This window comes from Serratia sp. PF-27, from assembly GCF_030053255.1.
Taxonomy (GTDB): Bacteria; Pseudomonadota; Gammaproteobacteria; order Enterobacterales; family Enterobacteriaceae; genus Serratia; species Serratia bockelmannii.
Genome location: NZ_JASGBT010000021.1, coordinates 1 through 56,091, shown reverse-complemented (window position 1 = coordinate 56,091; position 56,091 = coordinate 1). Strand labels below are relative to the sequence as shown.

Annotated in this window: 56 protein-coding genes and 2 tRNA genes (1 of these 58 only partly in view); 23 read left to right on the top strand and 35 right to left on the bottom strand. The window is 57.3% G+C overall.

Annotated features, from left to right (window positions below):
- From feaR to QMZ29_RS15300, 3 genes are all read right to left on the bottom strand, one after another.
- Positions 1-158, bottom strand: partial view of a transcriptional regulator FeaR gene (gene feaR / locus QMZ29_RS15310; protein WP_049206237.1) — the start only. It extends 742 nt beyond the left edge of the window; the window shows 158 of its 900 coding nt (coding positions 1-158); its start codon is at positions 156-158; its stop codon lies off the left edge, out of view.
- A 138-nt stretch (positions 159-296) separates the two neighbouring features.
- On the bottom strand, positions 297-938 hold the full coding sequence (locus QMZ29_RS15305) for a DsbA family protein (RefSeq protein WP_147823612.1): 642 nt from the start codon (positions 936-938) through the stop codon (positions 297-299).
- Positions 939-1,046: 108 nt separating this feature from the next.
- Positions 1,047-1,451, bottom strand: a complete 405-nt coding sequence (locus QMZ29_RS15300; protein WP_043135551.1) for an Exc2 family lipoprotein — start codon at positions 1,449-1,451, stop codon at positions 1,047-1,049.
- 193 nt (positions 1,452-1,644) lie between these two features.
- Here QMZ29_RS15300 and QMZ29_RS15295 point away from each other — a divergent pair, with 193 nt between their 5' ends.
- Positions 1,645-1,893: a hypothetical protein gene (locus QMZ29_RS15295; RefSeq protein ID WP_261425555.1), complete on the top strand. Its 249-nt coding sequence runs from the start codon at positions 1,645-1,647 to the stop codon at positions 1,891-1,893.
- Here the strand turns inward: QMZ29_RS15295 and QMZ29_RS15290 are convergent.
- Positions 1,890-2,657, bottom strand: a complete 768-nt coding sequence (locus QMZ29_RS15290; RefSeq protein ID WP_147823611.1) for an NAD(P)H-dependent oxidoreductase — start codon at positions 2,655-2,657, stop codon at positions 1,890-1,892. The genes QMZ29_RS15295 and QMZ29_RS15290 overlap by 4 nt on opposite strands.
- An 84-nt stretch (positions 2,658-2,741) precedes the next feature.
- Between QMZ29_RS15290 and QMZ29_RS15285 the strand changes: the two genes are divergently transcribed.
- Entirely contained in the window at positions 2,742-3,122 is a 381-nt protein-coding gene (locus QMZ29_RS15285; protein ID WP_025301684.1) for a winged helix-turn-helix transcriptional regulator, read from the top strand.
- On the opposite strand, the gene QMZ29_RS15280 is transcribed toward QMZ29_RS15285, so the two are convergent.
- Entirely contained in the window at positions 3,119-3,700 is a 582-nt protein-coding gene (locus QMZ29_RS15280; RefSeq protein ID WP_025301683.1) for a flavin reductase family protein, read from the bottom strand. The genes QMZ29_RS15285 and QMZ29_RS15280 overlap by 4 nt on opposite strands.
- 174 nt (positions 3,701-3,874) lie before the next feature.
- Between QMZ29_RS15280 and QMZ29_RS15275 the strand changes: the two genes are divergently transcribed.
- The 5 genes from QMZ29_RS15275 to QMZ29_RS15255 all read left to right on the top strand — a co-directional run bounded on the left by QMZ29_RS15275 (position 3,875) and on the right by QMZ29_RS15255 (position 9,502).
- Positions 3,875-5,476, top strand: a complete 1,602-nt coding sequence (locus QMZ29_RS15275; RefSeq protein WP_060432519.1) for an ABC transporter substrate-binding protein — start codon at positions 3,875-3,877, stop codon at positions 5,474-5,476.
- Between the two features lie 268 nt (positions 5,477-5,744).
- Positions 5,745-6,269, top strand: coding sequence for a cytochrome b561 (gene cybB / locus QMZ29_RS15270; RefSeq protein ID WP_080433027.1), 525 nt, complete (start codon positions 5,745-5,747; stop codon positions 6,267-6,269).
- Between the two features lie 53 nt (positions 6,270-6,322).
- Positions 6,323-7,609, top strand: coding sequence for a hypothetical protein (locus tag QMZ29_RS15265; protein ID WP_261425565.1), 1,287 nt, complete (start codon positions 6,323-6,325; stop codon positions 7,607-7,609).
- Positions 7,606-8,781: a hypothetical protein gene (locus tag QMZ29_RS15260; RefSeq protein WP_261425569.1), complete on the top strand. Its 1,176-nt coding sequence runs from the start codon at positions 7,606-7,608 to the stop codon at positions 8,779-8,781. Before QMZ29_RS15265 ends, QMZ29_RS15260 begins: the two co-directional genes overlap by 4 nt.
- A gap of 16 nt (positions 8,782-8,797) precedes the next feature.
- Positions 8,798-9,502: a hypothetical protein gene (locus QMZ29_RS15255; protein ID WP_261425570.1), complete on the top strand. Its 705-nt coding sequence runs from the start codon at positions 8,798-8,800 to the stop codon at positions 9,500-9,502.
- Between the two features lie 3 nt (positions 9,503-9,505).
- Here QMZ29_RS15255 and QMZ29_RS15250 read toward each other — a convergent pair whose 3' ends face one another.
- Complete coding sequence (locus QMZ29_RS15250) at positions 9,506-10,621, bottom strand: hypothetical protein (protein WP_261425572.1); 1,116 nt, start codon at positions 10,619-10,621, stop codon at positions 9,506-9,508.
- 486 nt (positions 10,622-11,107) lie between these two features.
- Here QMZ29_RS15250 and QMZ29_RS15245 point away from each other — a divergent pair, with 486 nt between their 5' ends.
- Entirely contained in the window at positions 11,108-11,641 is a 534-nt protein-coding gene (locus QMZ29_RS15245; protein WP_043135545.1) for a hypothetical protein, read from the top strand.
- A 51-nt stretch (positions 11,642-11,692) separates the two neighbouring features.
- Here the strand turns inward: QMZ29_RS15245 and QMZ29_RS15240 are convergent, their stop codons facing one another.
- Positions 11,693-11,911 (bottom strand): TM2 domain-containing protein, encoded by a 219-nt coding sequence (locus QMZ29_RS15240; protein WP_015376761.1) that lies wholly within the window; start codon positions 11,909-11,911, stop codon positions 11,693-11,695.
- 843 nt (positions 11,912-12,754) lie between these two features.
- Between QMZ29_RS15240 and QMZ29_RS15235 the strand changes: the two genes are divergently transcribed.
- Genes QMZ29_RS15235 through QMZ29_RS15230 form a run of 3 tightly spaced genes read left to right on the top strand, consistent with a single transcriptional unit; the run spans position 12,755 to position 14,649 of the window.
- Positions 12,755-14,092, top strand: a complete 1,338-nt coding sequence (locus QMZ29_RS15235) for an anti-phage deoxyguanosine triphosphatase (protein WP_216474019.1) — start codon at positions 12,755-12,757, stop codon at positions 14,090-14,092.
- Between the two features lie 13 nt (positions 14,093-14,105).
- The gene (locus tag QMZ29_RS25770; protein WP_253296545.1) at positions 14,106-14,231 is read left to right on the top strand and encodes an ogr/Delta-like zinc finger family protein; all 126 of its coding nucleotides are present in this window, start codon (positions 14,106-14,108) and stop codon (positions 14,229-14,231) included.
- Positions 14,215-14,649, top strand: coding sequence for a hypothetical protein (locus QMZ29_RS15230; protein ID WP_261425576.1), 435 nt, complete (start codon positions 14,215-14,217; stop codon positions 14,647-14,649). Before QMZ29_RS25770 ends, QMZ29_RS15230 begins: the two co-directional genes overlap by 17 nt.
- A 31-nt stretch (positions 14,650-14,680) precedes the next feature.
- Here QMZ29_RS15230 and QMZ29_RS15225 read toward each other — a convergent pair whose 3' ends face one another.
- The 9 genes from QMZ29_RS15225 to gpt form a co-directional block, all read right to left on the bottom strand.
- Complete coding sequence (locus tag QMZ29_RS15225; RefSeq protein ID WP_164025245.1) at positions 14,681-17,212, bottom strand: DEAD/DEAH box helicase; 2,532 nt, start codon at positions 17,210-17,212, stop codon at positions 14,681-14,683.
- Between the two features lie 2 nt (positions 17,213-17,214).
- On the bottom strand, positions 17,215-18,141 hold the full coding sequence (locus QMZ29_RS15220; protein WP_164025247.1) for a HamA C-terminal domain-containing protein: 927 nt from the start codon (positions 18,139-18,141) through the stop codon (positions 17,215-17,217).
- Positions 18,125-19,312, bottom strand: a complete 1,188-nt coding sequence (locus tag QMZ29_RS15215; protein WP_261425581.1) for a tyrosine-type recombinase/integrase — start codon at positions 19,310-19,312, stop codon at positions 18,125-18,127. Before QMZ29_RS15215 ends, QMZ29_RS15220 begins: the two co-directional genes overlap by 17 nt.
- A 164-nt stretch (positions 19,313-19,476) precedes the next feature.
- Positions 19,477-19,552 (bottom strand) — tRNA-Thr (locus QMZ29_RS15210).
- Positions 19,553-19,739: 187 nt separating this feature from the next.
- Positions 19,740-20,993: a glutamate-5-semialdehyde dehydrogenase gene (gene proA, locus QMZ29_RS15205; protein ID WP_261425582.1), complete on the bottom strand. Its 1,254-nt coding sequence runs from the start codon at positions 20,991-20,993 to the stop codon at positions 19,740-19,742.
- Positions 20,994-21,002: 9 nt separating this feature from the next.
- Positions 21,003-22,106, bottom strand: a complete 1,104-nt coding sequence (gene proB / locus QMZ29_RS15200; RefSeq protein ID WP_015376738.1) for a glutamate 5-kinase — start codon at positions 22,104-22,106, stop codon at positions 21,003-21,005.
- Positions 22,107-22,222: 116 nt separating this feature from the next.
- Entirely contained in the window at positions 22,223-22,624 is a 402-nt protein-coding gene (gene crl, locus QMZ29_RS15195; RefSeq protein ID WP_004930258.1) for a sigma factor-binding protein Crl, read from the bottom strand.
- Between the two features lie 60 nt (positions 22,625-22,684).
- On the bottom strand, positions 22,685-23,932 hold the full coding sequence (frsA, locus tag QMZ29_RS15190) for an esterase FrsA (RefSeq protein WP_021504999.1): 1,248 nt from the start codon (positions 23,930-23,932) through the stop codon (positions 22,685-22,687).
- 141 nt (positions 23,933-24,073) lie between these two features.
- Complete coding sequence (gpt, locus tag QMZ29_RS15185; protein ID WP_025301674.1) at positions 24,074-24,532, bottom strand: xanthine phosphoribosyltransferase; 459 nt, start codon at positions 24,530-24,532, stop codon at positions 24,074-24,076.
- A 337-nt stretch (positions 24,533-24,869) separates the two neighbouring features.
- Between gpt and pepD the strand changes: the two genes are divergently transcribed.
- Positions 24,870-26,330 carry a beta-Ala-His dipeptidase gene (gene pepD, locus QMZ29_RS15180; RefSeq protein ID WP_261425584.1) on the top strand — a complete coding sequence of 487 codons (1,461 nt, stop codon included), beginning with the start codon at positions 24,870-24,872 and terminating at the stop codon, positions 26,328-26,330.
- A 41-nt stretch (positions 26,331-26,371) separates the two neighbouring features.
- On the opposite strand, the gene dinB is transcribed toward pepD, so the two are convergent.
- A complete protein-coding gene (dinB, locus tag QMZ29_RS15175; RefSeq protein ID WP_025301672.1) occupies positions 26,372-27,433 on the bottom strand; it encodes a DNA polymerase IV in 1,062 nt (353 codons plus the stop codon).
- 183 nt (positions 27,434-27,616) lie between these two features.
- Here dinB and QMZ29_RS15170 point away from each other — a divergent pair, with 183 nt between their 5' ends.
- Positions 27,617-28,513: a glycerophosphodiester phosphodiesterase family protein gene (locus QMZ29_RS15170; RefSeq protein WP_261425586.1), complete on the top strand. Its 897-nt coding sequence runs from the start codon at positions 27,617-27,619 to the stop codon at positions 28,511-28,513.
- A 26-nt stretch (positions 28,514-28,539) separates the two neighbouring features.
- Here the strand turns inward: QMZ29_RS15170 and nqrM are convergent, their stop codons facing one another.
- Genes nqrM through QMZ29_RS15130 form a run of 8 tightly spaced genes read right to left on the bottom strand, consistent with a single transcriptional unit; the run spans position 28,540 to position 35,650 of the window.
- Entirely contained in the window at positions 28,540-28,767 is a 228-nt protein-coding gene (nqrM, locus tag QMZ29_RS15165; protein ID WP_016928987.1) for a (Na+)-NQR maturation NqrM, read from the bottom strand.
- Positions 28,768-28,774: 7 nt separating this feature from the next.
- The gene (locus QMZ29_RS15160) at positions 28,775-29,824 is read right to left on the bottom strand and encodes an FAD:protein FMN transferase (RefSeq protein ID WP_197770024.1); all 1,050 of its coding nucleotides are present in this window, start codon (positions 29,822-29,824) and stop codon (positions 28,775-28,777) included.
- A complete protein-coding gene (gene nqrF / locus QMZ29_RS15155) occupies positions 29,808-31,031 on the bottom strand; it encodes an NADH:ubiquinone reductase (Na(+)-transporting) subunit F (protein WP_043135532.1) in 1,224 nt (407 codons plus the stop codon). Before nqrF ends, QMZ29_RS15160 begins: the two co-directional genes overlap by 17 nt.
- Positions 31,032-31,046: 15 nt before the next feature.
- Positions 31,047-31,643 (bottom strand): NADH:ubiquinone reductase (Na(+)-transporting) subunit E, encoded by a 597-nt coding sequence (nqrE, locus tag QMZ29_RS15150; RefSeq protein ID WP_004930235.1) that lies wholly within the window; start codon positions 31,641-31,643, stop codon positions 31,047-31,049.
- A 6-nt stretch (positions 31,644-31,649) separates the two neighbouring features.
- Positions 31,650-32,279, bottom strand: a complete 630-nt coding sequence (locus QMZ29_RS15145; protein WP_004930232.1) for an NADH:ubiquinone reductase (Na(+)-transporting) subunit D — start codon at positions 32,277-32,279, stop codon at positions 31,650-31,652.
- The gene (locus QMZ29_RS15140) at positions 32,272-33,066 is read right to left on the bottom strand and encodes a Na(+)-translocating NADH-quinone reductase subunit C (protein ID WP_025301668.1); all 795 of its coding nucleotides are present in this window, start codon (positions 33,064-33,066) and stop codon (positions 32,272-32,274) included. Before QMZ29_RS15140 ends, QMZ29_RS15145 begins: the two co-directional genes overlap by 8 nt.
- Entirely contained in the window at positions 33,056-34,297 is a 1,242-nt protein-coding gene (locus tag QMZ29_RS15135; protein ID WP_016928991.1) for an NADH:ubiquinone reductase (Na(+)-transporting) subunit B, read from the bottom strand. The genes QMZ29_RS15140 and QMZ29_RS15135 overlap by 11 nt, the downstream gene beginning before the upstream one ends.
- Before the next feature lie 3 nt (positions 34,298-34,300).
- Positions 34,301-35,650 (bottom strand): Na(+)-translocating NADH-quinone reductase subunit A, encoded by a 1,350-nt coding sequence (locus QMZ29_RS15130; protein WP_049208695.1) that lies wholly within the window; start codon positions 35,648-35,650, stop codon positions 34,301-34,303.
- A gap of 554 nt (positions 35,651-36,204) precedes the next feature.
- On the opposite strand from QMZ29_RS15130, the gene dpaA reads away from it, so the two are divergent.
- Positions 36,205-36,972: a peptidoglycan meso-diaminopimelic acid protein amidase gene (gene dpaA, locus QMZ29_RS15125; RefSeq protein ID WP_025301666.1), complete on the top strand. Its 768-nt coding sequence runs from the start codon at positions 36,205-36,207 to the stop codon at positions 36,970-36,972.
- Here dpaA and QMZ29_RS15120 read toward each other — a convergent pair.
- Complete coding sequence (locus QMZ29_RS15120) at positions 36,907-37,710, bottom strand: class II glutamine amidotransferase (RefSeq protein ID WP_025301665.1); 804 nt, start codon at positions 37,708-37,710, stop codon at positions 36,907-36,909. The two genes, dpaA and QMZ29_RS15120, sit on opposite strands and share 66 nt — an antisense overlap.
- Before the next feature lie 97 nt (positions 37,711-37,807).
- Positions 37,808-38,389 carry a D-sedoheptulose 7-phosphate isomerase gene (gene lpcA, locus QMZ29_RS15115; protein WP_004930220.1) on the bottom strand — a complete coding sequence of 194 codons (582 nt, stop codon included), beginning with the start codon at positions 38,387-38,389 and terminating at the stop codon, positions 37,808-37,810.
- A gap of 246 nt (positions 38,390-38,635) precedes the next feature.
- Here lpcA and fadE point away from each other — a divergent pair, with 246 nt between their 5' ends.
- Both fadE and QMZ29_RS15105 read left to right on the top strand, forming a co-directional pair.
- On the top strand, positions 38,636-41,092 hold the full coding sequence (fadE, locus tag QMZ29_RS15110) for an acyl-CoA dehydrogenase FadE (protein ID WP_025301664.1): 2,457 nt from the start codon (positions 38,636-38,638) through the stop codon (positions 41,090-41,092).
- Between the two features lie 289 nt (positions 41,093-41,381).
- Positions 41,382-41,534 (top strand): Hok/Gef family protein, encoded by a 153-nt coding sequence (locus QMZ29_RS15105; RefSeq protein ID WP_004930217.1) that lies wholly within the window; start codon positions 41,382-41,384, stop codon positions 41,532-41,534.
- A gap of 73 nt (positions 41,535-41,607) precedes the next feature.
- On the opposite strand, the gene mtnK is transcribed toward QMZ29_RS15105, so the two are convergent.
- Positions 41,608-42,807, bottom strand: a complete 1,200-nt coding sequence (gene mtnK, locus QMZ29_RS15100) for an S-methyl-5-thioribose kinase (protein ID WP_261425598.1) — start codon at positions 42,805-42,807, stop codon at positions 41,608-41,610.
- A gap of 145 nt (positions 42,808-42,952) precedes the next feature.
- Here mtnK and mtnA point away from each other — a divergent pair, with 145 nt between their 5' ends.
- The gene (gene mtnA / locus QMZ29_RS15095; RefSeq protein WP_060432488.1) at positions 42,953-43,981 is read left to right on the top strand and encodes an S-methyl-5-thioribose-1-phosphate isomerase; all 1,029 of its coding nucleotides are present in this window, start codon (positions 42,953-42,955) and stop codon (positions 43,979-43,981) included.
- A gap of 17 nt (positions 43,982-43,998) precedes the next feature.
- On the opposite strand, the gene QMZ29_RS15090 is transcribed toward mtnA, so the two are convergent.
- Genes QMZ29_RS15090 through QMZ29_RS15080 form a run of 3 tightly spaced genes read right to left on the bottom strand, consistent with a single transcriptional unit; the run spans position 43,999 to position 45,838 of the window.
- Positions 43,999-44,541, bottom strand: a complete 543-nt coding sequence (locus QMZ29_RS15090) for a 1,2-dihydroxy-3-keto-5-methylthiopentene dioxygenase (protein ID WP_043135518.1) — start codon at positions 44,539-44,541, stop codon at positions 43,999-44,001.
- The gene (mtnC, locus tag QMZ29_RS15085; RefSeq protein ID WP_261425600.1) at positions 44,538-45,227 is read right to left on the bottom strand and encodes an acireductone synthase; all 690 of its coding nucleotides are present in this window, start codon (positions 45,225-45,227) and stop codon (positions 44,538-44,540) included. Before mtnC ends, QMZ29_RS15090 begins: the two co-directional genes overlap by 4 nt.
- Positions 45,224-45,838, bottom strand: coding sequence for a methylthioribulose 1-phosphate dehydratase (locus QMZ29_RS15080; protein ID WP_025301659.1), 615 nt, complete (start codon positions 45,836-45,838; stop codon positions 45,224-45,226). The genes mtnC and QMZ29_RS15080 overlap by 4 nt, the downstream gene beginning before the upstream one ends.
- Positions 45,839-46,002: 164 nt before the next feature.
- Between QMZ29_RS15080 and QMZ29_RS15075 the strand changes: the two genes are divergently transcribed.
- Together QMZ29_RS15075 and QMZ29_RS15070 are read left to right on the top strand one after the other, a co-directional pair.
- Complete coding sequence (locus tag QMZ29_RS15075; protein ID WP_261425603.1) at positions 46,003-47,163, top strand: pyridoxal phosphate-dependent aminotransferase; 1,161 nt, start codon at positions 46,003-46,005, stop codon at positions 47,161-47,163.
- Complete coding sequence (locus tag QMZ29_RS15070) at positions 47,151-47,924, top strand: amidohydrolase (protein WP_043135508.1); 774 nt, start codon at positions 47,151-47,153, stop codon at positions 47,922-47,924. The genes QMZ29_RS15075 and QMZ29_RS15070 overlap by 13 nt, the downstream gene beginning before the upstream one ends.
- Before the next feature lie 169 nt (positions 47,925-48,093).
- Here QMZ29_RS15070 and QMZ29_RS15065 read toward each other — a convergent pair whose 3' ends face one another.
- Entirely contained in the window at positions 48,094-48,972 is an 879-nt protein-coding gene (locus QMZ29_RS15065; RefSeq protein ID WP_261425604.1) for a siderophore-interacting protein, read from the bottom strand.
- 227 nt (positions 48,973-49,199) lie between these two features.
- On the opposite strand from QMZ29_RS15065, the gene QMZ29_RS15060 reads away from it, so the two are divergent.
- Entirely contained in the window at positions 49,200-51,440 is a 2,241-nt protein-coding gene (locus QMZ29_RS15060) for a TonB-dependent siderophore receptor (RefSeq protein ID WP_261425606.1), read from the top strand.
- A 106-nt stretch (positions 51,441-51,546) separates the two neighbouring features.
- Here QMZ29_RS15060 and QMZ29_RS15055 read toward each other — a convergent pair.
- A tRNA-Asp gene (locus tag QMZ29_RS15055) sits at positions 51,547-51,623 on the bottom strand.
- A gap of 144 nt (positions 51,624-51,767) precedes the next feature.
- A complete protein-coding gene (gene dnaQ / locus QMZ29_RS15050) occupies positions 51,768-52,511 on the bottom strand; it encodes a DNA polymerase III subunit epsilon (RefSeq protein ID WP_038871384.1) in 744 nt (247 codons plus the stop codon).
- 72 nt (positions 52,512-52,583) lie between these two features.
- On the opposite strand from dnaQ, the gene rnhA reads away from it, so the two are divergent.
- The gene (rnhA, locus tag QMZ29_RS15045; protein ID WP_033649910.1) at positions 52,584-53,051 is read left to right on the top strand and encodes a ribonuclease HI; all 468 of its coding nucleotides are present in this window, start codon (positions 52,584-52,586) and stop codon (positions 53,049-53,051) included.
- On the opposite strand, the gene QMZ29_RS15040 is transcribed toward rnhA, so the two are convergent.
- Positions 53,048-53,767, bottom strand: a complete 720-nt coding sequence (locus QMZ29_RS15040; RefSeq protein WP_197833149.1) for a class I SAM-dependent methyltransferase — start codon at positions 53,765-53,767, stop codon at positions 53,048-53,050. The two genes, rnhA and QMZ29_RS15040, sit on opposite strands and share 4 nt — an antisense overlap.
- Positions 53,768-53,811: 44 nt before the next feature.
- On the opposite strand from QMZ29_RS15040, the gene gloB reads away from it, so the two are divergent.
- Both gloB and mltD read left to right on the top strand, forming a co-directional pair.
- The gene (gene gloB / locus QMZ29_RS15035) at positions 53,812-54,567 is read left to right on the top strand and encodes a hydroxyacylglutathione hydrolase (protein WP_197835171.1); all 756 of its coding nucleotides are present in this window, start codon (positions 53,812-53,814) and stop codon (positions 54,565-54,567) included.
- Positions 54,568-54,638: 71 nt separating this feature from the next.
- Entirely contained in the window at positions 54,639-56,021 is a 1,383-nt protein-coding gene (gene mltD / locus QMZ29_RS15030; protein ID WP_261425621.1) for a murein transglycosylase D, read from the top strand.
- Positions 56,022-56,091 lie beyond the last annotated feature (70 nt).

Sequence of the window (56,091 nt, the reverse complement as noted above, 5' to 3'; positions counted from 1 at the left end):
TCGACCACGCTCAGGCGCAGGGCATGGGCACGAAACTCCTGCATCGCCCCGCTGAAGCCGGGCCCCAACGTTTTCGCGCAGAATCGGCCGCAGGCGGTGTTGATTTTCCCCAGCCACTCTTCGAAGCCGACGTCCCGGAGCGTTGCCAATGCCGTCATGATCTCTCCCTTCAAACAGCAGCGGTGCTGCGCCGTTGAACAGAAAAACACCATAACAATCCGTTAACACACAATCAATGGCGAGCGGGGGATTTGGCGCCGCGATCACAGATCATCGGGCGCCGGAGGGGAATCGCCTTAAGGCTGCGTATCCAACAGATGGCGCACCACCGCCGCGTACTCTTTGGCGTAGCCTTCAACGCTGGTGCTGGCCATGCCGGCATTGTCTATCTTGTATTTACCCGCCACGTAGAACGACGGGGTGCCGCGCACCTCAAACGCTTTCACCGCTTCGTTCTGCTTGGCGATCAATCCTTTGACCAGCAGGCTGTGGCGCGCGTTTTCATAGGTAGCGGCATCGATGCCGGCCGCCGTAAACACCCGCTGAATATCGTCGGCGCCGTTGACGGCGCGCTGTTTCTGCACCGCGTCGAACATCGCCCCTTCAATCTTGTCTTCCACGCCCAGCACCGTCGCCACCGCCCAGGCTTCGGTCAGCTCATTGCCCAGTTTGCCCATCAGGCTGACGTGATATTTGGTGACTTTCTCACCGGCGGGCAGCGCCTGCGCCACGGTACTGCCTACGCGATAGGTATCGGCGAACTGATAGCAAGGGCCGCAGTAGAAGGAGAAGAACTCCACCACCGCCGGCGCGGCGGCCACCGGCTTATCCAGCCGGGTGTATTGCTCGCCCGCACGGTAATCCGCGGCCTGAACCGCAGGCAGCGCCAACATCAATACGACGGCGGCGGCGAACGAACGCTTAACTTTTGCCAACATAAACACTCCTGGTTTCATCTATGAACATCGTCCTTAGCGGCGGTTTTTATAATCAAATAACCGCCAGAAGACCAGTTTTTATTACCTTCTATTTGTGAGGGATTATGTTCAGCGACCTTCGTAACCGTCCCAGTACGCACCTACCGCTTCCTGTGAGAGCACCTGGCGGCGCTTAGGATTGTCGGCGCTGCTGTAGGCGCGATTAATGAAAATGGTTTTGTGTTCCATGTTCTGCTGGAACTCCGTGCTGGCCAGGTAATCGGCCTTTTTCTGCGCCTCGCTGCGCGCCACGCCTGCCGCGCGATCCTTTTTCCCCAGTTGGTAGAACTGTTCGAACATCGGCACGGCGTTCTTAATACTGCCGTTCACATCGGTGCGGAATTGCGGATCAAAATCGTCGCGAGTTTGATAAACGTAGTGTTTGGCATGCTGCTCGGCACTGCTGAGGTGATGGGTGCAGGCGCTGAGCGCCAACAGCGGCAACAACAGCGCCGCGCTTTTCAGTCTTTTCATGTCGTCTGTCCCTGTCAGTGAGGAAGGTTCCTTTAGCGCCACGAGCATAGCGCCGCCACCCGGCAAACGTCAAACGACAAAAAACGCATCACATTGTTTTATATTAATATTATATACACTGATTGGTATTCATTGCCTGAAACACTATGCTTTAACAGAACAGGGTAAACACTCACCGACAGCGAGGCGGCCAATGAAACCGATCGACAAAAACGTGGGGGAGTACGACCTCACGGCGGAAAAAAAAGCGGGCATGATCACCGGCACCATCCGCGGCGAACTGCCGGACAGCGACGCCAATCTGCCGCTGCTGCCCTTCTCCGGCACTTTCGCCGGCCCCAGAGTGGCCGAAGCCATCGCCGATATTCAGCAACAGTTCCCCGACATCGAACCGGCGATTATCGACGATTTGCGCGAGGAACTGCTGAAGGCCGGGTTCTAAACCGGATCGCGGTGCCGCACGAACGGGCTGTAGATCGGCGCACCGGGCTTCAGCGCCAGATCGGCGTCAAAATCTTCATTGCGGTTGAACGGCACCGCCGGCCAGGCGGCAATATCGCTTAAGCCAACCCGATACGCCTGCGTCACCTGCGCCAAAGCGGCGTTCTGCGCCTGCCGTTCCTCGCTCGCCAACCCGCCGCGCACGCCATAGACCAGGAACGGTTCCAGCACGCTAAAGCCGATATAGTGCAGCGCATGCATGATTGGCCACAGCATCAGCCGCATATCGCCGTCGCGCCCGTTCGGCGCGCAGGCCTGTGCGGAAGCGCCGGCGGTCACGGTCAGCAGCGCCCGCTTACCGCGCATCACGCCGTTCTCATGGCGGTGGCGGCTGTCGTAGATCCCGCCGTAAACGAACACCCGATCCATCCAGCCCTTGATGATGGCCGGCGCGCCGAACCACCAGAAAGGGAACTGCAGCACCAGCGTATCCGCCCAGCGCAACAGCTCGATATGCCGCCGGATCTCCGCCGGCAGCGCCTGGATCGTCCAGTGATGGCGCTGCTCCTGCATCGCATCGAACCGGTCCACCTGCTTTCTGCTGGGGTAATGGCCGGCGCCCTCGCGCGGATCAAACCCCTCCTGATACAGATCGACCGTTTTCACCTGATGCCCCTGCGCCAGCCAGGCCTGCCGCGCCTGTTCGGCCAAATGGGCATTGAAAGAATGCGGCTCGGGGTGAGCCAGCACAATCAGCACGTTCATCCTGTGTCTCCCGTTGTAAGGTGGTGCTGTTATGCTGTGGCTTTATCGTCCCCTTGGCAATTACGCACCTGAAGGTAACCCCCAATGGCTTATCCCGGCGACGTCTATTCGAGCAAGTGTTCCGCACGCGATGCGCTGGCGCTGATTTCCGGCAAGTGGGTGATGCTGATCCTGCCTGCGCTGGCGCAGCGCCCGATGCGCAACGGCGAGCTGCTGCGCCGCATCGACGGCATTTCGCAGAAGGTGCTGACGCAAACGCTGCGCCAGCTGGAACGCAACGGGCTGCTCGAACGGCTAGATTTAAGTGAAAAGAATCAGGCGCATGTGGAATACCGGCTCAGCGCCGTCGCCTGCTCGCTGGTCGAGACGCTGGCGGCGCTGGACCGATGGGCGGAATACCATTTCCCCGAGCTGGACGCCGCCCGCGAGCGCTATGATGCCGACCGCGGGCGCGAGGCCGATTAAAGCGGTTTGGCCCGCAGCGTCTCGCCGCTGCGCACGAAGTTGCCGGCCCCCAGATGATGAATGGTGTGCAGATCCGCATTGGCGGCGGTGAAGTTCCAGCGCCCTTGCTGGAACACCCGCTCGTCCGCTGCCGCGCTCAACACCTCGCCGAAGCAGGTGTCGTATTTTTCCTGCGCGCCGCTTTCCGGCAATAAGCGGCACTCCAGCCACGCCACGCACCCCTGTTCGATCAGCGGCACCTGCAGCGTGGCGCTCGGCGCTGCGGCGATGTGAAAGCGGGCAAACTTGTCTTCATCCAGCCCGGACACGCTGCCAACCGCGTAGGTGGCGTCGATGAACATGGCCGCCGGCACGCAAATGCCGAATGCGCCGCTCTCCTCGATCATTTGCCGGCTGTGCGCCCCTTTGTCCACCACAATGGCGATGCGCGGCGGGCTGAACTCCACCGGCATCGACCAGGCGGCGGCCATCACGTTGCGTTTGGCGCCGTCGCGGCTGCGGCTGGTGATCAATACCGTCGGGCCGTGGTTCAGCAGGCGGCTGGCGTGTTCGAGGGCGACAGGACGAAAGTGGCTCATCGGGAAATCCTTGCGAGTGACTGATTGTCCCGCAGTGTAGATCTGCGCTGCGGCGGCAGGCAACGTGGGGCGCACAGAATGCGCAGGTGAGACGCTTGTTCCCCGTCTCGCCATCCGTTATCTATAGTTAGATCAATTCGCCGGTAACGGCCCACTCCACCTGAGGATCTTGCCTTGACGTTTTTAAAACACCCTATCGCCGGATTGGTGCTGGCCGGCTGCGGCCTGCTGTCGGCGGGCGGCGCGCTGGCCGCTTCCGATGCGCTGGTGTACTGCACCGTCGCCTCGCCGGAATCGTTCAACCCGCAGCTCTCCAGCTCCGGGCCGACCTTTATCGCCACCTCGCAGGTGCTGTACAACCGCTTGGTGACGCTGCGTGAAAGCGATAAAACCCCGGCCCCGTCGCTGGCCACCGAGTGGAGCGTCAGCCCGGACGGCAAGACCTATACCTTTACCCTGCGCCAGGGCGTGAAATTCAACAGCAACAAATACTTCACCCCGACACGCGACTTCAACGCCGAAGACGTGGTGTTCACCGTGATGCGGCAGAAGGATCCCGCTAACCCTTATCACAAGGTCTCCGGCGGTAACTATGAATACTTCACCGACATGGGCCTGGATAAGCTGATCACCAAGGTGGAAGCGCTGGACGAGCATCACGTGCGCTTCACGCTGAGCCAGCCCAACGCCGCCTTCGTCGCCGACTGGGCGATGGATTTCGCCTCGATCCTGTCCGCCGAATACGCCGACGCCATGCTGAAAAAGGGCACGCCGGAATACGTCGACAACTGGCCGATCGGCACCGGGCCGTTTGCGCTGCAGCAGTACAAGCAGGATTCGCTGATCCGCTACATCGCCAACCCGCACTACTGGCAGGGCGAAGTGGCCAGCAAGCACCTCATCTTCTCCATCACGCCGGATCCGCAAACCCGGCTGGCCAAGCTGAAAACCAACGAATGCCAGATCATCCCCGCGCCGCTGCCGGAACAGTTCGCCGCCATCAAGGCCGACGGCAACCTGCAGCTGCACGACATTACCGGGCTGAACGTCGGCTATCTGGCGTTCAACACCCAAAAAAAACCGTTCGACAACCTGCTGGTGCGTCAGGCGTTGAGCTACGCGGTGGACAAGAAAGCGATCGTCGCCGCGGTGTTCAAAGACAGCGGCACGCCGGCCAATTCACTGCTGCCGCCGGGCATGCTGGGCTACAACGACAAACTGCCGGAGTACGCCTACGATCCGCAGAAGGCGCGCGCGCTGCTGAAGCAGGCCGGGCTGGAACAGGGCTTTGAAACCGACATCTGGTCGATGCCGGTACAGCGCCCTTACAACCCGAACTCCAAACGCATCGCCGAGATGATCCAGAGCGACTGGGCGAAGGTGGGCGTGAAGGCCAAGATCGTCACCTGGGAGTGGGGGCAGTATCTGGCCGGGCTGCGCAAAGGCGAGCAACAGAGCGCGCTGTACGGCTGGGTGTCGGACAACGGCGATCCGGACAACTTCGCCACCCTGCTCGGCTGCGCCGGCGTGCAGAGCGGCGCCAACGTGGCACGCTGGTGCGATAAGGATTATGACCGGCTGATCCAGCAGGCGATCCAGGAGAACCAGCCGCAGGCGCGCGCCAAGCTGTATCAACAGGCGCAGGTGATCTTCGCCAAACAGGCGCCGTGGCTGCCGCTGGCCACCGGCAAAGTGTTCTACGCCACCCGCAGCAACCTGAGCGGCTATGTGGTGGACGTGAACGGCAGCGATTTCGCCAAGGCCAAATTGAACTGATCTTAGGCGCCGCAGCGAGGGCTGCGGCGTAACCCGCTTCATCGCTTAATAAGCTGCCAGCCTCTGAACCTATCATTATTAGCTTCATAACTTACGGCGCTCACCTATCACCAGACGCATATCCCACTAAACCAATAGCTTAATAAGCGAGCTGAACCTGGCGTTTTGCCTAAATTGCGCGCACGCGCTTTCCTCCGATGTAACATTTCGTTACCATCGACGCACAGACCCTTTAACATCAAAAGGTAACCCGGTGCAGAACACCTACATGCCGTGGCAAATTCGCCTGCACTGGCTGGTGGCGATCCTGCTGGTCATCACCTGTGTCACCATCGAGCTGCGGGGCTTTGCCGAACCGGGCAGCGCCCCTTGGTACGTGCTGGTTGTCACCCACTTCAGCTGCGGCGTAACGGTATTTGCGCTGATGATCGCCCGCCTGTTCCTGCGCTGGCGCCACCCCTCGCCCGCCATCGCGCCCAAACCGCCGAAGTGGCAAACCGGCCTGGCGCACCTGACGCACACCCTGATTTACCTGCTGCTGCTGACGCTGCCGGTGCTGGGGGTCTATTCGCGCTATCTGGGGGGCAAAGAGTGGTATCTATTCGGCCTGCCGATGCCGTTCGCCGACGTGGCCGATCGGCCGCAGGCGCGGGCGATTATCGGCTGGCACAAAACGCTGGCGTCATTCGGCTACTGGCTGATCGGCCTGCATGCCGCCGCCGCGCTGTTCCACCACTATATCGTCAAGGACAATGCGCTGGTGCGCATGCTGCCACTGATGAAAAAGCGCTGACCACCCGGCGCCAGGGATGAATTTTCGGGCCACGCCTGCTGACAGGGAATGATATGCAAACCCAATTTTTTCATGTGACCGTCGAGCAATGCGCTTGCCAACAGACGGCGCCCGACAATCTGGTGAGGATCATCGCCTCCGGCCAGACGTTCTTTTTTTATCGCGATGACTTCAGCGACAGCGAAAATCTGCTGGCCAGGCTCGCCGCCGGCGATCGGGTGAAGATCGGCGCCCACCGCCTGCGGGACGGCAGCTACTGGCTGCACTGGCTGCTGCACGGCACGAAAGGCCGGCTGGAGCCTGACAGAACGCTGAAATATAAGCTGAAATACTTCGCCCTGCTGCTGCTGGGCGCGGCGCTGGCCGGCGGTTTCCCGGCGGCCTTTTTCATCATGGACCGGGAAGATTCCTGGCTGACCATCGTCCTGTTCTTTATCGCCATCATCGCCGGCCTTATCGGCATCGGCATGGTGCTGTTCGTCGGTTCGGAGCTCCTGTTGATTGCGCACCGCGGCCGCAGGCGCCTGCTCAGAGCGCTGGATCGCGTGCTGCAGGGGCAAGACGTCACGCCGCCCGGCTCGCTCAGCCTGAAAATCCCCGGCATCAGATACCGGGCCGTCCGCGCAGACGCCGCGCCAGTGCCCGCAACGCCACAAACCGAGTTCCCCCTCCCCGAGGGCGTCGAGGCCTCCGGCATAGAGACGGTCAACGCCCTGAGCTACGAACTCTGCCACTATGAGATCCCGCGGCAGGTGCAGTATTTGGACACCTATGCGTGGCGCCAGAAGGAGACGCACTTCGCGTTGACGACCCGCGCGCTCAACGTCCCCAATACCAAACTGCACCCGGTATTTCGTCGGCAACATCCGCTTTTCATCGCCAAAGGCGATCCGCTGCAGGTGCTGTATTGCGAAAACGACACCGTCCCCGAGTTGCCGACGGTGCGTGGGATCATCAATCACCGCGACCGCCAGACCTATCTTATCGGCGGCAGCCGCTACTTCACCGAAGCCGGCCTTAACCTGAGCGCGCGCGTCGTCTTCATCCTCGGCGCGATCATGATGTGTTTGATGCTCGGCATGATCGTGTGGGATAACGCCGATACCCCAGCGGGCTTTTACCTGGATGCCTGGACCCTGAAGCGCCTCGGCAGTGAATTGCCGCCGATTCTGCTGCTGATGATGCTGATGATCAGCGGCCTGGCGCTACTGATCGAGGGCTTCGCCCAGATCTGCCGCCTCTACGCTTTTGACCAGCACCGCACGTTTAAAACGTTCAAATACCTGCGCAATCTGCGCCGCAGGCTATGGCGGCAGGAGCAGGTGACGGAGCTGAAATGATGACGTTAGCGCTTTATAAAAGACCCCTTATTATCCTGACGCTGTTTTTGGCCAGCGCGCTGGGCGTCTATTTGCTCGCCCCTGAGCAACGCTATGCGCAGTGGCAATGGACTCGGGGCGACCAGGCGTTGCCGACGATAGCCCGGTACGATCTCATCCACAGCTACCCGGCGCCGGACGGCGCCCTGCTGCTCACCAGCAAAAGAAGTGAAGACCGCGCGTACAACAGCTTTTACGGTTGGGCGGCCAACTACCTCAGCCAGGTGCTGTTTGCCGGCCCAAAAGGGTTAAAGATGCTGGGGGAACTCGACGACTTGATCCACGATGCGGTTTGCGGCGAGCAGGAGTGCGTGCTTTTTCTCTCTGAGGGCCGCAGGCTGGTTGATGTGCAACGGGGTACCATCGGGGCGCTGATCCCCTGGCCGGAGGGCGACGACAACCGACCTTCCTTTGTCGGCGGCAAACTGGTGGCGCAACCGGGAAAACGCGCGCTGTATCTCATCAGCACCGAAGGCGTATTCTACAGCCCGGACTTCGGCGCCCATTGGCGGCAGACGCTGGATCTGCCGGCGCTGCTGGACGCGCGGCAACTGCTGGGCTTTGAGCGCGGCGAGGAGGAGTCACCGACGGCTTACGCCTCCGGTAAGCGCAAATCCGTACCCGAGATATTCACCGCCATTGATGGCGACCGCGTGCATTTCTGGATGAACCCGGTGCTCGGATCTGGCGCGTTACACATCGCCGTTAACGGTAAAACCGGCGAGGTGATTGAAATGCATTGGCTGTTGGTGCGCGTGGAGGAAAGCGCGCAAGCCCCGGACGGCGGCATCTACCTGATCGCACAAACGCTGGACAGAGGGCTGTATCAGCTTCTGCGTTATCAATCCGACGGGCAGTTGAAGGTGCTGCTGGAGACCGGCGATAAATCGCTGTATCAGCTCTGGGCGGGCAACGATAAGCTGGTCGCCCAAACGGATAACGGCGATGCGCGTCTTTCGCTGATTTTCGATCTGCGCTCATCCGACGTGCACTACCGACAGCCGTTGGAGTACCGGTACAACGGGCGCGACGACGCGCGCCAAACCGTGATCGAACCAGAAAGCCACTATGACGATGACGGGGAGATCCCGGCGCTGCCCTACTTCGTTCGCTATCGCTCCACCACGCCGTGAACATAAGGAACTTGCCATGCTGTTAGGTTATGGCGCCGGCGCCGCAGGATTGCTGGCGCTGTTATTGGCCCTGCTGCTCGCCGGCATCCTGATCGTCTGGTGGGGCCGGCGCTACATCGCCGCCCGTTGCGGCCGACCGCGACCGCCGCTCTCCTGGGGCGGCTATCTGCTGGCCTCGGCGCTGGCGGTCTACCCGGTGGCGTGCGCGCTGATGCTGATCGGCATGGCCATCCAGGACATCAAGAGCCAGCGGGCGGAAGATCGTTGGAATCAACGCAGCTACCTGACGCTCGACGAGGCAAAGCCGTTCGGTGAAACGACGCTGCCGAAAGGCAGTTGGGTAAACCGCCAGGATCCACGCCTGCCCGGCACCGAAGACAGCCCTATCACGATGAACGGCGTGACCGCTGTGCGTTTTCCTCAGCCGCAGAGCGTGGCCGGCGTGCCGATCATCGCCTTCGAGGTTTTACCGCCGGTGATGGAGCTGGCAGGTGCGCATACCTTTACCCGCCCGAGCGGCCAAAGGGTGCACTGCGAAGCGGGTTGGCTGGTCTCTTTCTCTTTACCGCCGGATAAGCCGACCCCGCAGTGGGAGGAGTGGCAGGCCGGGCTGCCTGCGGCGGCGTTTCGGCCCAGCGACTGGATCTTTAGGGAGTGCTTCTCCGGCAGTCCGATCGCGGTGCTGACCTTGCACAACGGCGAAGTCAGGGTGCTGCCCTAAGCCTTACGCCGTGGCGTTGGGCAAACGCACGGTCACGCGGTTATTGGCCGTGGGCAGCTGCAGCGGCGTTTCCTGCCAGCTCACCGCGATAACCAATACCGGCGGGGCCGGCACGCGCGGCTCACGCCCGCCTGGCCCCACGCTGTAGGCATCCCATTCAATCACAAACACCCCGCCGTCTTGCGGCTCGACCCGCTCGACGAAAAAGGTGGTGTCGGAACCACGCCCGCCCGCCGGTTTATGCGCGTAAGCGAGCAGGCTGAACCACTCACCGGCGAAGTACAGATGGTACAGACCATCGACGATATGCTCGCCGCGGAACTGGCAACCGCCGACGCTCAAGCCGCAGCCCATCGGGGATCCCGCCACGCGTTCAAGATCGCGCACGAAACGATCCGTCGGCCGGTTATCCAACAACAGCTCATAAGGCGGCGCGTGCAGCAGCGCGGCAGGATCGTCCGCCTGGCGCAGATCCGCCGGCAACATCGAGCGCGCCGCCAGCACGCGGCCGTTGGGCAAGGCGATCTCCAGACGATCGGCCGGATCCTCTGTCCACGGCGGCACCCACAGACCGCGCACAAGGTGCAACGGCGTAGCCTCCGCCTGCCGACACCTCGCCCGCAGCCGCGCCAGCGCCTCGGCGGAGCCGGCGGCCAGCGCGTCCTGCTCGCGATCGGTCAATGCCGGCAGCGCGTACATCATCCGGGCAGCAGGCTCGTACACCGTCAGCCCCTCACCCTCGCGGCCGCGGGTCGGGATCAGGCGCAGCTTGCCGTCGTCCACGTCCTGCGGCGCGGCACAGGCGCCATGCACAATCGCCCCGTCGCGCAGCAGCAGCGTCCAAAAATTGGGGCCGCCCATGCCCAGTTCCCCCACGCCGCCAATCTGCCGATCGCTGTCGCCGGCGTGCGCCATCTCAATCGGCTGCGAACGCCAGTCGGTCTTGCGCCACTCTGCGGCCTCTTCGGGGTCTTGCACGCCTTTAGCGGCGTGCTTCGCCCATTGCAGCACGGCAAACAGCGCGATGCACAGCACGCCGAAAATCGGGTGATCCTGCCAAATCAACCCCCAACCGACGATCAAAAAGGCCCAGGCGGCCATGGCGATATCCTTTTCCACGAGAAAACCGCCTGATTCTAGCGCAGGAAACGCAAAGGGTTGAAGCCTATGCCATGAATAATTAGCCGTTAAATAGAAAGATAATAATTTCAGCGTTATTTCTGTGACTACAAAGATCACATAAATAACGCTTCAAAGAGTGATTTGAACGTAGAAAAGACAACTCCCTGTATCTCAATGCAATATTCGCAACCCTATTAAAAACCAAAAGATAAAAGGGAAAAAAAACTGCAGTAATTTGTGCATATTCTAAACATTGACTATGTTTATACATACTCTTTATATGCAGGTAAACAGACTGAAAAACAAAAGAGAAAGGCTCCCAATATAATTAAACAAACCTCGCATACCGCGTGGGTGAAACGCTATTAATTATAAAAATTCCGAGGGTATTTTATCTCCGCGGAACGGGTCACTTTGCATTTTATCGGGCCAATAGGCTACACACCGCAATTAATACCATTATTAGCATTCCGGAGACCGACAATGAAAATCGTTACGGGCATTATCCTTACCTCTGTGGCCGCCTTCAGCGGCGCGGCTTACGCGGCCGATGCGCAGCCTACCACAGGCAGCGCGGAAGTGACGCTGGAACACGTGCACGCCGTGATGGAAAACGGCAGCCCGGCGCCACAGCACGACGCCGCCTGCCAAAAAGAACTTTCCATGCCGGAATCGAAATATATCGGCATGAAGGTTAAAACCGATTACAGCATCAACAGCAGCACCATGATGATGTCGGCCAAATCGATGTTCCCATCGCCAAATGACAAACAGCCTATGGAACTGACGGTCGATCTCTCCGCGCTGGGCCTGGCGGATGTGTATGCCTTCGGCGCCTTTAAACCGGCCGCGTTGCCGCAGGCCTATATTTATTTCACCATCGACAAAGATTTTAAAAATCCGGTCAGCACCTTTATGATCATCAACCAAGGCAAGCAATATAACTGCGTGATCTCCAGCTCGAATAAAATGATGAGTAAAGAGATGCGCGGCAAGATGATGATGAAGAAACAGTAACGGAATGAAAAACGGCGCTTCCCTTAACAGGAGGCGCCGCCAGAAAACGCGTTAAATCAGACCCGGATTGTATTTCTGGTTGAACTTCTCTTCCGATTGGAACAGATAAATAATGCCTTCGATAAAGCCGACAATCGCCGGGATCCCCGTCCAGCAGAACAGCAGGTAGAACAGCCCCCACCATTTCATCCCTAAGTAAAACTTGTGAATGCCCAGCCCACCCAGGAAGATGGCCAGCAGGGCCGCCGCGAGCTTGTCTTTTCTGCTCATAGTGCACTTCTCCTTACTTCTCACCGAACCACCGGCATGCCTAAAAACGGATGCCGCTCCACAGAGCGCCGCATCGCAATGCTTGAGGAGAAAACATTCACCCATCAAGGCTCAACAGGGGTAATTATAACAGTGATTAATTAAACGGTTGTTTAACCGGCGAGAAGAGGGAAAGTAGCTATATCCTATTAATTTTGTTAATAATAAAAATTATCTGTTTCATCTTTGGTGATGCCTCCTAAGATACCTCCGATGAATTTCGCTCTCTATTTAGATGCTTTTTTGACCAACCCGCGTTCTTGATCCCGGACCGCTGGTCTAGCTACTACTAGAAGACAACGCTGAAAGCTGGTCATAATGGATACTAACATAACGGTTAATCACCTCCCCAATCTGTTTTATTTGAGTACCAACAGTATTAGCTACTACTTTCTCTTTATCGCTTTTTATATCCTGAAAATTCATGAATATTATTGCGATACCAATACCTAGAACCAGTGTTGTGTCCAATAGGGAACGCCCATTTTTTTAGTTATCATTTTTCTTCGTGATTTTTTATTTTATACATTAATTAGTAAAAAATCGGCCAACATTAACTCTGAAATTAAAAAACATTTTTCACTTATAGAAACCAGCGAAAAATACACATCTAGTTAAACTTAAGGCAATCATCAGTTAGTTAAAACCAACATAATAACAAAAACAATAGTTAACGTGCTATTCATGCACTGTATAATAAACCACCTCCCAAGAATCTAAATTATTAGATAGAATATCAGCTATAAATATTTCCGCACCCAAAAAGCAGCGTGGCAATATCATTAAAAATCAGAGGACTAATGCATGAATACTGCGTACTGGAGTAGAAGAAAACGGAATGATGATGATAACTATCCCGTAAAGGAATTCAATTCAAATACTGATGACAGTCAGTATCAAAGAGACAGAGCAAGGGTTATCCATTCGGCAGCATTTAGACGATTACAAACAAAGACGCAAGTCTTAGGACTTGGAGAAAATGATTTTTATCGGACACGATTAACACATTCTTTAGAGGTAGCGCAGATAGGCTCTGCCATTTGTGAAAGATTACATGACAAGTATAAGGCTGATGAACTCATTAAAGCGTGGATACCGTCCTTAAGCCTGATTGAGGCTATTGGTTTGAGTCATGATATAGGTCATCCTCCTTTCGGTCATGGTGGTGAAGTAGCACTTAACTATTCCATGATTGATTCGGGTGGATTTGAAGGAAACGGGCAAACCTTAAGAATTGTTAGCCGTCTTGCCGAATACTCGCCAAATCATGGCATGGATTTGACTCGAAGAACCCTTTTAGGTCTAGTTAAATACCCCGCTCCATATAGCCAAGTAAGAAACTATAATAAAAAAGAAACATCTCAAACCATTCCCCCATTAAATTTAGACGACTGGCACCCCCCAAAATGTTATCTCGATGATGAAAGGGATTTAATTGATTGGATTTTTAAAGAAGTCCCAGAAAATGACACTAAAATGTTTTCAAGAATTAAATTCTCAGAAAGCGGTCATAATAAAACAATGTTTAAGTCATTTGACACAACAATAATGGAACTTGCAGATGATATCTCATATGGAGTTCATGATTTAGAAGACGGCATAGCATTAGGCCTCATAACTAAAAGCATGTGGGAAAGTGATATTCTCCCCAAAATTCTAGATCATAGTATTAATGAATTAGCAAAAGACATAGATTTCTACAACAAAAAACTATTCAATGGTTCAAATAAAGAAAGAAAGCATGCGATAAGCAAGTTAGTTGGATATTTCATTTCCTCTATACACGTTGAAAAGAATGATGATTTTGAAACGCCCCTTTTAATGCTAAAAGCCACTCAAGACAATGACAGCAAGAGCATCTTGAAAGCATTAAAGGATTTCGTCATGAATCGGGTAATTAAGACACCAGAAGTTCAGGTTTTGGAATATAAAGGCCAACAGATCATATTAAGGATATTTGAAGTCTTACGTGAAAACCCTAACAGATTGCTTCCTAAAAATACACTCTATGCTTATGAAAACTCTGAAAATAAAAATAGAGTTTTATGTGACTATATATCAGGAATGACAGATAGTTATGCAACAAAACTGTACCATAAATTATTCACACCAGATATCGGCTCAATTTTTGATAGGCTGTAGATAACGCTGTCCATTGTGCAATCATACGCCCTATACTAACACCAGCAGCTATATCACGGAGCAGACGAAAGAGGCACATTACCAATGTCAGAGCCTGATCTGTTCTGCACATTCAAGAGACGGTGGAAAGCGTCGATAAAATCCTGTGCCAGCCGATACAGGCGCAACCGGTCGATGAGAACACCTTGCCACCGTCGGAGAAACGGACTTTGAACCGCTTCGACGTTACAACAGCAATCCCCCCTGCACTAAGCTCTCTCCTCAGCCCCGCCGCTCTCGACAGCATCGCGGGGCATTTCTCTTTCGCCTCGCCCAAAACAGCCTTTTTCCTAGCTAGCCAGCCTCAAATTGCGCGTGCATGCACAGGGTGCATGATTTTGCATGCAAGAAAATGCACTTTTCATCCCCAGCGGCACCAGTGCTGGCGCGGCCTGCGGCCATTCATGCAACTGCATGAAAAGAGACACATGAAGCGCGCAGGCGAGGCGGGGGAAGTATTGCGCGCTCATCAAATTGTTACCGTTCTCAAAAACAAGCCGACACTCAGTTCACAATAATATTAGTTACCACCAACAGCTGTGATAAAAGTTATATTCCTAACACGTCTTTGATTTCCCTGAGTCTAAATCCAGGGATATTTTTAGCATTCAGATCTTTCTTTGATAAAAAGTCGATCAATTCCTCAGGCGAAGAATCCCCCCGGAAATTAAATTTATTTTTTAGAAACAGAGCAGTACTTCGTGAAAGGCCAAGCGACATTAGGTTCAACTCTATTGGATTGCATGAGCCAAACTCAAGGTAAGCACTGATATTCTCTACTTTTTCAGCCTTATCTTTTTCCCCTTTCGAAATCAGAACAAATACAAGTGTTTCTCTATATACTTTCAAATAACGGACAAGATTATATCTAACTTGATTTTCAAGTGTATTAAGAACATCCCTAATAAGGGATGAGGTTTTTCTTCTTATTTTATCGACAGGCGCGCCATTACTAATCAAATCAGACAACTCACTAGAACTTCTAATTTTATAATTAATCATTGACCTTAGCGAGTGCGAAGTCATCCATTGGTGAGCCATAACACTTATTAACTTTGCATACTGTAATGTAACAGGCCAAGAGAATATATCAATGATAATCTCAATAGCTCGATCCACCCTCGCCTTCCCTCCTTTTTGATAAGGACTAAGAAGAATATAATCATCTAAGTTATCCAGTTGAACAAAATAATCATAGAGCCTTTGAATATAATCAGGCCGCGTCCCTAAATTTAATTTAATTAATTCTTCTGGAATGGTTATCTTCATTCTCCTGACTTTATCATAGTTATATTCCAACATTTCATGAACTTCCTCTCCGTTCAATTCAGAAAAATAAGGCAGCTGAAAACCGTCCCTTTTTACCTCATGATAAAAGCGAGCAAACGCCACGTCAGCCAGCTCTTTATCATCAGTTGGCGAATATATATTATCAATAGCATTGGATATAATTCCACCACCATCCACCATAACTTTTGACATGGCGGAACTTATAGTTTGAAGTGGCTCACCCTCAAAAGATTTCTTATCCCAAATATTGCTTCGAATACACCAAACGTTGCCATGAAATTCATATTTCAATCTACCTGCTCTACCAGCAAGGTTGAGAAAATCAGCCCTAGACATTGGCTCATCCCCACTGTGAGGATTTTCTAAAATAAGATGTTTAGCGGGTAGATTAACACCTTGAAGCAATGTGCTTGTACATACAATAAATCTGATATCACCCCGTTTGAAAAAATATTCAATACCATTTCTTATTATTGATGGCATATTCCCATAGTGAAAGGCAACTCTCGATCTCAAACAAGTAATCAATGTATATTGCTCATGCATTTCTTCTTTAATAGAAGATATAAACTCGTCGAAATCATCTTCCAGTAGCGTTTCACTAAGAACCTCTGCTATGTTAATAGCAACACTCTCTGCATTTGATGGTGTATTTTCAAATACAATTACGGCCCCTCCCGAGCGAGATATAAACTCAGCTAATTTTGCTTTCTGAACGCTCCGATTTCCACGCAAAATAAAATCTAACTTATACACTCCTAAATCAATAACTCTATCTTCAGAATTCAAGCTTATACTAACAGCCTTAGTATTATTTCTCACTTGATTGACAAGCAGTATATTTTGTGTAACAGGTGAAATTGTTTCGATAAATGATTGGCCATTCTGACGCCATCTGAATATTGAGAAAAAATACTCAGGGTTACTAATCAAAGGACTAGAGAACATAACTTGCATATCAGGATGTCTTTCAAGCGCTAATTCAACAGCATTCTGTAGAATTATCCCTCTCTTTCCCTTTTGTATTTCATGAGCCTCATCAACAAGCAACGTATCTATGTGAAAATGGCTATTACCATACGAGTTAGAAAGTAAGCTAACGAGCCTTTCCTGTGTCAACACGTATATCAAACCTTGTTCTACATTGTCGATATCTATTACTTCTGGCGCAGTTCTTATAATAACATCATTGAGATTCGACTGCTTACATTCATAACGAAATCTATTAGAAACCTCACTAATTAAAGCTCGAGTTGGAACAACATAAACAATGCACTCCTTTTTATAAACTTTAATTTTATCAATAACTGCGAGTGAAAGAATAAATGACTTACCTGCAGATGTTGGTGCCGATATACTAAGATAATTGTTTTTCTTCAATGCATTAAATAGTTTACACTGAAAGTCCGTTAACACCACTTCGTTATATGTATTCTCTGCTTCACGACCTAGACGCTCAAGCGAAAGGGATAAGTTTAGCGCAGGAGATTCCCCATTATTATACTTATCTCTTAATAGTCCCCTTCCGGGAAAATTACCAATTCTAGATAAAATAAGATCGCAAGCCGCAATGACACTTACATCGTACTGCCCATTAATCTCTAATATTCTGCTTACAATATCATATGCTTTTTTTATATCAGATTCACTTTCTGATAAAGATAATATAGAAGAAATAGATAGTAACTGATAAATATTAGCTGCACTTATCTTCAAATCATTATCCACTCCAAGAATACTATTAACACTAACCTTAACAAGCTTGGAGTATATTCCGTTAGTTTCAAACATAATTAATCCAACGCTCTATTAAATTCATTCCTGAACTCAACCACCGAAGGGAATGGAATAAAGAAAACATCAAACCGTAGATATTTTCTATTAAATCTACTAAATTTATCATCTAATAACCCAATCCATTGCGGCATCGATTTAGTCAAGTTGGCAAGAAACTGCTCATGTATAGGAGTTGAAGAGCCATAATCAAATTTATTAAATCCACTCCAGTCGAAACCGATTAAGCATGCATGATTTATACGCACGTCCGAACCCGGCTCACCAGAAACAAATAATTTCCGTACAGACTCCCTAACCTCGTCTTTTGCATATTTATAATGCTTGGTCGCCATACCAAACTCATGCTTATACATTTCATTGGTATGAAAATCATCAATGCTTTTTAGCGCTGAGTCCATAGCAGATGATATTTGCTTATAAAGCTTTGACTCACCAAAGTAAAAATCAACAACTTTGTCCTCTTCATTCCACTTGATGTGTATTCCATCAGAGCCTTTAACTTCATCATTAGAATTAGTTTTTAGTTCCATTTTTGCAACTAACTGAGGAGCTCCAACTATAGCCTCCAGAAGAAAAAACAACAATGTTTCTCCTGCCTCACCTGTTTTATCAGGTGAATCATCAGTAACGTTAGGGTGTCTAAACAAAGATCTAGCCTGTTTTGCTAAAGCTAGCCATTGTTGAGTAGAGAGAGGCTCACTTCTATCTTGCATCGAAAAACAGTAGTCAATTATATATTCATATAGTTTTTCAGCTAAAGCTTTCACCATAGGCCTACCATTACCATCAAATTTCAAATGATGAAATCGAACCTCTGCGCAGAGTGACTTGATGCATAAGGTGTGCTCAACAACATCAATACACGCATCAAAATCTTGTTTTCTGACAGAAACAAATTTATTGACATCATTTATTATTGCCATGAGATTTCCCTAATAAAAAATCAGCAAAATACTGAATCATGGTTGCTCTCTCATGACGATAGATCGCATGATTATAAGTACCTCGGATGGTATTTTTATCTACATGTGCCAGCTGTAACTCTATCCAACGGGAATCAAAACCATGCTCATGTAAGATAGTCGACATCATATGTCTAAAACCATGCCCAGTAACCCGGCCAGCGTATCCAATACGCTTGATAACTTGATTGATACTTGCCTCACTCATAGGCTTGTTCGGATCATTCCGTCCCGGAAAAACATAACGATAGTTTCCTGTCATAGCCTTCAGCTCATAGAGTAAATCTAACGCCTGAGCCGGTAATGGCACAAGGTGTGGTCTACGCATTTTCATTCTTTCAGCAGGAATTTCCCATATAGCGTTAACTAGATCAAATTCCTGCCATTGTGCAGCCCTCAGCTCTATAGTTCTGACCCCGGTGATCATTAGCAATTTAGTTGCTAATTGAACTAGTTTGCTACCAGAGTAAGCTTCAAGCGCGACAAGAAAATCAGGGATCTCACTGGCGACCAAAAATGGAAAATGCTTAGATTGATGGACCTCTAATGCGCTAGAGAGATCGGCTGCCGGGTTAAACTCGGCACGGCCTGTCGCGGTTGCATAACGAAAAACCTCCGAGCAACGCTGCCTAACTTTACGCATTTTCTCTAATGCACCACGAGCTTCTATCTTGCGAAGCACGTTAAGCAATTCAAGAGGCTTTATCCCTGAAATTGGTCTGTGTCCTACATAAGGGAAAATATCATTTCTGAAGGCTTCCATGATGTCAGAAGCATATCCAGCCGACCATCTAGCTGACTTCAATTGATGCCATTCCCTAGCAATAACTTCAAACGTGTTACCAACACCTACTTGTTGAGCTAATTTCTGCTCTTTGCGAATTTCACTCGGATTACGCCCTTCTGCCACTATTTTTCGGGCTTCATCACGTTTTGTACGCGTTGCAGCCAATGTGACAATTGGATAAACACCAAGGGAGATCATTTTGGGTTTACCGCCATAGCGATAGCGGAAGCGCCAGCTCTTGCTTCCATTAGGTTCTATAAGCAATGACAGCCCTTGCCCATCTCCAAGTGTATAGGCTTTAGCTTCAGGTTTAGCGCGGCGAATCTGCATATCGTTTAAAGGCATGTGTATAGGAATCCAAGACCGAACAGGAACATATACGCAATCCTATACATATTAGATGCCGGACTCCACCGGAACAGTACGGACTAATACGGATTAAAAAAGCTAAAATACCTTTATAAAACAGAGTTGTTATGGATTAATACGGACATTACAGGAAGAGAGGATGGTGCCGATAATAGGAGTCGAACCTACGACCTTCGCATTACGAATGCGCTGCTCTACCAACTGAGCTATATCGGCATCGAGCCGGGCCTGCGGGGCAAGCCGGAAGTGCGTTGAACAAGGTAGACCTGTGCACGAAATGAGTCAATAGCCGCCGGGGCGTTTGGTTATTTTGCAAGCAGCCAGACTGCCCCACGTTGGCCCTTCCCAAAAAATCAGGGCGCAGCCCGCTGCGCCCTGACCTCTTTATGACCGCAATGCGGCCTTAGCTGCGCACCAGATCGTCGCCGTAGCCAATCCACTTGTAGGTGGTCAGCGCATCCAGGCCCATCGGGCCGCGGGCGTGCAGTTTCTGGGTGCTTACCGCCACTTCCGCGCCCAGGCCGAACTGGCCGCCGTCGGTGAAGCGGGTGCTGGCGTTGACGTACACCGCCGAGGAGTCCACCGCGCGCACGAAGTGCTCGGCGCTGCTCAGCGAACGGGTGAGGATCGCGTCGGAGTGGTTGGTGCCGTGGGTGCGGATGTGGTCGATGGCCTGATCGATATCGTCCACCAGCAGCACGTTCAGATCCAGCGACAGCCATTCATCGTCGTAATCTTCCGCGTTCACCGGCACCACCGTCGCCGGGCCGCCCTGCAGCAGCGGCAGCGTGTTTTCCGCCGCGTGCAGCGTCACGCCCGCCGCCGCCATTTTGGCGCTCAGCGCCGGCAGGAACTCGGCGGCGATGCTGCGGTTAACCAGCAGCGTCTCCAGCGAGTTACAGGCGCTCGGGCGCTGGATCTTGGCGTTTTCAATGACCGTCAGCGCCTTGTCGAAATCGACGTCGGCATCCACGTAGGTGTGGCACACGCCGATGCCGCCAGTGATCACCGGGATGGTCGATTGCTCGCGGCACAGCTTGTGCAGGCCGGCGCCGCCGCGCGGGATCAGCATGTCGACATAGCGATCCAGGCGCAGCAGTTCGTTCACCAGCGCACGATCCGGGCTGTCGATCGCCTGCACCGCCGCCGCCGGCAGGCCGCACTGCTCCAGCGCCTGCTGGATCACTTTCACCGTCGCCTGGTTGGTGTTGTGCGTCTCTTTACCGCCGCGCAGGATCACCGCGTTGCCGGTTTTCAGGCACAGGCTGGCGACGTCGATGGTGACGTTCGGCCGCGCCTCGTAAATCACGCCGATCACGCCGAGCGGCACCCGGCGGCGCTCCAGCTTCAGCCCGCTGTCCAGCAGGTTGCCGTCCAGCACGTGGCCGACCGGATCGTTCAGGCGGCATACCTGGCGCACGTCGTTGGCGATCGCCGCCAGCCGCGCCGGGGTCAACAGCAGGCGATCGAGCAGCGCTTCGCTCATGCCGGTGGCGCGCGCCTGCGCCATGTCTTGTTCATTCGCCAGCAGGATCGCTTCACTGTTGGCTTCCAGCCTGTCGGCCATCACCGACAGCACCTGATTTTTCTTCGCCGTGCTCAGCACCGCCAGCTGCCAGGAGGCCTGCTTGGCGGCCTTCCCCATCTGCTCCAGCATGCTCACTCCTTAACTGACAATCATATCGTCGCGGTGCACTGCCACCGGACCGTATTCATAACCGAGGATCTCGCTGATTTCCTGCGAGTGGTGCCCGGCGATCATGCGCATCGCGTCGCTGTTGTAGCGGCTGACGCCGTGCGCCAGATCGCGCCCCGCCAGGTTGCGGATGCGGATCACTTCGCCGCGCGAGAAGTCGCCCTTCACTTCGCGGATGCCCTTCGGCAACAGCGAGCTGCCGCGCGCCATCATCGCTTCCACCGCGCCATCGTCGACGGTGATCTCACCGGCCGGTGGCGCGCCGAAGATCCAGCGCTTGCGGTTTTCCAGCGGGGTTTCCAACGCGTGGAAACGGGTGCCCACCGGTTTGCCTTCGATCACGTCCGCCACCACGCCCGGCTTGCTGCCGGCGGCGATCACCACGTCGATGCCGGCGCGGCAGGCCACGTCGGCCGCCTGCAGCTTGGTGCCCATGCCGCCGGTGCCCAGACCGGAGACGCTGTCGCCGGCGATGGCGCGCAGCGCGTCGTCGATGCCGTGCACTTCACGGATCAGTTCGGCCTGTGGGTTGTTGCGCGGATCGGCGGTGTAGAGGCCCTGCTGATCGGTAAGCAGCAGCAGTTTGTCAGCCCCGGCCAGAATGGCCGCCAGCGCCGACAGGTTATCGTTGTCGCCCACCTTGATTTCGGCGGTGGCGACGGCGTCGTTCTCATTGATTACCGGCACGATGCGGTTATCCAGCAGCGCCGTCATGGTGTCGCGCGCGTTGAGGAAGCGCTCGCGGTCCTCCAGATCGGCACGCGTCAGCAGCATCTGCCCGACGTGAATGCCGTAAATGGAGAACAGCTGTTCCCACAGCTGGATCAGCCGGCTCTGCCCTACCGCTGCCAGCAGCTGCTTGGAGGCGATGGTGGCGGGCAGCTCGGGGTAGCCCAGGTGTTCGCGCCCGGCGGCGATGGCGCCGGAAGTGACGATGACAATGCGGTGGCCCGCGGCGTGTTGCTGCGCACATTGGCGCACCAATTCGACAATGTGGGCGCGGTTCAGACGCAGCGATCCGCCGGTCAACACGCTGGTGCCCAATTTCACAACCAATGTCTGGCTGCCGTTCATAGTATTTCTGCCGTGTGTAATGATGAGAAGAAGAGTGCAAAGGTCTTTGTAACAGGAGAGACGCGTTATGCCAACAGGCACAACGCGAAATCAGCACAATACGTGGTCAAACGGGGTCAGGCGGAGAGTTTGATCAGTTTTTCTTTGAAATCGTCGGCGGGTTCCAGCCCCAGTTCCATGGTCGCCAGCAGCTCGCCCAGGCGGCGATGGAAGTCGCGCAGGGTGTCTTCCAGCTTGGCGTTTACTTCATCATCCTTAATGTTTTGCGCCGTCCAGTCGCCTTCCTTGTCGAACAGGCCGAATTGGTACGAATAGGTGAAGCGCGCCTCTTCCGCCTGCAGCTCCATCCACCAGCCCCAGAACTCACGCTTCTCCGGAGCGGGCTTTACATTGACGCAGACGGCCAAACAATCAAAGAAAAAACGGTCGTTTTCACATTGCCCTTCACGCAGGTACGGCCCCAAGCTGGCAAAACGTTTCATTAGTCGGCTTTTAGGGTGACCACTCGGTAACGTCATTCTCTAACCTCCTCAATGTAGACCACTCTTTTTAACAAACTGTTAAAATTTAGCAACTAATTAACGCATTTTGTCCCTCAGCCAACCGGACATCTGCAGCAACGCCCGGTGGAAGCTGTCGTACACCGGGGTGCGCGGGATGGCGACCAGCTTGCCGCTCACCGAGGAGGTGACGATCAGCTGCGACTCCTCTTTCGGACTGAGCGTATCGCGCTCCCAGTAGCCGGAGATCATCGGCGTCGGGCAACGGCGCCCCAGCAGCCCCTGCATTTTCAGCGAGTAGCTGTTCAGCTCCACCTTCAGCACGTTGTCCGAGGCGTTAGCCATGCCCATGCGGCTGGCCAGCACGTCCATATACATGTCCGGCACGTTCAACTGGGTGCTGCTGTCGCACAGCAGGCGATGCACCACCGGCCCCAGGCAGGCTACGCCGCGCAGCCGCTGCGGCTCCAGATAGGCCAGCCGCACCGCCACGTTGGCGCCGAAGCGGAAGCCGAAGGCGCTCACCCGCTGATGATCCACCCACGGCACCGAGGCCAGCTGGATCAGCACCTGTTGGTGCAGGTAGCTGGAGTCCTGCGTCAGCTTCCATTTGCACGAAGAACCGATCGACGGCATATCGAGCGTCAGCATGGCGATGCCGTGCGGCGCCAGGTAGTCGCGGAACAGGCGATGATAGTCGGTCTGCAGCGTATCGAGGCTGCCGCACATCAGCACCGTCGGGAACGGCGCCTCGCCCTTCTCCGGCATGTGCAGGAAACCGGTGACGCTGCCGCCGCCTTCGATGCGGAACTCCAGCTCTTTCAGCTGATACGGCAGCAACAGCGCCGCCTCTTCGTAAGCGCGGTTGGCGAGCATCTCCGCCTGTTCGGCCAGCTCGTCGCCCTTCAGGTGCGGGTAACCGGCGATGCTGTACAGGCTCGCGGCCTTCAGCCAGTACTCGCCGCCGAGCAGCGGATCCTGCTGTTCCGTCGCCCGCTGCTGCCACTGCATGCCCTGATGGATCCACTCGTAGATCCAGTTGCCGTTGCGGTAGCCCACCACGGTATCCAGCCGCTGCGGATTGCTGCGCTCGGCGTCCGAGGCGGCGATGCGCGCCAGCACTTCGTGGATTTCGATCGGGCTGACGCCGCGCCAGGCCCACAGCAACGGATTCAGCATGCGATACCAGCTGCCGGTGGTGTCGCCTTCCAATGCGGAATGCATGGCGGCGCTCACTTTGTTGCGCGCGCGCAGCACCAGCGTCGAGGTTTCAGGGTGTTTGAATTTGGGCTTGAAAAGAATTTCAGAAAGGTTGGCCTGTGCCATGGTAACAACAGCCTCCGTAAATCTGGCGATAGGCCGCAAAAGGCCTACTTAACTGGAGGTAGTGTACCTAACTCTGGCGGGATAAACCAAGATAACGCAAACGCCCGGCATAACCGGGCGTTGGGCTGGAACTGGCTGGACTTAGCGACCGCCGATCGGGGGAACGAAGCTGACGCCCATGTCCCACGGCTGTTCGATCCAGGTATCCTGCGGGATGTCGACTTCGTAGTCGTCCACCAGCGGACGGCCCGCCGGCTTGGCGAAGATGGTGACGAAATGCGCTTTCGGATACATGTCGCGGATCGCTTTCGCGGTGCCGCCGGTATCCACCAGATCGTCCACCACGATGAAGCCTTCACCGTCGCCTTCGGCGCGCTTGAGCACTTTCATTTCGCGCTGGTTGTCATGGTCATAGCTGGAAATGCAGACGGTATCCACATAGCGGATGCCCAGTTCGCGCGCCAGCAGGCCCGCCGGCACCAGGCCGCCGCGGCTGACGGCAATGATGCCCGTCCATTTGTCGGCAGGCAGCAGGCGGTGCGCCAGCTTGCGTGCGTGCATTTGCAGCATATCCCAGGTAACAACGTATTTTTCGCTCATAGAATCGTGTCCCAGCCGGCGGTGAAGCGGCTTATTTGTAGTTCAGGGGAAAAAAGGTTGCGCGAGATTATAGAGACTGGCCGCGTTGAATTCCAGCTGTACCGAGGAAAACCTCGCGATTTCCGCCGGGCGGCTTTTCGGTGATTGATGCTGAAAAAGCGAGCGTTCCCGCAGCGAAGCCATGTGATCAAGCGCTTAAACCGCACAATACGGGGGGCGCACCGCCGGAAATAAAGTGATATTCTCTGACGATCGTGCCACGACGCACAGATACCCGCTCACCTTAACCGCGCGGCATGCCCGTCCTGTCGGAGCCTGCCGTCACAGGAGACTTATAGTGTCTGAATTGTCTCAGCTTTCGCCACAGCCGCTGTGGGATATTTTCGCCAAGATCTGTTCTATCCCGCACCCTTCTTATCATGAAGAAGCGCTGGCGCAGCACATCCTCACCTGGGCCAAAGAAAAGAACCTGCACGCCGAGCGTGATCAGGTCGGCAATATCCTGCTGCGCAAACCAGCCACCAAAGGCATGGAAAACCGCAAGCCAGTCGCGCTGCAGGCACACCTGGACATGGTGCCGCAAAAGAATAACGACACCGTACACGACTTCGCCAAGGATCCGATCCAGCCTTATATCGCCGGCGAGTGGGTGAAAGCGCGCGGCACCACGCTGGGCGCCGACAACGGCATCGGCATGGCCTCCGCCCTGGCGGTGCTGGCCGACGACAGCGTTGAGCACGGCCCGCTGGAAGTGCTGCTGACCATGACCGAAGAAGCGGGTATGGACGGCGCCTTCGGGCTGCAGCCGAACTGGCTGCAGGCGGATATCCTGATCAATACCGATTCCGAAGAAGAAGGCGAAATCTACATGGGTTGCGCCGGCGGTATCGACTTCATCACCACCCTGCCGCTGCAGCGCGAAGCGGTGCCGGCCGGTTACCAAACCCTGAAGCTGACCCTCAAGGGCCTGAAAGGCGGCCATTCCGGCGCCGAGATCCACGTCGGGCTGGGCAACGCCAACAAACTGCTGGCGCGCTTCCTGTTCGCCCATGCGGCGGCGCTGAACCTGCGCGTGCTGGACCTGAACGGCGGCACCCTGCGCAACGCCATCCCGCGTGAAGCCTCCACGGTGGTAGCGGTGCCGGCGGACAAGGCCGACGTACTGAAAGCGCTGAGCCAGGAGTTCCTGGCCGTGCTGCAGAACGAACTCTCCGCCAAAGAGAAGAACATCACCGTGCTGTTGGAGCCGACCACCAGCGCTTCGCTGGCGCTGAGCGCCGACAGCCAGCAGCGCTTCCTGGCGCTGCTGAACGGCACGCCGAACGGCGTGATCCGCATGAGCGACGCGGTGAAAGGCGTGGTGGAAACCTCGCTGAACGTCGGCGTGGTCACCACCAGCGAAAACGAAGCGGAAATCATCTGCCTGATCCGCTCCCTGATCGACAGTGGCAAAGACTACGTGGTCGAGATGCTGACCGCGTTGGGCCAGCTGGCCGGCGCTAAAGTGGCGCCGAAGGGCGGCTACCCGGGCTGGCAGCCGGACGCCGACTCGCCGGTTATGCACCTGGTGCGCGAGCTGTATCAGGATCTGTTCGACAAGACGCCGAACATCATGGTGATCCACGCCGGTCTGGAATGCGGTCTGTTCAAAAAGCCATATCCAAACATGGACATGGTATCGATCGGGCCAACCATCACCGGCCCGCATTCGCCGGATGAGCAGGTGCATATCGAAAGCGTCGGCCTGTACTGGAAGCTGCTGACCTCGTTGCTGAAAGCAATCCCTGAGCGCGCGTAATCTGCACGCTTAACGCAAAAAGCCGGCGACCGCCGGCTTTTTTATTCCCACGACAGCGCCAGCTGCCGCTCCAGCTGCGGATCGAGCAGCGTCACATGCAACCCCACCAGCCGCACGCCGCGCCCTTCGCGCCGCTCGCGCCACGCCTGCCGCGCCACCTCCAGCAAATCCTGCCGGTTCAGCACCGGGAACACGTGCTCCTGGGTGGTTTGCTGAAAATCCTGAAACTTCAGCTTCACGCCCTGCCGGGCGATGTGCAGATCCGGCTTCACCTTGCGCAGCCGCATCTCCAGCTCGGGATAGAGTTTGTCGATAATCAGCGTTTCGCAGTCTTCCCAGTCGTGAATATCCTCCGCCAGCGTGCGCTCCACCCCCACCGATTTGCGCAGCCGCTCAGGAGAGATTTCGCGCCGATCGATACCCTGACAGCGCTCCCACAGCACCCGGCCGAACTTGCCGAAGCGCTTGAGCAGCTGCGCCAAATCGTATTGCTGCACGTCGGCGCAGGTGATAAGCCCCACTTCCTCCAGCCGCTTGGCGGTCACCTTGCCGACGCCGGGGATCTTGCTGAGCGGCAGCTGCTGCAAAAACGCCGGCACCTGCGCCGGCGTGATCACGTATTGCCCGTTCGGCTTGTTCATCTCGGAGGCGATTTTAGCGAGAAACTTGATTGGCGCGATGCCGGCCGACGCGGTGAGGTTCAGCTCGTCGGCGATCGCCTGACGGATTTCCTGGGCGATCAGCGTCGCCGAACCGTTGCATTGCGGGCTGTCGGTCACGTCGAGATAGGCTTCATCGAGCGACAGCGGCTCGATCAGCGGGGTATAGCGGGCGAAGATTTCGCGGATGTGCAGCGAGGCCTCTTTGTAGGCCGCCATGCGCCCCGGCAGCAGGGTGAGATGCGGGCACAGCTTGAGCGCCATCGCCGTGGACATGGCGCTGTGCACGCCGTAGCGCCGCGCCGGATAGTTGGCGGTGCTGATCACCCCGCGGCGATCGGCGCTGCCGCCAATCGCCAGCGGGATATCGCGCAGGCTGGGATCGTCGCGCATTTCCACCGCTGCGAAGAAGCAGTCCATATCGACATGAATGATTTTACGCATCGCACCCTCCAGTAACACTGTATAAGTATACAGTCATATACCGAAAGCTCAAGGCCGCAGAGCTCGAGGAAAGCGGCGTTTCTGACAGATATTTCCGCGTTGTTAAAAAAGCTTAATTTTTCAATAGTATGATTTCCGCCATCCCGTGCGGCTCACCACAACGATAACGACAAGGTACCCTACATGATCAGATTTTCTTCTTTGCTGCTGGCTTCCGCGCTGTCGCTGAGCGCGCTGGCGGCCAGCGCCACCGCCGGTCATGCGCCGGCGATCGTCGCCCATCGCGGCGGCACCGCCGATGCGCCAGAAAACACTCGCATCGCCATCGAAACCGCGCTGAAAAACGGCGCCGACGCCATCTGGATCACCCTGCAAGAATCCAAAGACGGCGTCATCGTGCTGTATCGCCCCTCGGATCTGAAAGCGCTGACCAATCGGCAGGGCCCGGTTTCTGCCTATACCGCCGCGCAGCTGGCCGAGACCGACGCCGGTTGGGCCTTCACCAAAGGTGACGCACACCCATTCCGCGGCCAGGGTATCGGCATTCCGCGGCTCGACGACGTGCTTAAAGCGTTTCCGCACGTCACTTTTTATCTGGACATCAAATCTCCGGACGCCGATCCGGCGCAGTTTGGCCAAACGCTGCTGGCGACGTTGCAAAGCACCGACAGCCTGAACCGCATCCGCGTCTACTCTACCGATGCCAAATACCTGCAGGCGCTGCCGCCGGCCATTCCGCGCTTCGAAAGCCGCGACGAGACCCGCACGCTGCTGGCCAATATCACCATGGCGCACCAGTGCGACGTCAAACCGGACAACCGCCAGCCGCGCTGGTACGGGCTGGAGCTGAAGCGCGAGGTGGAAGTGGTGGAGAAATATACCCTCGGCGAAGGGCGTTCGAAGGCGTTTCTGACCTGGGATAAAGAGTCGATGGACTGTTTCCGCTCGCAGGGCCCGGCGCACATCATCCTGTTCGGGGTCAACTCGCCGCAGGAATATCAGCAGGCACTGGCGCTGGGCGCTGACGGCGTGATGGTCAACTCGCCGGCCGAGGCGAAAAGCTTCCGCAAGGCGAAATAAAAAACCCGGCCAAGGCCGGGTTTTCGCTACAGAATACGGTGCTTTTCCAACTGCTCGCGCCGCTGCGCCGCTTTGGCTTCGCGCTTTTTGCGCGCATCGCACGGCTCCGGGCAGTCGCAGACTTTCTCCATGCCCAGCGCGGTGATGCCGCCGCAGCTGCCCTGCAGGCTTTTGCGTTTGAACACATAGCCCAGCGACATCCCGCCGACGATCAGCAGAAACAACACGAAAGTAGCGGCGAATACCGTCAACATAGCAACCTCACGAACGCTTTTTCAGATAGGGCTTGAACGCGTCCGAATAACGCTCCTCAAACCCGTCGGCGGTTTTCACGATCATGAACACCGGAATGCCGAGCAGATTGGCCAGCGCCAGGCCGCGCTCCGGCCCCATCACGTTCAGGCCGGTGGACAGGCCGTCGGCGGTCATGCAGGTCGGGCTCAGCACGGTGATCGACACCAAACGGTGGTGAATGGGTCGGCCGGTGACCGGATCGATGGTGTGCGAATAGCGCACCCCGTCCTGCTCGAAGTAGTTGCGATAGTCACCCGAGGTAGCGATCGACATCTCCCCCGGCTGGATCACCAGCTGCGCCTGCTGTTGCGTACCGGCGGTCGGGCGCTCGATGGCGATGCGCCACGGCTTTTGCTCGCCGTTATGCCCGCGCGTGCGCACCTCGCCGCCGATATCCACCATGTAGTTCTTCACATGCCGGGACTGCAGATATTCCGCCACCACGTCCACGCCATACCCTTTGGCGATCGACGACAGATCGACGTACAGCTCAGGGATGCTTTTCACCAGCGCGCTGCCCTGCACCGACAGTTTGTCGGCGCCGGTCCAGGCGCGGCGGTGCGCCAGTTCCGCCTCGCTCGGCACTTTGTCCGGCCGCCCTTCCGGGCCGAAGCCCCACAGGTTGACCAGCGGCCCGACGGTCACGTCCAGCGCGCCGTCGGTGACGCGGTTGATGCGCAGCGCTTCGCGCACCACTTCGGCGGTGGCCGGCGAAACCGGGAACGGCCGGTCAATGTCGCGGTTGGCATTGAAGCGGCTCAGCTCGGAATCCGGCCGGTAGGTGGACATCTGATCGTTCACCTGCTCCAGCCGTTTGTCGATCTCCGCCTGCATCTCGCGCGCCGACGGCGTATCTCCGCCGGTCACGTAACGGATCGAATACGAGGTGCCCATGGTTTTACCCATCAGGTCCACCTGTTCCGGCCCGCAGCCGGTCAGCAGCAGGGTGGCGCTCAGCGCCACACCCGTCAGCCAGTTCTTCATCGCCAATGCGCGCAATTTAGCCACCAAAGTCATCCAGCATGATGTTTTCGTCTTCGACGCCCAGATCTTTGAGCATCTTGATCACCGCGGCGTTCATCATCGGCGGCCCGCACATGTAAAACTCGCAGTCCTCCGGTGCCGGGTGGTTCCTCAGGTAGTTCTCCAGCAGAACATTATGGATAAAGCCGGTGTAGCCGGTCCAGTTATCTTCCGGCTGCGGATCCGACAGCGCCACGTGCCAGGTGAAGTTTTCGTTCTCCGCCTGCAGCTGGTTGAAGTCGTCTTCATAGAACATCTCGCGCAGCGAACGCGCGCCGTACCAGAAGGTGATCTTGCGCTTCGAGTTCAGGCGCTTGAGCTGATCGAAGATGTGCGAGCGCATCGGCGCCATGCCCGCGCCGCCGCCGATGAAGATCATTTCGGCGTCGGTGTCCTTGGCGAAGAACTCGCCGAACGGCCCGGAGATGGTCACCTTGTCACCGGCTTTCAGCGACCAGATATAGGAAGACATGATGCCCGGCGGCACGTCCGGATTGTTCGGCGGCGGCGTGGCGATACGCACGTTGAGCATGATGATGCCCTTCTCTTCCGGGTAGTTGGCCATCGAGTAGGCGCGCACCGTGGTGTCGTTCACCGTCGAGCGGTAGCGGAACAGGTTGAACTTGTCCCAGTCGCCGCGATACTCCTGCGGCACGTCGAAGTCGGCGTAGCTGATGTCGTGCGCCGGTGCTTCGATCTGGATAAAGCCGCCCGCGCGGAACGGCACGTCCTCACCATCGGGGATCTTCAGCTTCAGCTCTTTGATAAAGGTGGCTTTGTTATCGTTGGAGATAACCTCGCACTCCCATTTCTTCACGCCGAAGATCTCTTCCGGCAGCTCGATCTTCAGGTTCTGCTTCACGTTCACCTGGCACGCCAGGCGGCACCCTTCTTTCGCTTCGCGCTTGTTGATGTGCGAAAGCTCGGTCGGCAGGATATCGCCGCCGCCCTCTTTGATCACCACCCGGCACTGGCCGCAGGAACCGCCGCCGCCGCAGGCCGAGGAGACGAAGATCCCCTGGCTGGAGAGCACGTTGAGCAGCTTGTCGCCCGCCGGCGCATGGAAGCTCTTATCCAGATCGCCGTTGATCTCCACCGCGATGTCGCCGGTATTCACCAGCTTCGATTTGGCGAACAGGATCAGCAACACCAGCACCATCACGATGGTGGTGAACATTGCTACGCCTAAAATAATTTCCATAAATTCTTCCCGCCTTTACAACTGAACACCGGAGAAGGACATGAAGCCCAGCGCCATCAGTCCGGTGGTGATAAAGGTAATGCCCAGGCCGCGCAGCCCTGCCGGCACGTTGGCATACTTGAGTTTTTCGCGGATCCCCGCCATGGCGACGATCGCCAGCATCCAGCCGGTGCCGGAACCAAAGCCGTACACCACCGATTCTGCGAAGTTATAGTCGCGCTGCACCATGAAGGACACGCCGCCGAAGATGGCGCAGTTCACGGTGATGAGCGGCAGGAAGATGCCGAGCGCGTTATACAGCGACGGGAAGAAGCGATCGAGGATCATCTCCAAAATCTGTACCAGCGCCGCGATCACGCCGATGAAGGTGATGAAGTTGAGGAAGCTCAGATCGACGCCTTCCACCAGCGCGCCGTCGCGCAGGATCAGGTTGTAGACCAGGTTGTTCACCGGCACCGAAATGCCGAGCACGATGGTCACCGCGATGCCCAGGCCAAAGGCGGTCGAGACCTTCTTCGACACCGCCAGGAAGGTACACATCCCGAGGAAGAACGCCAGCGCCATGTTCTCGACGAACACCGCGCGCACAAACAGGCTGATATAGTGTTCCATCGGCCTTTACTCCTTTTCGATCTGCGCCGGCTTCAGGGTGCGCAGCACCCAGATCAGCAGGCCGATGATGAAGAACGCGCTCGGCGCCAGCAGGAACAGGCCGTTCGGCTGGTACCAGCCGCCGTTCTGCACCGTTTCCAGCACCGGGACGCCGAACAGCTTGCCGGAGCCAATCAGCTCGCGCAGGAAACCGACCAGCACCAGGATCACCCCGTAACCCAGCCCGTTGCCGATGCCGTCCATAAAGCTCTCGATCGGCGGCGACTTCATGGCGTAAGCCTCGGCGCGCCCCATCACGATGCAGTTGGTGATGATAAGGCCGACGAACACCGACAGCTGCTTGGAGATCTCGAACGCATAAGCGCGCAGCAGCTGATCGACCACGATCACCAGCGAGGCGATGATCGCCATCTGCACGATGATGCGCACGCTGTTGGGAATATGGTGACGGATCAGCGAGATGAAGAAGCTGGAGAACGCGGTCACCAGCGTCACCGCAATGGTCATCACCACCGCCGTCTCCAGCTTGGTGGTCACCGCCAACGCAGAACAGACGCCCAACACCTGCAGGGCGATCGGGTTATTGTCGAACAGCGGCCCCAGCAGGACCCGCTTTATCTCTTTGGAATCAGCCATTTTTCAGCGCTCCTTCACGAACTTTTTTCAGGAACGGGCCGAAGCCGTGCTCGCCCAACCAGAAATCAAACGTATGCTGCACGCCGTTGGAGGTCAGCGTGGCGCCGGATAGGCCGTCCACTCCGTGCACATCCCCCTGACGTGCGCCGCCTTTCACCACGCGGATCGCCGGCTGGCCGTTGTCGTCGAACAGCTGCTTACCGACCCACTGCTGGCGCCAGGACGGATTCTCGACCTCACCGCCCAGCCCTGGGGTTTCCCCCTGGTCGTAGTAGGTGATGCCCTTGACCGTATTGCCGTCGTTATCCAGCGCCACGAAGGCGTACATCATCGACCACAGGCCGGTGCCGTATACCGGCAGCACAAGCTTGTTCACCTGGCCGCTTTCGTCACGCACCAGGTAGATTTCCGCCTGGTTGCTGCGGCGCTTGATGCCGGCCGGATCGTCGCCCGCGGGCAACGCCACGCTTTTGGCGTCGTCGCGCAGCGCGGCGCCCAGATCGAACGCCGCCGCCTTGCCGGCGACAAACTCACCGCTGTTCAGATCCACCAGGCGCGGTTCGATGCGTTCGCTGTATAAGCGCTTGACCTGCTCGCTCTCCATTTTCGGCTGCAACAGGCCGGCTACGTCGAGAATATTGCGCTGCTTATCGAGCAGCTTTTGCTCCTGCTGTTTGGACTTCAGGCCGACGGCGGAGCCCGCCACCACCACTGAACACACCAGACATAGCAGCAGCACTACCAGCAGCGTTTTACCGATGCCGTCGTTTTTCGCTTCATTCGCCACGGGCTTTTCTCCGCTTGATGTTGGCCTGCACCACCAGGTAATCGAACAGCGGTGCGAACAGGTTGGCGAACAGGATCGCCAGCATCATGCCTTCCGGATAGGCGGGGTTGACCACCCGGATCAGCACGCACATCACGCCGATCAGAATGCCGTACCACCATTTCCCCTTGTTGGTGAAGGAGGCGGAAACCGGGTCGGTCGCCATAAAGATCATGCCGAAGGCGAAGCCGCCCAGCACCAGATGCCAGTACCACGGCATGGCGAACATCGGGTTGGTGTCCGAACCGATGGCGTTGAACAACAGGGCGGAAGCCACCATGCCGAGCATTACGCCGGCGACGATGCGCCAGGAGGCCACGCGGCCGAACAGGATTATCGCCCCGCCGATCAGGATCATCAGCGTGGAGACTTCACCGATGGAGCCGGGAATGTTGCCGAGGAAGGCGTCCAGCCAGCTGATGGACTGGCCGGTGGCCACGTTGCTCAGGCTGTGCGCCCCGCCAGCGCTCCACTGCGCCAACGGCGTCGCACCGGAGAAACCGTCCGCAGAGGTCCACACCAGATCGCCGGAGATCTGCGCCGGATAGGCGAAGAACAGGAAGGCGCGGCCGGCCAACGCCGGGTTGAGGAAGTTGCGCCCGGTGCCGCCGAAGATCTCTTTGGCCACCACCACGCCGAAGGTGATGCCCAGCGCGGCCTGCCACAGCGGCAGGGTCGGCGGCACGATCAGCGCGAACAGGATAGAGGTGACGAAGAAGCCTTCGTTGACCTCATGTTTGCGGATGATGGCGAACAGCACTTCCCAGAAGCCGCCGACGACGAACACCACGGCGTAGATCGGCAGGAAGTAACAGGCACCCAGCACCATCTTGCTGACCCAGCCGGCGTCGGCCGCCAGCGAGGCGCCGAGCCACTGCGCCAGACGATAATGCCAGTCGCCCGCCAGCACCTGTTGCAGCGCGTCGCCGCTGTACAGATGGTGCAGCGCCGGGATCGCCTGCTGGCCGACGTTGTACATGCCCCAGAACATCGCCGGGAACACGGCCAACCACACCAGGATCATCATGCGTTTCAAATCGATGGCGTCACGCACGTGCGAAGCGCCGCGCGTCACCGTGCCGGGGGTATAAAACACCGTGGTGGTCGCTTCATACAGCGGGTACCACTTTTCCAGTTTGCCGCCCGGCGTGAAGTGATGCTCTATCTTCTCAAAATAATTCTTCAGGCCCATCGGTTATCCTTCCTGCTCAATCTTGGTCAGCACCTCGCGCAGCACCGGCGCGTACTCATACTTGCCGGGGCAAACGAAGGTGCACAACGCCAGATCTTCCTCGTCCAGCTCCAGGCAGCCCAGCGCCTGCGCACTGTCGCTGTCGCCCGCCAGCAAATCGCGCAGCAGCAGCGTCGGCAAAATATCCAGCGGCATCACCCGCTCGTAGTTGCCGATCGGTACCATGGCGCGCTCGCCGCCGTTAGTGGTGGTCGAGAAGGCGAACAGTTTGTTCTTCAGGAAGTGGCCCAGCGTGGTGCGGGTAATGGAGAACTTGTTCGGCGAAGGCACGATCCAGCCGAACAGCTCTTTGTCGCGCCCTTCTTCCAGCACCGACACCTGCGAGTGGAAACGACCGAGCCAGGCGTTCGGCCCGGCGGCGTGCATGCCGTTCAGCACCGAACCGGAGATCACCCGGTTCTCGCCGTCTTTCAGGCGGCCGGCGGTCAGTTCCTCGAGGCTGGCCCCCAGGCGGGTGCGCAGCAGCGCCGGCTGCGCCACCTGCGGCCCGGCCAGCGCCACGACCCGGCGGGTATCGAGCTTACCGGTGGTGAACAGCGTGCCGATGGCGATGACGTCCTGGTAGCCGATGTGCCAAACGATTTTCTTCAGGCTGACCGGTTCAAGGAAGTGAATGTGGGTGCCCACCAGCCCGGCGGGATGCGGGCCGGCAAATTCGCTGTAGGCGATCTGCGGGCCGCTCTGCTGGCCAACGGAGGCGCCGGCGGCGTGGCATACGTGTACCTTGCCCGCCGTCAGGCGTGCCAAGACCACCAGCCCGGCGTTGAACGCCGCCTGCTGCTCGGCGATGATCACCTGCGGATCGGCGGCCAACGGTTGGGTATCCATCGCGGTGACGAAAATGGCGCGCGGTTCGCTGCCGGGGCTTGGCGTTTTACTGAACGGGCGGGTGCGCAGTGCGGTCCACAGGCCACTGGCGATCAGTTCGCTCTCGACCTGTTCGCGTGGCAACTGGGCCAATTCCCCCTGCGGGTAGTGCGCAAACTCGAGCTGATCGTCGCCGCCGTTTTCCAGCGCAATCACCACCGATTGCAATACGCGCCGCTCGCCGCGGTTAATCGCGACGATGCGGCCGCTGGCGGGAGCCGTGAAGAAAACCCCGGGGTTTTTCTTATCTTCGAACAACGCCTGGCCTTTCTTAACGGTATCGCCTTCCTGCACCAGCATGGAGGGGCGCATTCCGACATACTCTTCCCCAAGCAGGGCGACATGCTGAATGTTCGGGCCATCTTGGATCGCCTGAACCGGGGCTCCGGCTATCGGCAGATCTAACCCTTTTCTGATCTTAATCATAGGATTTATACGATGTAGTTGGGTTTACACGTCTGCCCGGCCCCAGAGGCGGGTGCTGACGATGCCAGGATTGCCGGGCAGTGCGCACAACGGCACGCCCAACATGAACTTTCTCGCAGTGAAAAACTGGGGTAACGCGCATTCCCTTGAATCCCCCCTTCCGTTGTTTGCGCGACAGTCGATGTGTTAACGGCATGTAGCCAAATAACCATCAAAACGGCCGGGTTATATGCAATAACTCTTGCCGCTTCAATCGCCACAGCGCGTTAAATTGAAGAGAGAATATTAACATTGTTCGCAACATTGTTCTGCGTTACGTCGTGACTTGGGTCAAGCAAACGCAATTAAATTTCGCCTGTTTTTCACTACTTATCGTTAAAATCTGCCGGTCATTTCACTTTTATCGAGCTTTGTCGTTTTTTTATACATATCACGTATTGCTAAAAATAAACGCGCTGGTAATCTGGCGGTGTTTTGCAGCAGTAAAAACAATAATCAGTGGCATGTTGGCCAACCTCAATTGCGCCGGCAGATAAATATAAGCAGGAATAATAATGAGCAAAATCGCGCTGTTGTTTGCGATGCTTGTTTCTATGCCGATGATCACGGCCTGCAGCGCCAGCGAGCAGGTACCCGAAGCACCGGTAGTTAAACAGCAATTATTGGGTTCGCCGGTCTATATTCAGATCTTCAAAGAGGAACGCAAGCTGGAATTGTATGCCAAAATGGGCAATGAATTCCGCCTGGTCAACACGTTCCCGATCTGTAATTTCTCCGGCGGGCTGGGTCCTAAACGTCGTGAAGGCGACTTTAAAAGTCCGGAAGGCTTTTATAGCGTTGACGCACGCCATCTGAAACCCGACAGCAAGTATTATCGGGCGATCAATATCGGTTTCCCTAACGATTACGATAAATCGCAGGGCTATTCCGGCGCTTATCTGATGATCCACGGCGAATGTAAATCGATCGGCTGTTACGCGATGACCAACACCTATATGGATGAGATCTATCGCTACGTCGAAGCTGCTTTTGCCTATGGCCAAAGCCGCGTCGATATCAGCATCTATCCGTTCCGCATGACCGAGCAAAACCTCAAGCGCCATGCGTCATCCAGCTATATCGCCTTCTGGCGCCAGCTGAAGCCGGGTTACGATTACTTCGCGAAGAACCACCAGCCGCCGATGATGACCGTAGACAACGGCCAGTATGTGCTGGGTCAACCGTTGATGAGCAGCGGCCAGATGACGCAGTACGCGTCAGCCAGCCCGACGCCCAACACCAATCCCTTCGCTCAGAACAAGCCGCTCACCGAAGTGAAATAACGCGAACTCGCCTGGCTCAATCTTGTGCCAGGTTTCGTTGGCGGTCAGCGGTTGGGTGGCGATCACCGTGACCACATCGTTCGGTGTGGTCTGCTGCTGAAAATCGATCTCCACATCCTGATCCAGTAACGTCGCCTTACCGAACGGCGCGCGGCGCGTGATCCAATACAGGTTGGTGGAGCAATAGGCCATCACGAAGCGCCCGTCCGACAACAGCATGTTGAACACCCCTTTCTTGCGCAGCTGGTTCGCCAACAGGCCGATATAGCGGAAGACCGCCGGCCATTGGCTCGGGGTGCGCGGGTATTTCAGCGCCAGCTGATGCAGCAGCCAGCAGAACGCGTATTCGCTGTCGGTCTGGCCGACCGGGCGGAACGTGCCGGTATCCAGCTGACGATAGCCTTTTAATTGGCCGTTGTGCGCGTAGGTCCAGTTGCGGCCCCACAGTTCACGGGTGAACGGATGGGTGTTTTCCAGCGCCACTTCGCCGCGGTTGGCCTGGCGAATATGGGACACCACCGCGCAGGACTTGATCGGATAGTCCTGCACCAGGCGGGCGATCGGCGAGTTGAAGCTCGGCTGCGGATCCTTGAATGTGCGGCAGCCGTTCCCTTCATAGAAGGTAATGCCCCAGCCATCCTTATGCGGCCCGGTGCGGCCGCCGCGCTGTACCAGGCCGGTAAAGCTGAAGCAGATATCGGTCGGTACGTTTGCGCTCATCCCGAGCAGTTCACACATCGCCAGCACTCCTTAACCACACTGACACAGGCTGTGCGGACGCACCATGCGGCGTCCGCCGTCTTATTCATGGGGAGCCGCAGCTCCCCGAAGGCTATCAAGCCTTAACCATCTCTTTTTCGATCAGCTGAATCAAGATGTGAATCGCTTTGATGTGGATTTCCTGAATGCGGTCGGCGTAGCCGAAGTGCGGCACGCGAATTTCCACATCGGCGGAACCCGCCATCTTGCCGCCGTCCTTGCCGGTCAGGGTGATCACTTTCATCCCCTTGGCACGCGCCGCGTCGATGGCCTTGATGATGTTGCCGGAGTTACCGGAAGTAGAAATGCCCAGCAGCACGTCGCCTTCGCGGCCCACCGCTTCCACATAGCGCGAGAACACATACTCATAACCGAAGTCGTTGCTGACGCAGGACAGGTGGCTCACGTCCGAGATGGCAATTGCCGGGTAGCCCGGGCGGTTTTCACGGTAGCGGCCGGTCAGCTCTTCGGCGAAGTGCATCGCGTCGCAATGGGAACCGCCGTTGCCGCAGGAAATCACTTTACCGCCGGCTTTGAAGGAATCCGCCAGCAGCACCGCCGCACGTTGGATGGCGTCGATGTTGGCGTCGTCATTGATAAATTTCGCCAGGGTATCAGCTGCTTCGTTCAGTTCACTGCGAATAAGGTCGTGGTACATGAGGAACCTCTTGTTATCGTCAAATCTTCCGCTTCGCAGTGTACCGGATCGCGGAAACAGCGAGAAGCATTCTCAGCCAAACAGCGCGCCAGTTAAGGAAGCGGAGAGGTTTTTGATGATTGGTGCTGTCAGTTTGTGACCTGAGTTGTAATTAAACTGTAAACGCATTGATAAAAATTCTGCCTTGTACTAAAACCTATTACATACACACAACAGGTCAGACCTCTTACTACTTCGGAGCTTCTTATGATGGTTCTTAGTATCGTCGTTTTCCTGGCTCTCCTCGGCGTGGTGTTCTACCACCGAGTGAACCTTACCCTCAGCAGCCTGATCCTGGTGGCGTACACTGCCGCCATGGGTGCTATCGGCCTGTGGAGCTTCTGGCTGTTGCTGCCGCTGGCGATCGTGCTGCTGCCGCTGAACCTTTCCTCTGTACGCCGTTCCCTGCTCTCCGCGCCGGCGCTGCGCGCCTTCCGCAAGGTGATGCCGCCGATGTCCACCACCGAGAAGGAAGCGATCGACGCCGGTACCACCTGGTGGGAAGGCGATCTGTTCCGCGGCGCGCCGGACTGGAACAAGCTGCACAGCTACCCGAAACCGCGCCTAACGGAAGAAGAGCAGGCGTTTATCGACGGCCCGGTGGAAGAAGCCTGCCGCATGGCCAACGACTTCCAGATCACCCACGAACTGGCCGATCTGCCGCCTGAACTCTGGGCGTACCTGAAAGAACACCGTTTCTTCGCGATGATCATCAAGAAAGAGTACGGCGGTCTGGAATTCTCACCTTACGCTCAGGCGATGGTGCTGCAAAAACTGGCCGGCGTTTCCGGCATCCTGGCGATCACCGTCGGCGTGCCAAACTCCCTCGGCCCGGGCGAACTGCTGCAGCACTACGGTACCGAAGAACAGAAAAACCACTATCTGCCGGGCCTGGCGCGCGGCGACGAAATTCCTTGCTTCGCGCTGACCAGCCCGGAAGCGGGTTCCGATGCCGGCGCGATCCCGGACGTGGGCACCGTGTGCATGGGCGAATGGCAAGGCAAGCAGGTACTGGGCATGCGCCTGACCTGGAACAAGCGCTACATCACGCTGGCGCCGGTCGCTACCGTACTGGGCCTAGCGTTCAAACTGCATGACCCGAATCGCCTGCTGAGCGACAACGAATCCCCGGGCATCACCTGTGCGCTGATCCCAACCAGCACGCCGGGCGTGGAAATCGGCAACCGTCACTTCCCGCTGAACGTGCCGTTCCAGAACGGCCCAACCCGCGGCACCGACGTGTTCGTGCCGATCGATTACATCATCGGCGGCCCGAAAATGGCCGGCCAGGGCTGGCGCATGCTGGTTGAATGCCTGTCGGTCGGTCGCGGCATCACCCTGCCGTCCAACTCTACCGGCAGCCTGAAATCCATCGCCCTGGCGACCGGCGCCTACGCGCACATTCGCCGTCAGTTCAAGATCTCCATCGGCAAGATGGAGGGGATCGAAGAGCCGCTGGCACGCATCGCCGGCAACACCTATGTGATGGACGCCGCCGCTTCGCTGATCACCTACGCGCTGGTGCAGGGCGAGAAACCGGCCGTGCTGTCGGCCATCGTCAAATACCACTGTACACACCGCGGCCAGCAGTCGATCGTTGACGCCATGGACATCGCCGGCGGTAAAGGCATCATGCTGGGCGAATCCAACTTCCTGGCTCGCGCCTATCAGGGCGCACCGATCGCCATCACGGTGGAAGGCGCGAACATCCTGACCCGCACCATGATGATCTTCGGCCAGGGCGCAATCCGCTGCCATCCTTATGTGCTGGATGAAATGGCAGCGGCACAAAACAACGATCTGAACGCCTTCGATAAATCGCTGTTCGGCCACCTGGGCCACGTCGGCAGCAACAAGGTACGCAGCTTCTGGCTGGGCCTGACCAACGGCCGCACCAGCGCCACGCCGACCAAGGATGCGACCCGTCGTTACTATCAGCAGTTGAACCGCCTGAGCGCCAACCTGGCGCTGCTGTCGGACGTTTCCATGGGCGTGCTGGGCGGCAGCCTGAAGCGCCGTGAGCGCATCTCCGCTCGCCTGGGGGATATCCTCAGCCAGATGTATTTGGCTTCCGCCGTGCTGAAACGCTTTGACGACGAAGGCCGTCAGAAAGAAGATCTGCCGCTGGTGCATTGGGGCGTGCAAGACAGCCTGCATAAAGCCGAACAGGCGCTGGATGACCTGCTGCGCAACTTCCCGAACCGCTTTATCGCTGGCGCGATGCGCTTCGTGGTCTTCCCGTTCGGCCGCGTGCATACCGCACCGTCCGATCGCCTGGATCACCAGTTGGCCAAGATCCTGCAGGTGCCTTCCGCCACCCGCAGCCGCCTGGGGCGCGGTCAGTACCTGACGCCGAGCGAACATAACCCAATCGGCCTGCTGGAAGCGGCGCTGGCCGACGTGATGGCCGCCGAGCCGATTCACGAACGTCTGTGCAAGGCAGCCGGCAAAAACCTGCCGTTCACCCGTCTGGATCGTTTGGCGGAACGCGCGCTGGAAGAAGGCAAGATCAGCGCCGACGAAGCGAAGATCCTGGTGAAAGCCGAAGAGAGCCGTCTGCGCTCCATCAACGTGGACGACTTTGCACCGGATGCGCTGGCGGCCGCTAAGCCGGAAAAGCCGGCGGCGCAGTCTAAGCGCCAACAGCAGACCGAAGCGGCTTAACGCCAATTCCCACTCCACGCATCCAAGGGGCGATCATCATCGCCCCTTTTTCTTTTCTTGCACCACAAACTGCGCACCGCGCCGCAGGTTGGCGCAACGGCAGATTTCACGGGAAGGAAGTTCGAGTAGACTGCGCAGCGGGTGCTCTGGATCTTTCTGTCCGGAGCCTTGGCAAAGGAGAGAAAGAGAAAGGCCCCGAGTCGATATTATCAACCCGAGGCCACTCTGATGCCAAGCAACATCAGATTAGCCTCTTACCCGCCGCAAGGCAAGGATAGGGAGGTCAAAAATGCAGCAAAAACGGGTCGTACTTAAACTGGTGATCGTCTGTATGACGCTGATCGCGTTCATCTGGCTAACCCGCGGTTCCCTGTGCGAACTGCGCATCAGGTTGGGAGACTCGGAGGTTGCGGCCACTTTGGCTTACGAATCCGAACGGTAAGGCAACCCAACGGCGGGGTTCGCCCCGCCCGTTGGCTGATGATGTCAGGCAGGATCCACGAGCACCCGCCTTTTCAGCCCTGCTGGCGAATGCGCGCCAACAGCGCATCGATATGCTCGATCTGCGGCGCATTGACGATCAGCGTGCGCCCCAATCCCAGGGCGTGACGCTGACAGTCGAGGCGCATGTCGGCGTCGGCGATGCTGTCCAGATCGGCGACGTGCGCCAGGCCGATGGTGCGCCGGATCAGTTCGGTACCGCAGTACCCTACTGCGTCAGCCCAGACCTGCTGCAGGAATTGCTCGGCGTAACCCGGCGTCGCCAGCGCCGCATCGCGGCTTTGCTGATGGCACAGCGCCAGGAAGCGATCGGCGAAAATCAGCCACAGCTCGCGCACATCCTGCAGGCGCTGCTCGCGCCCGGCGGCGGCGTCGCGCGGCCCGAACAGCCCCGGCTGACCACAATAGTTGAGCAGCAGGTTGCCTAACGCAGTGCCGACATCGAAACCGATCGGGCCGTAGAAACCGAATTCAGCGTCGATCGCTTTCAATCGCCCTTCCGCCACGAAAATTGAACCGCTGTGGATATCCCCGTGCAACAACGCCTCCGCTTTGCTGAGGAAACGATGTTTCAGGCCGGCGACCGCCAGCTTCAGCGGCGCATCCTCACGCAGCGCCTGCACCTGCGGCAACAGCGCCGCCTCGAACTGATTACGCTCATGGTCGGTATAGGGGTCGGTAAAGAACAGATCTTCGGTGATCTGGCACAGCTCGGGGTTGGTGAAACGGCTGACTTCCGCCTTCTTCTGCTGCGCCGACTGATAAAAATCGGAGGTGTGGAACAGCGTCTGCGCCAGGTATTCCGCCAGCTGCCCGGCCGCCAGCGGGTGATAGTTCCCCTGCACCAGTTCACTGCGCCAGATGCGATGATCGGAGAGATCTTCCTGCACCATCACCGCCAATTCGGGATCGTGATGCAAGACTTTTACCGTATGCCTTGGGCAGAAACCGCCGTGGACCAGCAGCGTTTCCGCTTCGATGCGCGCCCGATCCAACGTCAGCGGCCAGGATTCGCCCACACAGCGCACGTAGGGCAGCGCCTGTTTGACGATCACCCGGCTCACGCCTTCGCGATCGCGGATCTTGAACACCAGATTCAGGTTGCCGTCACCGATCTCGTCGGCGCTCACCAGCGCCTGCGGTTCGGCCACCTGCCCGTATTGGCGGGCGTATTCAACGGCATCGGCAGCCGTAAACGTACGATAAAGCGACATTCCCCAACCCCTCTGTTCTCTCTTACTGACCCAGCGACTCTGATTATTTAGACGTAAAAGCATTTGGACGTCTATACATCTGGAAGTCATGTTGGCAGAATAGCGTTTCAGATGCAATAACCTCGCAACAAGGAATTAACCGCCGATGCAAGCGCTTAACACCACCAGTTTGTCCCTGCGGGACAACCGCCTTTGGATCCTCGATCAGCAAGCCCTGCCGCAGGAAAAGCGGTGGCGCGCCTGCGACAGCGTGGAGGAGTTGGTCGGGCACATTCACAGCCTGCGGGTGCGCGGCGCGCCGCTGATCGGGCTGTCCGCCAGCCTGCTGTTGGCGCTGCTGGCGGAACGCGGTCTGCCGCGCGCCGAGCTGGAACAGGCGCTGCACACGCTGCGCGCCGCGCGCCCGACGGCGGTTAACCTGATGAACAATCTGGATCGCATGAAGCTGGCGCTGGCGGAGCCTGACTGGGCGCCGGCGATGGTGAACGAAGCGCTGCGGCTGGTGGAGGAAGATCGCCGGCTGTGCGATCGCATCGCCGATCACGGCGCTGGGCTGGTCAAGCCCGGCAGCCGCCTGCTGACCCACTGCAATACCGGCGGGTTGGCCACCGCCGGCGTCGGCACCGCCATCGGGGTGCTGCTGCGCGCCCACCAGCAGGGCAAAGTGCAACAGGTGTGGGTCGATGAAACCCGGCCGCTGCTGCAGGGCGGTCGTCTGACCGCCTGGGAACTGGGCGAGCTGGGCATTCCCTATCGTCTGATCTGCGATTCGATGGCCGCCAGCCTGATGGCGCAGGGCCAGGTCGATGCGGTGTGGGTCGGCGCGGATCGCATCGCCGCCAACGGCGACGTCGCCAACAAGATTGGCACCTACAGCCTGGCGGTGCTGGCGCACTATCACGGCATCCCGTTCTACGTGGCCGCCCCGCACACCACCCACGATCCGCACTGTCCGGACGGCGCCGCCATCCCGATCGAGCAACGCGCGGCGGCCGAAGTCACCGGCGTTTCAGGCAGCTTCGGCGCCTGCCAGTGGGCGCCGAACGAGGCACCGGTGTACAATCCGGCGTTCGATGTCACGCCGGCGAAGCTTATCAGCGGGTGGGTGTTCGACAGCGGCGTGATCACGCCGCAACAGGTTGAAGCGGGGATTTTCCAGCGGGCGCTGGGGTAACGCCCGCCGGTTGACGATCAGTCCAAACGCGGATAGGCATCGGCGATCGTGTCGCCGGTGAAATGCGCCACCCAGCCTTCCGGGTTGTCAAATACCCGGATCGCGGTAAAGTGCGGCGCCGAGCCCATATCGAACCAGTGACGGGTGTTGGCCGGCACCGAGATCAGATCGTTCTTTTCGCACAGGATCTGGAAGATCTTGCCGTCCAGATGCAGGCAAAACAGCCCCGCCCCTTCAACGAAAAAGCGCACTTCATCCTCGCCGTGCGTGTGTTCGGACAGGAATTTTTCGCGCAGCGCCTGACGCTGCTCGTGGTCCGGCCGCATGCTGATCACGTCCCAACTCTGGTAGCCCTTTTCCGCCACCAGCCGGTCGATCTCATGCTGGTAGGCGGCGATCACTGCCTCCGGCTGCGGGTTGTCGCCCAGCTCGCGATCCGCCTGCCAGCGCTCAAAGCGCACGCCGATTTGCGCCAGCTGGCGCTGGATCTCCTGCGCGTCGCGGCTCTGCCACAGCGGCTGCTGCGGCGCTTTATCGCTGAAAATGGTCAATCCACTCATGAGACGAACTCCCCTAAATCGATACGATCAAAACGGTTAACCTGCGGATGCCGGCTTTGCTCGTCCGCCTCATCGCGGATCAGCTGGCAGGTATGCCAGCCGGCGGCCTGCGCGGCGTCCAGCTCCTGGTGAATATCGGACAGGAACAGCAGCTCGTCGGGCGCGATGCCGATAGCCTGCGCGATGTTGCGGTACGACGCGGTTTCGCGCTTGGCGCCAACGTGCGTATCGAAATAGCCGCTGAACAGCGGCTGCAGATCGCCTGCGTCGCTGTGACCGAACAGCAGCTTCTGCGCTTCCACCGAACCGGAGGAATAGACGTAAAGCCTCAACCCCTGACGCTGCCAGGCGGCCAACTGCCCGGCGACTTCCGGGTACAGATGCCCGCGGAAATCCCCTTCACGGTAACCGCTGCGCCAGATGATGCCCTGCAGCGCCTTGAGCGCGGTGGATTTGCGATCTTCATCCATAAAGCGGTACAGGGCGGCGATCAGCGCGTCAAGATCTGCCTGCGGCTGGTCAATTTCAGCGCGCAGCGCCGCCAGCGGCGCGGCGACGTCGCTCTCAGCGGCATGGCGGCGCACAAAATCCGCCAGCCGTTCGCGGGCATAGGGAAACAGTACCTGATGCACAAAGCGAATATCGCTGGTGGTGCCTTCAATATCGGTCACGATAGCGCGGATCATTTCGCCTCCAGTAAGCGGCGTTGCAGTTCACACTGGAACAGGAATTCCAGCCCTTCGAGATGGCGGCGGGCTTCCGCTACCTGGCTTCCCCAGCAATAGAGACCGTGGCCGCGCACCAGAAAACCGTACTGCAGTGGCGTGGCCTCGGCATAGGCCGCCACACGCGCCGCCAACCGGGGGATATCCTGATCGTTATCAAAAATGGGGATCGCCACACTGTCCAGGTGGCTGCGCTGGCCGGCCAGCGACTTCTGCATTTCGTATCCCTGCAGCACCAGCGCATCGCCGCGTTCCACCCGCGACAGTACGGTAGCGTTGACGGAATGGGTATGCAGCACCGCGCCGATGTGCGCAGACAGGCGGTAGAGCAGCGTATGCAGCCCGGTCTCCGCCGACGGCGTGCGGCCGCTCGGCACATGATTGTCGGCGATATCCACCCGCAGAAAATCGGCGGCGCTCAGGCTGCCCTTGTCTTTGCCGGACTCGGTGACCAGGCACTGACGTTCGTCGAGGCGCAGCGACATGTTGCCGCCGGTCGCCGGGCACCAGCCTTTGTCGCCAATCCAGTGGCAGGCCGCCAGCAATGCGGTAAATTGCGGATTATCCGTCATTATTATCATTTCCCGTTCGGTAAGGCGGCCGGCAGAGGAAACTTTGCCTGCCGCGTGGCGGGCTAAGCACTTTTTCGCATTTAGCCATCTAAGCGTCTTGATTGCCAAATACTAGCATCGTGTTATATTGACGGCAATATAAGCGCCTGGAGTATTCACCTGCTATGAGCACTTCCGCATTGATTCCCGAAAGTAAACTGCCTGCCCTGGGCACCACCATCTTTACCCAAATGAGCGCGCTAGCGCAGCAGCATCAGGCGATCAACCTGTCTCAGGGCTTCCCTGATTTCGACGGGCCGGACTACCTGAAAGAACGCTTGGCCTGGCACGTCGCCCAGGGCGCCAACCAATATGCGCCGATGACCGGGGTGGCGCCGCTGCGCGAAGCCATCGCCGACAAAACCGCCGAGCTGTATGGCTGGCAGCCGGACGCCGCTGCTGAAGTGACCGTCACCGCCGGCGCCACCGAAGCGCTGTTCGCCGCCATCAGCGCGCTGGTGCGCCCCGGCGATGAGGTGGTCTGCTTCGATCCCAGCTACGATAGCTATGCGCCGGCGGTGACGCTGGCCGGCGGCGTACTCAAACGCCTCGCCCTGCAGCCGCCCGCGTTTGCCGTGGATTGGCAACAGTTCGCCGCCGCGCTGTCGCCGCGCACCCGCCTGGTGATCGTCAACACGCCGCACAACCCGTCCGCCACCGCCTGGCAGGAGGAAGATATGCAGCAGCTGTGGCACGCCATTGCAGAACGCGAAATCTACGTGCTCAGCGACGAAGTCTACGAACACATCTGCTTCGCCAAAGGCGGCCACGCCAGCGTGTTGGCCCACCCGCAGCTGCGCCAACGGGCGATCGCGGTGTCCTCCTTCGGTAAAACCTTCCACATGACCGGCTGGAAAGTGGGTTACTGCGTGGCGCCCGCCGCGCTGAGCGCCGAGGTGCGCAAGGTGCATCAATACCTGACCTTTTCGGTCAACACCCCGGCGCAGCTGGCGCTAGCGGATAGCCTGCGTGCCGAGCCGGAGCACTGGCGGCAGTTGCCGGCGTTCTATCGCGCCAAGCGCGATCGCTTTGTGCAGGCGCTGGCGCGCAGCCGACTGGAAATTTTACCCTGCGCGGGTACATACTTCTTACTGGCGGACTACAGCGCCATCTCCGATCTGGACGATGTGGCGTTCTGCCATTGGTTAACCGAGCACGTGGGCGTGGCGGCCATTCCGCTGTCGGTCTTCTGTGCCGATCCTTTCCCCCATAAATTGATCCGGCTGTGCTTCGCTAAACAGGACGCCACGCTGGATGCAGCTGCGGAGCGGTTATGTCGACTTTAAAAATTACCCTGTTGCAGCAACCTCTGGTCTGGCGCGACGGCCTCGCTAACCTGGCCGCCTTCGACGCGTTGCTGGCGCCGATCGCCGGGCGCGATCTCATCGTTTTGCCGGAAATGTTCACCACCGGTTTTGCCATGGATGCCGGCGAGAGCGCCCTGCCCGAACAGCAGGTGATCGACTGGCTGCGCAGTTGGGCGGTGAAAAGCCACGCGTTAATCGGCGGCAGCGTGGCGCTGAAAACGCCCGAAGGCGCGGTCAACCGCTTCCTGCTGGTAGAGCCGGGCGGCCAGGTGCATGCCTATGATAAACGCCACCTGTTCCGCATGGCCGGCGAACACCTGCATTACCAGGCCGGCAACCGGCGTGAAATCTTCGAGTGGCGCGGCTGGCGCATCCTGCCGCAGATCTGCTACGACCTGCGTTTCCCGGTCTGGGCGCGCTATCAGCAGGATTACGATCTGGCGCTGTACGTCGCCAACTGGCCGGCGCCGCGCAGCCACCATTGGCAAACGCTGCTGACGGCGCGGGCGATTGAGAATCAGGTGTATGTGGCGGGCTGCAACCGGGTGGGCGAAGATCCTAACGGACTGAGCTACAGCGGAGACAGCTTAATCATCAGCCCTCAGGGCGAGATCCTGGCGGATGCGGAACCCGGCGCGGCCACGCGCCTGGACGCCGAGCTGTCGCTGGAAACCCTGCAGAGCTACCGCAGCGCCTTCCCGGCCTGGCGCGATGCCGACAGCTTTCTGCGTTTAGACTGATTCCCCCTTCTCCCAGCCGGCGATCGTCAGGCAATAGGCCTGGATCGCCAGCGCTACGTCCGCCTGCCGCACCGCTTCGTCCGGATGATGGCTGACACCGCCGGCGCACTATCACCCGTGCGGCGGCCTGCTGCGCCTCCAGCGTCGATGTTGGAAAAGGACACCGCGTTCAGCACCAATAGGCCATAAAGTTGACGGTGGAGCGATCCAGATCGCGTTCGCCGATCAGGTAACGCCGCAGCGTTTTCACCGCAGAAGATTCGGCCGCCACCCAGGCATAAAAAGCGTTGCTGCCGGCCGCCCGCTCCCACAGCACCTCATCGCTTAGGCTGCTTTCCGCCAGTGACTGCGCCTGCGCGCACGCCGACACGGGGATATCCACCCGCTGGCGCACCGCTTCCACCAGCAGCGTGCCGTGCGCCAGTTGGCGCCCTACGTCACGCGGCAGCCAGTAGACCTCGGCGAACGGGAAGCGGGCCAAATCCAGGCAATCCCCCGCCACCGGCACCTCGAAAAACGCCTGTACCCGCGGCGGACTGGCCTGCTGCGCCAGCTGTTCCAGAATGCCCATCGCCGCCGGCACCGCCGTCTCATCGGCGATCAGCAGCGCCTGCTGCAGCTGCGCCGGCGGCGCCCATTCGTAACCGCCGCTGTCGCCGTCGAACTCGCCGTCGGGCGCGACCGTCTGAAGGGCATCACCCGGCTCGGCGTGGGTTGCCCAGGCGGAAGCCGGGCCGTTCACGCCATGCAGCACGAATTCGACGTCCATCTGATTCTGCTCGCGGCGCAACGCACGCAGCGTATAGGTGCGCATCACCGGACGCCGTTCTTTGGGGATCGCCATGTAATCGCCATACCAGTCCGGGCCGTTGGCCAACTGCGGGATCTGACCGTCCGCCGCCGGGAACAACAGTTTGATGCGCTGATCCGGCGCTTCGAGCTTCATCCGATGAATATCTGCACCTTCAAACACGCAGCGCACCAGCGAAGGTGAAATCAGCGTTTTGCTTTTCAAGGTGATATCAAAAATTCTGTAGCTGGCGGACATGTTCTCGATTCTCCGGCAACGCTGTCGCTTGTGCGTATGGCCGATCGGCTGCCGTGTTGACGGCGTGGGGTGCTCGATCGCGCAGCGGGCAAAATGTTAATAAAACTAATTAATTACGTTAATGTATCGCAAAAAATCATATCACGATTTTATTGATAACAAGAAACGTTATTGATAAAAGAAGCATTCTCAAAAAAACACAATAACAATATCACCAGGAAATAACGATGAAACGCAAACACCTTTGGGTATTGAACCCTTGTCTGCTGGCAATGCTTGCGCCGGCGGCTTGGGCTGAAGATCAGAAAGCCGGCACCGAAGAGCAGATGGTGGTCTCCGCCAGCCGTTCGCACCGCAGCACGGCGGAAATGGCACAGACCACTTGGATCATTGAAAGCCAGGAGATCGAACAGCAGGTTCAGGGCGGTAAAGAGATCAAGGACATGTTGGCGCAGCTGATCCCCGGCATGGACGTCAGCGGCCAGGGCCGTACCAACTATGGCATGAATATGCGTGGCCGCTCGATGATGGTGATGATTGACGGCGTACGCCTGAATTCATCGCGCAGCGACAGCCGCCAGTTGGATTCGATCGATCCATTCAATATCGATCATATCGAGGTGATTTCCGGCGCGACCTCGCTGTACGGCGGCGGCAGCACCGGCGGCCTGATCAATATCGTCACCAAAAAAGGGCAACAGGAACAGCAGGTCGAGTTGCAGGTCGGCGGTAAAACCGGCTTTGGCGGCCATAACGATCACGACGAGAACGTGGCGGCGGCGGTCAGCGGCGGCAACGACAACGCCTCTGGGCGCCTGTCCGTTTCTTACCAGCGCTATGGCGGCTGGTATGACGGCAAAGGCAATGAGGTACTGATCGACAATACCCAAACCGGCCTGCAGTATTCCGATCGCCTCGACGTCATGGGCACCGGCACCCTCAACATCGACGATCATCAACAGCTGCAGCTGACCACCCAATACTACAAAAGCCAATCCGACGGCGATCACGGCCTGTTCCTGGGAGAGAACTTTGCGGCGGTGACGGGCAACGCCAAGGCATATAACAGCGGTAACTTAAATTCCGACCGCATCCCCGGTACCGAACGCCACCTGATCAACCTGCAGTATTCCAACACTGATTTCCTCGGCCAGGATTTGGTGGCGCAGGTCTACTACCGCGACGAAACGTTGACCTTCTACCCGTTCCCGACGCTGGCGGGCAAAGCGCCGAACTATTACGTCAACAGCATTGGTGCTTCGCAGCAAAAAACCGATTTCTACGGCGGCAAGCTGACGTTAAACAGCAAACCTGTCGACGCACTGACGCTGACTTACGGCATCGACGCCGAACATGAAAGCTTCAACGCCAACCAGCAATTCTTCAACCTGGCGAAGGCCCAGCAGTCCGGCGGCATGACGCTGGAGAACGCTTACAACACCGGCCGCTACCCGAGCTATACCACCAGCAACCTGGCGTCGTTCCTGCAGGCCAGCTACGACATCAACCCGATCTTCACCCTGAGCGGCGGCGTGCGTTACCAGTACACCGAAAACAAGATTGATGACTTCGTCGGTTATAACCAGCAGCAGGCGATCGCCAGCGGCGCCGCGACGTCCGCCGACGCGATACCGGGCGGGAAAACCGACTACAACAACGCGCTGTTCAACGCCGGCCTGTTGGCACATCTGACCGAGCGCCAGCAAACCTGGTTCAACTTCTCTCAGGGCTTCGAGATCCCGGATCCGGGCAAATATTACGGTAACGGCACCTACGCGTTGAACGGCGGCCATTACCAGTTGTTGAAGAGCGTCAACGTCGGCGATTCCAAGCTGGAAGGCATCAAGGTCAATGCCTACGAGCTGGGCTGGCGCTATACCGGCGATAACCTGCGCACGCAAATCGCCGCTTACTACTCGCTGTCCGACAAGAGCATCGCTATCAACAAAACCGACATGACCATTAACGTCAATGCGGACAAGCGGCGCATCTATGGGCTGGAAGGCGCGGTGGACTACTTCTTTGAAGACAGCGACTGGAGCGCCGGCACCAACTTCAACGTTATCCGTTCCGAAACCAAGGTCAACGGCGAATGGAAGAAGCTGGTGGTCGATACCGCCAGCCCATCGAAAGTCACCGCTTATGTCGGCTGGGCGCCGGGCGACTGGAATCTGCGCTTACAGTCGCAGCAAACCTTCGATGTGTCGGACGACGGCGATTACACCAAGGCCAACTCCACCCAAGGCCGCAAAATCGATGGCTACAACACCCTCGATTTCCTCGGCAGCTATACCCTGCCGGTAGGGAAAATCAGCTTCAGCGTGGAAAACCTGCTGGACAAGGAATACACCACCGTTTGGGGCCAACGCGCGCCGATCCTGTACAGCCCGACCTACGGCTCGCCTGAGCTGTACAGCTATAAGGGCCGCGGACGCACCTTCGGTTTGAACTACTCGGTGTTGTTCTGAGGAATCAGGGGCCGGTCTGCCGGCCCCGTTTATTGGGCCGTACCGTTTTGCCGAGAGCAGAAACGACGAAGCCCTGAGTTATCGCTAACTCAGGGCTTCTGAATAGTGGCGGAACGGACGGGGCTCGAACCCGCGACCCCCTGCGTGACAGGCAGGTATTCTAACCAACTGAACTACCGCTCCGCGCCATTCCCTCTTGCGGGGGAACGAGGCGCATATTACGGACGCCTCTCGGTTCCGTCAACGCCTTTTTCTCACCAAATGAACCGTTTGCACAGTTTTTCAACGAAGGTTCATCCGGTGCGTTTTTTTCGTGCAAAAATGCCGTTACTCGGCCGGCGCACCGCGCCACAGGCAGCTGCCGCCCTTTTTCGCCACCAGATCCAGACGCGCCTCGTGCGCCTTCACTTCTTCGTCGCTGGCGTAGACCACTTTCATCGCCGTCGCCGGGCGGACAATGCGCTGAATTTCTTGCGCGGCGTCGTTTTGCTGGGTATCACCTTCCATCTGGAACGCTATCGAGGTCTGACCGCCGGTCATCGCCAGATAGACTTCCGCCAGGATCTCGGCATCGAGCAATGCGCCGTGCAGCGTACGCTTGCTGTTGTCTATCTCATAACGGCTGCACAAGGCATCGAGGTTGTTGCGTTTGCCCGGGAACAGGCGGCGCGCCATCAGCAGGCTGTCGGTGATGGTGCAGAAGGTCTCGGTCTTCGGGATACCCTGCTGCAACATGCGGAATTCGTGATCCATAAAGCCGATGTCGAACGCCGCGTTATGGATCACCAGCTCGCCGCCGCGGATAAAGTCGAGGAATTCGTCGGCAACCTGATCGAAGGTCGGCTTGTCGGCCAGGAAATCGTCGCTGATGCCGTGTACGCCGTACGCTTCCGGATCCACCAGCCGATCCGGCTTGATGTAAACGTGGAAGTTGCGCCCGGTCAGGCGGCGGTTAATCACCTCCACCGCACCGATTTCGATGATGCGGTGCCCTTCGTAGTGCACCCCAAGCTTGTTCATACCGGTGGTTTCGGTATCGAGGACAATCTGTCTGGTGGTTGTAGAGATCATATTGCAGTGCTCACAGCGCTCGTTTATGTCAGACTTGGCTTTTATAAAACTGATAGGAAGAGTCTACCAGAGATGCTCAAACAGGTAGAAATTTTCACCGACGGCTCCTGCCTTGGCAACCCCGGCCCCGGTGGCTACGGCGCGATATTACGCTATAAGCAGACGGAAAAAACCTTCAGCGAGGGTTTTCGTCTGACCACCAATAATCGCATGGAAATGATGGCGGCGATCGTGGCGCTGGAAGCGCTGACCGTACCCTGCGCCGTGACGCTCAGCACCGACAGCCAGTATGTGCGCCAGGGCATCACCAGTTGGATCCATAACTGGAAGAAACGCGGCTGGAAAACCGCCGACAAAAAGCCGGTTAAGAATGTCGATCTGTGGCAGCGGTTGGATCTGGCCATTCAGCGCCACGAGGTAAAATGGGAATGGGTCAAAGGCCACGCCGGCCACCCGGAGAACGAACGTTGTGACGTGCTGGCGCGCGAAGCGGCCGGCAAGCCGACGCAAGAAGACGTCGGTTACCAACCGGAAGCCTAAGGCAGTTTGCGGTAGCTCTTGGTCGCGCCCACCGCGCGGCTGAGAGAAGGCTTTCTCGCCCCCAGTTTCATCGGCGTAGGCGTCAGCGGCAAGGTGCGTTTGCGCGCCACAATCACGCTCATGCAGCCCAGCGCCGGCAAATGGGTGCATAAAAACTTACCGCCCTTGCGATGCCACGGCAGCACGTGAAAACGCGACTGATGCAGCACCTCATAATTCAGCAGGCTTAGCCAATCCAGCAGCCGCATCTGGGTAAACATGCGGCTGACATAGGGCTGGCGATGACGCAACCCGGGCACCAGCTTGCCCAATCCCAACAGGCTGAACGGATTGAAGCTGCTGATAACCAACCAGCCGTCGTCGATCAATACCCTGTCCACCTCGCGCAGCATGCGGTGCGGATCGTCCGCATAGGACAGCGTATGCGCCAACAGGCAGGCATCCACCGACTTGGCGGCGAACGGCAGTTGATAGGCATCGGCGATCACCTGCAGCCCTTCACCTTCCTGCCCTACGTTGACCTGATGGGAAATCGCGCATTTGTCCGTGGCCAGCTCGGCGCTGAGCATGCCCATCTTCAGCAGATGGAAACCGAACAGCTTCGGCCACCAGGGTTGCAACTGCCGCTCGAGCGCTTCACGATAGTACTCCCCCCAAGGCAGCTCAGCCCATGACTGCGGGCCGGTGAGCTTTTGTAGAGTATGGGCTGGTTTCATGATTTATTATCTTCTTTCAAGCCGTTGCCAACGAGAGGTACACCATGAATCTTATCAGCATTCCCGCCTTCCAGGACAATTACATTTGGTTATTGGATGACCGACAGGGGCGCTGCATTATCGTCGATCCGGGTGAAGCGCAGCCGGTACTCGAAGCGTTGCAGCGTCTGCAACTGGCGCCGTCGGCGATCCTGTTGACCCACCACCATCACGATCACGTCGGCGGCGTGGCGCAAATCGTCGCGAAGTATCCCGGTCTGGCCGTCTATGGGCCGCAAGAAACGGCGGACAAAGGCGCCAACCACATCGTCCGCGACGGCGACACCTTTGACATCGATGGCCACCATTACAGGACTATCGCCGTTCCCGGCCATACGTTGGGCCATGTGGCATTCTATAGTGCCCCTTATCTGTTCTGCGGCGACACAATTTTCTCCGCCGGCTGTGGCAGGCTGTTTGAAGGCACCGCCAAACAAATGTACGACTCATTTCAACAACTCGCGCAACTTCCCGATAACACCTTAATTTGCTGCGCGCATGAATATACTCTTTCTAATCTTAAGTTTGCGCGGGCTATTTTGCCGGAAGATCGAGAGATTGAAACATATCAACAACATGTTGAAGCGTTAAGGGCAAAAGGCCAAGCCAGTGTGCCGACCACGTTGCAATTAGAGCGCAAAATTAACCTGTTTTTACGTTGCCATGACGCTGATTTACAAAAGAAATTAGGCTTTAATTCACCACCGGAAAGCCTTCATTCAGTTTTTTCCGAATTACGCCTGCGGAAAGATAACTTCTAAGCTTTTAGTTGTGTTATTTGGCGAAGCAAAGTATTATTGCTCGTCTTTTAAGCAACTACATTGACACACACATGAAGGCTAAAGCGATATTTCTCGCCTCAGTCTTGCTAGTGGGTTGCCAGTCGTCCAGGCAGGACGCACCGGCGCCAGAACAGCATGCACAGAGTTTGTCTTCGGCTGGTCAAGATGGTGAAGCAGGAGAGTACACAGCAAATGGCCGAGCGAGCTCGGCGCGGTGGTTGGATAACAACAGTCCCGCCGCGCAACAGGACCTGTGGAACTTCATTAGCGACGAGCTGAAGATGGAGGTTCCGGAAAATTCCCGGATCCGTGATCAGAAAAGAAAGTACTTAAAAAGTAAGAGCTATCTCCACGATGTAACATTACGGGCAGAGCCGTACATGTACTGGATAGTCGGGCAGATTAAGAAACGTAATATGCCGATGGAACTGGTACTGCTACCCATAGTGGAGAGCGCTTTTGACCCACACGCCACGTCAAGTGCCAACGCCGCAGGGCTATGGCAAATCGTGCCGCAAACGGGTCGCAATTATGGTTTGAAAAACAATCAGTGGTATGACGGTCGACGCGATGTCGTCGCCTCGACAACCGCTGCGCTTAACATGATGCAGCGCTTGAACCGCATGTTTAACGGCGACTGGTTACTGACCGTAGCCGCCTATAACAGTGGTGAAGGCCGCGTGATGCAAGCGGTGAAGGCAAACAAACGCCAGGGTAAGCCAACCAATTTCTGGGCATTGTCGCTTCCGCGTGAAACGTCAATCTATGTCCCGAAAATGCTGGCACTGAGCGACATCATCAAGAACAGCAAGAAATACGGCGTGAAACTCCCGAAAACGGATGAAACCCGTGCGCTGGCTCGTATCGATGTCGGGCAGCAGATCCAGCTAACTCAGGCGGCTGAGATGGCAGGGCTTTCAGTCACCAAGATGAAAGCGTATAACCCAGGCTACAAAAAAGGCGTTACGGCACCCAACGGGCCCCATTACATCATGGTTCCCAAAGGGCATGCCGATCAGCTGAAAGACTCGCTGGCCGATGGCCAGATCGCCGTGACTCAACCAACGACGCAGTTGGCGAAGAACAGCGGTTTGTCCGGTGGCAGTTCGTATAAAGTGCGCTCCGGCGACACCTTATCGGGCATTGCCAAGCGGCTGAACGTTAAGACCAGCGATTTGCAGAGTTGGAACAACTTACGCGCCAAGAGCGCCATAAAAGTTGGGCAAACCCTGCAAGTGGCCAGCAATACTGGCAGTAACAGCAGTATCACCTACCAGGTTCGTAAAGGTGATTCGCTCGCCAGTATCGCACGTCGTCACGGCGTCGATATTAACGACGTGATGCGTTGGAATTCAACGCTCGCCAAAGGCAACCTGCAGCCAGGTCTGAAGCTGACCCTGTTTGTCGGCAACAAGCTAACGCCGGATACCTAAGTTTCCTGACTAGTCCTGATATAGGTTGACACTTTTCAACCGGATAACGCCCGATGAACCTCATCGGGCG

Excerpts from the sequence above, each read along its gene's own strand:
- QMZ29_RS15305 (WP_147823612.1), bottom strand. The coding sequence starts at position 938 with ATGTTGGCAAAAGTTAAGCGTTCGTTCGCCGCCGCCGTCGTATTGATG.
- QMZ29_RS15300 (WP_043135551.1), bottom strand. The coding sequence starts at position 1,451 with ATGAAAAGACTGAAAAGCGCGGCGCTGTTGTTGCCGCTGTTGGCGCTC.
- QMZ29_RS15295 (WP_261425555.1), top strand. The coding sequence starts at position 1,645 with ATGAAACCGATCGACAAAAACGTGGGGGAGTACGACCTCACGGCGGAA.
- QMZ29_RS15290 (WP_147823611.1), bottom strand. The coding sequence starts at position 2,657 with ATGAACGTGCTGATTGTGCTGGCTCACCCCGAGCCGCATTCTTTCAAT.
- QMZ29_RS15285 (WP_025301684.1), top strand. The coding sequence starts at position 2,742 with ATGGCTTATCCCGGCGACGTCTATTCGAGCAAGTGTTCCGCACGCGAT.
- QMZ29_RS15280 (WP_025301683.1), bottom strand. The coding sequence starts at position 3,700 with ATGAGCCACTTTCGTCCTGTCGCCCTCGAACACGCCAGCCGCCTGCTG.
- cybB (WP_080433027.1), top strand. The coding sequence starts at position 5,745 with ATGCCGTGGCAAATTCGCCTGCACTGGCTGGTGGCGATCCTGCTGGTC.
- QMZ29_RS15265 (WP_261425565.1), top strand. The coding sequence starts at position 6,323 with ATGCAAACCCAATTTTTTCATGTGACCGTCGAGCAATGCGCTTGCCAA.
- QMZ29_RS15260 (WP_261425569.1), top strand. The coding sequence starts at position 7,606 with ATGATGACGTTAGCGCTTTATAAAAGACCCCTTATTATCCTGACGCTG.
- QMZ29_RS15255 (WP_261425570.1), top strand. The coding sequence starts at position 8,798 with ATGCTGTTAGGTTATGGCGCCGGCGCCGCAGGATTGCTGGCGCTGTTA.
- QMZ29_RS15245 (WP_043135545.1), top strand. The coding sequence starts at position 11,108 with ATGAAAATCGTTACGGGCATTATCCTTACCTCTGTGGCCGCCTTCAGC.
- QMZ29_RS15240 (WP_015376761.1), bottom strand. The coding sequence starts at position 11,911 with ATGAGCAGAAAAGACAAGCTCGCGGCGGCCCTGCTGGCCATCTTCCTG.
- QMZ29_RS15235 (WP_216474019.1), top strand. The coding sequence starts at position 12,755 with ATGAATACTGCGTACTGGAGTAGAAGAAAACGGAATGATGATGATAAC.
- QMZ29_RS15225 (WP_164025245.1), bottom strand. The coding sequence starts at position 17,212 with ATGTTTGAAACTAACGGAATATACTCCAAGCTTGTTAAGGTTAGTGTT.
- QMZ29_RS15220 (WP_164025247.1), bottom strand. The coding sequence starts at position 18,141 with ATGGCAATAATAAATGATGTCAATAAATTTGTTTCTGTCAGAAAACAA.
- QMZ29_RS15215 (WP_261425581.1), bottom strand. The coding sequence starts at position 19,312 with ATGCCTTTAAACGATATGCAGATTCGCCGCGCTAAACCTGAAGCTAAA.
- proA (WP_261425582.1), bottom strand. The coding sequence starts at position 20,993 with ATGCTGGAGCAGATGGGGAAGGCCGCCAAGCAGGCCTCCTGGCAGCTG.
- proB (WP_015376738.1), bottom strand. The coding sequence starts at position 22,106 with ATGAACGGCAGCCAGACATTGGTTGTGAAATTGGGCACCAGCGTGTTG.
- crl (WP_004930258.1), bottom strand. The coding sequence starts at position 22,624 with ATGACGTTACCGAGTGGTCACCCTAAAAGCCGACTAATGAAACGTTTT.
- frsA (WP_021504999.1), bottom strand. The coding sequence starts at position 23,932 with ATGGCACAGGCCAACCTTTCTGAAATTCTTTTCAAGCCCAAATTCAAA.
- gpt (WP_025301674.1), bottom strand. The coding sequence starts at position 24,532 with ATGAGCGAAAAATACGTTGTTACCTGGGATATGCTGCAAATGCACGCA.
- dinB (WP_025301672.1), bottom strand. The coding sequence starts at position 27,433 with ATGCGTAAAATCATTCATGTCGATATGGACTGCTTCTTCGCAGCGGTG.
- QMZ29_RS15170 (WP_261425586.1), top strand. The coding sequence starts at position 27,617 with ATGATCAGATTTTCTTCTTTGCTGCTGGCTTCCGCGCTGTCGCTGAGC.
- nqrM (WP_016928987.1), bottom strand. The coding sequence starts at position 28,767 with ATGTTGACGGTATTCGCCGCTACTTTCGTGTTGTTTCTGCTGATCGTC.
- QMZ29_RS15160 (WP_197770024.1), bottom strand. The coding sequence starts at position 29,824 with ATGACTTTGGTGGCTAAATTGCGCGCATTGGCGATGAAGAACTGGCTG.
- nqrF (WP_043135532.1), bottom strand. The coding sequence starts at position 31,031 with ATGGAAATTATTTTAGGCGTAGCAATGTTCACCACCATCGTGATGGTG.
- nqrE (WP_004930235.1), bottom strand. The coding sequence starts at position 31,643 with ATGGAACACTATATCAGCCTGTTTGTGCGCGCGGTGTTCGTCGAGAAC.
- QMZ29_RS15145 (WP_004930232.1), bottom strand. The coding sequence starts at position 32,279 with ATGGCTGATTCCAAAGAGATAAAGCGGGTCCTGCTGGGGCCGCTGTTC.
- QMZ29_RS15135 (WP_016928991.1), bottom strand. The coding sequence starts at position 34,297 with ATGGGCCTGAAGAATTATTTTGAGAAGATAGAGCATCACTTCACGCCG.
- QMZ29_RS15130 (WP_049208695.1), bottom strand. The coding sequence starts at position 35,650 with ATGATTAAGATCAGAAAAGGGTTAGATCTGCCGATAGCCGGAGCCCCG.
- dpaA (WP_025301666.1), top strand. The coding sequence starts at position 36,205 with ATGAGCAAAATCGCGCTGTTGTTTGCGATGCTTGTTTCTATGCCGATG.
- QMZ29_RS15120 (WP_025301665.1), bottom strand. The coding sequence starts at position 37,710 with ATGTGTGAACTGCTCGGGATGAGCGCAAACGTACCGACCGATATCTGC.
- lpcA (WP_004930220.1), bottom strand. The coding sequence starts at position 38,389 with ATGTACCACGACCTTATTCGCAGTGAACTGAACGAAGCAGCTGATACC.
- fadE (WP_025301664.1), top strand. The coding sequence starts at position 38,636 with ATGATGGTTCTTAGTATCGTCGTTTTCCTGGCTCTCCTCGGCGTGGTG.
- QMZ29_RS15105 (WP_004930217.1), top strand. The coding sequence starts at position 41,382 with ATGCAGCAAAAACGGGTCGTACTTAAACTGGTGATCGTCTGTATGACG.
- mtnK (WP_261425598.1), bottom strand. The coding sequence starts at position 42,807 with ATGTCGCTTTATCGTACGTTTACGGCTGCCGATGCCGTTGAATACGCC.
- mtnA (WP_060432488.1), top strand. The coding sequence starts at position 42,953 with ATGCAAGCGCTTAACACCACCAGTTTGTCCCTGCGGGACAACCGCCTT.
- QMZ29_RS15090 (WP_043135518.1), bottom strand. The coding sequence starts at position 44,541 with ATGAGTGGATTGACCATTTTCAGCGATAAAGCGCCGCAGCAGCCGCTG.
- mtnC (WP_261425600.1), bottom strand. The coding sequence starts at position 45,227 with ATGATCCGCGCTATCGTGACCGATATTGAAGGCACCACCAGCGATATT.
- QMZ29_RS15080 (WP_025301659.1), bottom strand. The coding sequence starts at position 45,838 with ATGACGGATAATCCGCAATTTACCGCATTGCTGGCGGCCTGCCACTGG.
- QMZ29_RS15075 (WP_261425603.1), top strand. The coding sequence starts at position 46,003 with ATGAGCACTTCCGCATTGATTCCCGAAAGTAAACTGCCTGCCCTGGGC.
- QMZ29_RS15070 (WP_043135508.1), top strand. The coding sequence starts at position 47,151 with ATGTCGACTTTAAAAATTACCCTGTTGCAGCAACCTCTGGTCTGGCGC.
- QMZ29_RS15065 (WP_261425604.1), bottom strand. The coding sequence starts at position 48,972 with ATGTCCGCCAGCTACAGAATTTTTGATATCACCTTGAAAAGCAAAACG.
- QMZ29_RS15060 (WP_261425606.1), top strand. The coding sequence starts at position 49,200 with ATGAAACGCAAACACCTTTGGGTATTGAACCCTTGTCTGCTGGCAATG.
- dnaQ (WP_038871384.1), bottom strand. The coding sequence starts at position 52,511 with ATGATCTCTACAACCACCAGACAGATTGTCCTCGATACCGAAACCACC.
- rnhA (WP_033649910.1), top strand. The coding sequence starts at position 52,584 with ATGCTCAAACAGGTAGAAATTTTCACCGACGGCTCCTGCCTTGGCAAC.
- QMZ29_RS15040 (WP_197833149.1), bottom strand. The coding sequence starts at position 53,767 with ATGAAACCAGCCCATACTCTACAAAAGCTCACCGGCCCGCAGTCATGG.
- gloB (WP_197835171.1), top strand. The coding sequence starts at position 53,812 with ATGAATCTTATCAGCATTCCCGCCTTCCAGGACAATTACATTTGGTTA.
- mltD (WP_261425621.1), top strand. The coding sequence starts at position 54,639 with ATGAAGGCTAAAGCGATATTTCTCGCCTCAGTCTTGCTAGTGGGTTGC.